General features: G+C 71.0%; 52 protein-coding genes (1 of these 52 cut by a window edge). 40 read left to right on the plus strand and 12 right to left on the minus strand.

Annotated elements, in window-relative coordinates:
- Positions 1-85: 85 nt before the first annotated feature.
- The gene (locus tag KBX08_RS17040) at positions 86-1432 is read right to left on the minus strand and encodes an aspartate aminotransferase family protein (protein ID WP_210784474.1); all 1347 of its coding nucleotides are present in this window, start codon (positions 1430-1432) and stop codon (positions 86-88) included.
- A gap of 1110 nt (positions 1433-2542) precedes the next feature.
- Here KBX08_RS17040 and KBX08_RS17045 point away from each other — a divergent pair.
- Together KBX08_RS17045 and KBX08_RS17050 are read left to right on the plus strand one after the other, a co-directional pair.
- Complete coding sequence (locus KBX08_RS17045) at positions 2543-3286, plus strand: DUF5753 domain-containing protein (RefSeq protein WP_210784531.1); 744 nt, start codon at positions 2543-2545, stop codon at positions 3284-3286.
- The gene (locus tag KBX08_RS17050) at positions 3277-3471 is read left to right on the plus strand and encodes a DUF397 domain-containing protein (protein ID WP_210784475.1); all 195 of its coding nucleotides are present in this window, start codon (positions 3277-3279) and stop codon (positions 3469-3471) included. Before KBX08_RS17045 ends, KBX08_RS17050 begins: the two co-directional genes overlap by 10 nt.
- An 82-nt stretch (positions 3472-3553) precedes the next feature.
- Here KBX08_RS17050 and KBX08_RS17055 read toward each other — a convergent pair whose 3' ends face one another.
- The gene (locus tag KBX08_RS17055; protein ID WP_091394101.1) at positions 3554-4066 is read right to left on the minus strand and encodes an Lrp/AsnC family transcriptional regulator; all 513 of its coding nucleotides are present in this window, start codon (positions 4064-4066) and stop codon (positions 3554-3556) included.
- A gap of 214 nt (positions 4067-4280) precedes the next feature.
- Here KBX08_RS17055 and KBX08_RS17060 point away from each other — a divergent pair, with 214 nt between their 5' ends.
- The 7 genes from KBX08_RS17060 (at position 4281) to KBX08_RS17090 (ending at position 12004) form a co-directional block, all read left to right on the plus strand.
- Positions 4281-5465 carry a spermidine/putrescine ABC transporter substrate-binding protein gene (locus KBX08_RS17060; RefSeq protein ID WP_210784476.1) on the plus strand — a complete coding sequence of 395 codons (1185 nt, stop codon included), beginning with the start codon at positions 4281-4283 and terminating at the stop codon, positions 5463-5465.
- Between the two features lie 5 nt (positions 5466-5470).
- Positions 5471-6622: an ABC transporter ATP-binding protein gene (locus tag KBX08_RS17065; RefSeq protein WP_210784477.1), complete on the plus strand. Its 1152-nt coding sequence runs from the start codon at positions 5471-5473 to the stop codon at positions 6620-6622.
- On the plus strand, positions 6619-7527 hold the full coding sequence (locus KBX08_RS17070; RefSeq protein WP_210784478.1) for an ABC transporter permease: 909 nt from the start codon (positions 6619-6621) through the stop codon (positions 7525-7527). The genes KBX08_RS17065 and KBX08_RS17070 overlap by 4 nt, the downstream gene beginning before the upstream one ends.
- The gene (locus KBX08_RS17075) at positions 7527-8342 is read left to right on the plus strand and encodes an ABC transporter permease (RefSeq protein ID WP_210784479.1); all 816 of its coding nucleotides are present in this window, start codon (positions 7527-7529) and stop codon (positions 8340-8342) included. The genes KBX08_RS17070 and KBX08_RS17075 overlap by 1 nt, the downstream gene beginning before the upstream one ends.
- Positions 8339-9805 (plus strand): FAD-binding oxidoreductase, encoded by a 1467-nt coding sequence (locus tag KBX08_RS17080; protein ID WP_210784480.1) that lies wholly within the window; start codon positions 8339-8341, stop codon positions 9803-9805. Before KBX08_RS17075 ends, KBX08_RS17080 begins: the two co-directional genes overlap by 4 nt.
- On the plus strand, positions 9805-10986 hold the full coding sequence (locus tag KBX08_RS17085) for a saccharopine dehydrogenase family protein (RefSeq protein ID WP_210784481.1): 1182 nt from the start codon (positions 9805-9807) through the stop codon (positions 10984-10986). The genes KBX08_RS17080 and KBX08_RS17085 overlap by 1 nt, the downstream gene beginning before the upstream one ends.
- Before the next feature lie 271 nt (positions 10987-11257).
- The gene (locus KBX08_RS17090) at positions 11258-12004 is read left to right on the plus strand and encodes a G5 domain-containing protein (RefSeq protein WP_247669550.1); all 747 of its coding nucleotides are present in this window, start codon (positions 11258-11260) and stop codon (positions 12002-12004) included.
- 394 nt (positions 12005-12398) lie between these two features.
- Here KBX08_RS17090 and KBX08_RS33870 read toward each other — a convergent pair whose 3' ends face one another.
- A complete protein-coding gene (locus tag KBX08_RS33870) occupies positions 12399-12986 on the minus strand; it encodes a hypothetical protein (protein WP_247669569.1) in 588 nt (195 codons plus the stop codon).
- Between KBX08_RS33870 and KBX08_RS33875 the strand changes: the two genes are divergently transcribed.
- The 7 genes from KBX08_RS33875 to KBX08_RS17125 all read left to right on the plus strand — a co-directional run bounded on the left by KBX08_RS33875 (position 12906) and on the right by KBX08_RS17125 (position 18825).
- A complete protein-coding gene (locus KBX08_RS33875; protein ID WP_247669551.1) occupies positions 12906-13109 on the plus strand; it encodes a DUF559 domain-containing protein in 204 nt (67 codons plus the stop codon). The two genes, KBX08_RS33870 and KBX08_RS33875, sit on opposite strands and share 81 nt — an antisense overlap.
- Before the next feature lie 371 nt (positions 13110-13480).
- Positions 13481-14146, plus strand: a complete 666-nt coding sequence (locus tag KBX08_RS17100; RefSeq protein ID WP_210784484.1) for a response regulator transcription factor — start codon at positions 13481-13483, stop codon at positions 14144-14146.
- Positions 14143-15207, plus strand: coding sequence for a HAMP domain-containing sensor histidine kinase (locus KBX08_RS17105; RefSeq protein WP_307850569.1), 1065 nt, complete (start codon positions 14143-14145; stop codon positions 15205-15207). The genes KBX08_RS17100 and KBX08_RS17105 overlap by 4 nt, the downstream gene beginning before the upstream one ends.
- A gap of 74 nt (positions 15208-15281) precedes the next feature.
- Positions 15282-16292 carry a threonine/serine dehydratase gene (locus tag KBX08_RS17110; protein ID WP_210784485.1) on the plus strand — a complete coding sequence of 337 codons (1011 nt, stop codon included), beginning with the start codon at positions 15282-15284 and terminating at the stop codon, positions 16290-16292.
- Positions 16289-17419 carry a D-alanine--D-alanine ligase family protein gene (locus KBX08_RS17115; protein WP_210784486.1) on the plus strand — a complete coding sequence of 377 codons (1131 nt, stop codon included), beginning with the start codon at positions 16289-16291 and terminating at the stop codon, positions 17417-17419. The genes KBX08_RS17110 and KBX08_RS17115 overlap by 4 nt, the downstream gene beginning before the upstream one ends.
- Positions 17416-18093, plus strand: a complete 678-nt coding sequence (locus KBX08_RS17120; RefSeq protein WP_210784487.1) for a M15 family metallopeptidase — start codon at positions 17416-17418, stop codon at positions 18091-18093. The genes KBX08_RS17115 and KBX08_RS17120 overlap by 4 nt, the downstream gene beginning before the upstream one ends.
- Before the next feature lie 57 nt (positions 18094-18150).
- A complete protein-coding gene (locus KBX08_RS17125; protein WP_210784488.1) occupies positions 18151-18825 on the plus strand; it encodes a hypothetical protein in 675 nt (224 codons plus the stop codon).
- Between the two features lie 55 nt (positions 18826-18880).
- Here the strand turns inward: KBX08_RS17125 and gabT are convergent, their stop codons facing one another.
- Positions 18881-20152, minus strand: a complete 1272-nt coding sequence (gabT, locus tag KBX08_RS17130; protein WP_210784489.1) for a 4-aminobutyrate--2-oxoglutarate transaminase — start codon at positions 20150-20152, stop codon at positions 18881-18883.
- Positions 20153-20155: 3 nt separating this feature from the next.
- Positions 20156-21592: a gamma-aminobutyraldehyde dehydrogenase gene (locus KBX08_RS17135; RefSeq protein WP_210784490.1), complete on the minus strand. Its 1437-nt coding sequence runs from the start codon at positions 21590-21592 to the stop codon at positions 20156-20158.
- Positions 21593-21734: 142 nt separating this feature from the next.
- Here KBX08_RS17135 and KBX08_RS17140 point away from each other — a divergent pair, with 142 nt between their 5' ends.
- A complete protein-coding gene (locus KBX08_RS17140; RefSeq protein ID WP_210784491.1) occupies positions 21735-23174 on the plus strand; it encodes an aldehyde dehydrogenase family protein in 1440 nt (479 codons plus the stop codon).
- On the opposite strand, the gene KBX08_RS17145 is transcribed toward KBX08_RS17140, so the two are convergent.
- The gene (locus KBX08_RS17145) at positions 23171-24433 is read right to left on the minus strand and encodes an SUKH-3 domain-containing protein (RefSeq protein ID WP_210784492.1); all 1263 of its coding nucleotides are present in this window, start codon (positions 24431-24433) and stop codon (positions 23171-23173) included. The two genes, KBX08_RS17140 and KBX08_RS17145, sit on opposite strands and share 4 nt — an antisense overlap.
- 78 nt (positions 24434-24511) lie before the next feature.
- Between KBX08_RS17145 and KBX08_RS17150 the strand changes: the two genes are divergently transcribed.
- The 13 genes from KBX08_RS17150 (at position 24512) to ahcY (ending at position 38864) form a co-directional block, all read left to right on the plus strand.
- Positions 24512-24934: a YbaB/EbfC family nucleoid-associated protein gene (locus KBX08_RS17150; RefSeq protein WP_210784493.1), complete on the plus strand. Its 423-nt coding sequence runs from the start codon at positions 24512-24514 to the stop codon at positions 24932-24934.
- Complete coding sequence (locus KBX08_RS17155) at positions 24931-25263, plus strand: hypothetical protein (RefSeq protein ID WP_210784494.1); 333 nt, start codon at positions 24931-24933, stop codon at positions 25261-25263. The genes KBX08_RS17150 and KBX08_RS17155 overlap by 4 nt, the downstream gene beginning before the upstream one ends.
- Before the next feature lie 15 nt (positions 25264-25278).
- A complete protein-coding gene (locus KBX08_RS17160) occupies positions 25279-29247 on the plus strand; it encodes a toxin glutamine deamidase domain-containing protein (RefSeq protein WP_210784495.1) in 3969 nt (1322 codons plus the stop codon).
- On the plus strand, positions 29219-29536 hold the full coding sequence (locus KBX08_RS17165) for a hypothetical protein (RefSeq protein ID WP_210784496.1): 318 nt from the start codon (positions 29219-29221) through the stop codon (positions 29534-29536). The genes KBX08_RS17160 and KBX08_RS17165 overlap by 29 nt, the downstream gene beginning before the upstream one ends.
- A gap of 186 nt (positions 29537-29722) precedes the next feature.
- Positions 29723-29956 carry a hypothetical protein gene (locus tag KBX08_RS17170; RefSeq protein WP_210784497.1) on the plus strand — a complete coding sequence of 78 codons (234 nt, stop codon included), beginning with the start codon at positions 29723-29725 and terminating at the stop codon, positions 29954-29956.
- Between the two features lie 134 nt (positions 29957-30090).
- Positions 30091-30732 carry a deoxyribonuclease V gene (gene nfi / locus KBX08_RS17175; RefSeq protein ID WP_238691332.1) on the plus strand — a complete coding sequence of 214 codons (642 nt, stop codon included), beginning with the start codon at positions 30091-30093 and terminating at the stop codon, positions 30730-30732.
- 151 nt (positions 30733-30883) lie between these two features.
- The gene (locus tag KBX08_RS17180; protein WP_210784499.1) at positions 30884-31945 is read left to right on the plus strand and encodes a hypothetical protein; all 1062 of its coding nucleotides are present in this window, start codon (positions 30884-30886) and stop codon (positions 31943-31945) included.
- A gap of 69 nt (positions 31946-32014) precedes the next feature.
- Positions 32015-33400: a phosphomannomutase/phosphoglucomutase gene (locus tag KBX08_RS17185; protein WP_210784500.1), complete on the plus strand. Its 1386-nt coding sequence runs from the start codon at positions 32015-32017 to the stop codon at positions 33398-33400.
- A 61-nt stretch (positions 33401-33461) separates the two neighbouring features.
- A complete protein-coding gene (locus tag KBX08_RS17190) occupies positions 33462-33647 on the plus strand; it encodes a Trm112 family protein (RefSeq protein WP_210784501.1) in 186 nt (61 codons plus the stop codon).
- Entirely contained in the window at positions 33644-34843 is a 1200-nt protein-coding gene (locus KBX08_RS17195) for an SIS domain-containing protein (RefSeq protein ID WP_210784502.1), read from the plus strand. The genes KBX08_RS17190 and KBX08_RS17195 overlap by 4 nt, the downstream gene beginning before the upstream one ends.
- Positions 34844-34910: 67 nt before the next feature.
- On the plus strand, positions 34911-35918 hold the full coding sequence (locus tag KBX08_RS17200; RefSeq protein WP_210784503.1) for a cation diffusion facilitator family transporter: 1008 nt from the start codon (positions 34911-34913) through the stop codon (positions 35916-35918).
- A 3-nt stretch (positions 35919-35921) separates the two neighbouring features.
- Positions 35922-37085: a mannose-6-phosphate isomerase, class I gene (gene manA, locus KBX08_RS17205; RefSeq protein WP_210784504.1), complete on the plus strand. Its 1164-nt coding sequence runs from the start codon at positions 35922-35924 to the stop codon at positions 37083-37085.
- A 279-nt stretch (positions 37086-37364) separates the two neighbouring features.
- Positions 37365-38864, plus strand: coding sequence for an adenosylhomocysteinase (ahcY, locus tag KBX08_RS17210; protein WP_091394012.1), 1500 nt, complete (start codon positions 37365-37367; stop codon positions 38862-38864).
- 94 nt (positions 38865-38958) lie between these two features.
- On the opposite strand, the gene KBX08_RS17215 is transcribed toward ahcY, so the two are convergent.
- Positions 38959-39117, minus strand: a complete 159-nt coding sequence (locus tag KBX08_RS17215) for a hypothetical protein (protein ID WP_210784505.1) — start codon at positions 39115-39117, stop codon at positions 38959-38961.
- Positions 39118-39496: 379 nt separating this feature from the next.
- Between KBX08_RS17215 and mtrA the strand changes: the two genes are divergently transcribed.
- The 5 genes from mtrA to hpf all read left to right on the plus strand — a co-directional run bounded on the left by mtrA (position 39497) and on the right by hpf (position 45360).
- Positions 39497-40186 (plus strand): MtrAB system response regulator MtrA, encoded by a 690-nt coding sequence (gene mtrA, locus KBX08_RS17220; RefSeq protein WP_030331519.1) that lies wholly within the window; start codon positions 39497-39499, stop codon positions 40184-40186.
- Between the two features lie 12 nt (positions 40187-40198).
- Positions 40199-41956, plus strand: coding sequence for an MtrAB system histidine kinase MtrB (gene mtrB / locus KBX08_RS17225; protein ID WP_210784506.1), 1758 nt, complete (start codon positions 40199-40201; stop codon positions 41954-41956).
- 32 nt (positions 41957-41988) lie between these two features.
- A complete protein-coding gene (locus KBX08_RS17230) occupies positions 41989-43767 on the plus strand; it encodes an LpqB family beta-propeller domain-containing protein (protein WP_210784533.1) in 1779 nt (592 codons plus the stop codon).
- A 4-nt stretch (positions 43768-43771) separates the two neighbouring features.
- A complete protein-coding gene (locus KBX08_RS17235; RefSeq protein WP_210784507.1) occupies positions 43772-44479 on the plus strand; it encodes a ComF family protein in 708 nt (235 codons plus the stop codon).
- A 245-nt stretch (positions 44480-44724) separates the two neighbouring features.
- Positions 44725-45360, plus strand: a complete 636-nt coding sequence (gene hpf, locus KBX08_RS17240; protein WP_210784508.1) for a ribosome hibernation-promoting factor, HPF/YfiA family — start codon at positions 44725-44727, stop codon at positions 45358-45360.
- Positions 45361-45427: 67 nt separating this feature from the next.
- Here the strand turns inward: hpf and KBX08_RS17245 are convergent, their stop codons facing one another.
- Both KBX08_RS17245 and KBX08_RS17250 read right to left on the minus strand, forming a co-directional pair.
- Positions 45428-46540, minus strand: a complete 1113-nt coding sequence (locus KBX08_RS17245) for a GNAT family N-acetyltransferase (protein ID WP_210784509.1) — start codon at positions 46538-46540, stop codon at positions 45428-45430.
- Complete coding sequence (locus tag KBX08_RS17250; protein WP_210784510.1) at positions 46537-47688, minus strand: GNAT family N-acetyltransferase; 1152 nt, start codon at positions 47686-47688, stop codon at positions 46537-46539. Before KBX08_RS17250 ends, KBX08_RS17245 begins: the two co-directional genes overlap by 4 nt.
- A gap of 168 nt (positions 47689-47856) precedes the next feature.
- Between KBX08_RS17250 and secA the strand changes: the two genes are divergently transcribed.
- Complete coding sequence (secA, locus tag KBX08_RS17255; protein ID WP_210784511.1) at positions 47857-50784, plus strand: preprotein translocase subunit SecA; 2928 nt, start codon at positions 47857-47859, stop codon at positions 50782-50784.
- 104 nt (positions 50785-50888) lie between these two features.
- Here the strand turns inward: secA and KBX08_RS17260 are convergent, their stop codons facing one another.
- Both KBX08_RS17260 and KBX08_RS17265 read right to left on the minus strand, forming a co-directional pair.
- The gene (locus tag KBX08_RS17260; RefSeq protein ID WP_210784512.1) at positions 50889-51485 is read right to left on the minus strand and encodes an Rv3235 family protein; all 597 of its coding nucleotides are present in this window, start codon (positions 51483-51485) and stop codon (positions 50889-50891) included.
- Positions 51486-51589: 104 nt separating this feature from the next.
- Positions 51590-51817, minus strand: a complete 228-nt coding sequence (locus KBX08_RS17265) for a helix-turn-helix domain-containing protein (protein WP_030490852.1) — start codon at positions 51815-51817, stop codon at positions 51590-51592.
- Positions 51818-52032: 215 nt separating this feature from the next.
- Here KBX08_RS17265 and KBX08_RS17270 point away from each other — a divergent pair, with 215 nt between their 5' ends.
- Positions 52033-52542 (plus strand): hypothetical protein, encoded by a 510-nt coding sequence (locus tag KBX08_RS17270; protein WP_210784513.1) that lies wholly within the window; start codon positions 52033-52035, stop codon positions 52540-52542.
- An 81-nt stretch (positions 52543-52623) separates the two neighbouring features.
- Here the strand turns inward: KBX08_RS17270 and KBX08_RS17275 are convergent, their stop codons facing one another.
- Complete coding sequence (locus tag KBX08_RS17275) at positions 52624-53757, minus strand: hypothetical protein (RefSeq protein WP_247669547.1); 1134 nt, start codon at positions 53755-53757, stop codon at positions 52624-52626.
- Between the two features lie 291 nt (positions 53758-54048).
- Between KBX08_RS17275 and pruA the strand changes: the two genes are divergently transcribed.
- From pruA to prfB, 3 genes are all read left to right on the plus strand, one after another.
- Positions 54049-55677, plus strand: coding sequence for an L-glutamate gamma-semialdehyde dehydrogenase (gene pruA / locus KBX08_RS17280; protein WP_210784514.1), 1629 nt, complete (start codon positions 54049-54051; stop codon positions 55675-55677).
- Positions 55678-55854: 177 nt separating this feature from the next.
- Positions 55855-56370: a PadR family transcriptional regulator gene (locus tag KBX08_RS17285; protein WP_091393967.1), complete on the plus strand. Its 516-nt coding sequence runs from the start codon at positions 55855-55857 to the stop codon at positions 56368-56370.
- 64 nt (positions 56371-56434) lie between these two features.
- Positions 56435-57241, plus strand: the 5' portion of a protein-coding gene (gene prfB, locus KBX08_RS17290; RefSeq protein WP_210784515.1) for a peptide chain release factor 2. Its footprint extends 315 nt past the window's final position; the window shows 807 of its 1122 coding nt (coding positions 1-807); the start codon lies at positions 56435-56437; its stop codon lies beyond the right edge, outside the window.

Here is a 57241-nt window from a genome sequence, read left to right on the forward strand (position 1 = left end):
TCCCTGGGTTGATCAAGAGGTTTCGGTCATCAGCCGGCTCGTCTTTGACGCAAACCTCTTGATCAACAGCGGTGGGTGGGTGGGGTTAGAGCTTGGTCCAGGCTTGGGTTAGGACTGTGCGGAGGGTTTGTTCGATCTCGTCGAAGTGCTGCTGCTCGGCGATCAGGGGTGGGGCCAGTTGGATGACCGGGTCGCCCCGGTCGTCGGCCCGGCAGTAGAGGCCCGCCTGGAACAGGGCGGTCGAGAGGAAGCCCCGCAGCAGGCGCTCCGACTCGGCCTCGTCGAAGGTCTCCCGGGTGGCCTTGTCCTTGACCAGTTCGATGCCGTAGAAGTAGCCGTCGCCGCGGACGTCGCCGACGATCGGCAGGTCGTACAGCTTCTCCAGGGTGGCCCGGAAGGCGTCCTCGTTGGCGCGTACGTGCCCGACCAGGTCCTCGCGGGCGAACACCTCCAGGTTGGCCAGGGCCACCGCGCAGGAGACGGGGTGGCCACCGAAGGTCACCCCGTGGGCGAACATGCCGGTCTCGGTGAGGAACGGTTTCATCAGCCGGTCGCTGGCGATCATCGCGCCGAGCGGGGCGTAGCCGGAGGTGATGCCCTTGGCAGTGGTGATGATGTCCGGCTGGTAGCCGTAGCGCACCGCGCCGAAGTACTCGCCCAACCGCCCCCACGAGCAGATCACCTCGTCGGAGACGAGCAGAACGTCGTACGCGTCGCAGATCTCCCGTACCCGATCGAAGTAGCCGGGCGGTGGTGGGAAGCACCCGCCGGAGTTCTGCACCGGCTCAAGGAAGACCGCGGCGACAGTGTCCGGCCCCTCCCGTTCGATGGCCCGACCGATCTCGTCGGCGGCCCAGCGGCCGAACGCCTCGGGGTCGTCGCCGTGCTCGGGCGCCCGGTAGAAGTTCGTGTTCGGCACCTTGATCGCGCCCGGTACCAGTGGCTCGAAGTCGCTCTTGATGCCGGGCAGGCCGGTGATCGACAGGGCGCCCATGGAGGTGCCGTGGTAGGCGATGTACCGGCTGATCACCTTGTACTTGTTGGGCTTCCCGGTGCGCTTGAAGTACGCGCGGGCCAGCTTCCATGCCGCCTCGACGGCCTCGGAGCCGCCGGTGGTGAAGAAGATCCGGTTGAGGTCGCCGGGGGTGAGCGCGGCGATCCTCTCGGCAAGTTCGATGGCCTTCGGGTGCGCGTACGACCAGAGCGGGAAGTAGGCCAGCTCGCCGGCCTGCTTGGCGGCGGCCTCGGCCAGTTCGGTGCGGCCGTGGCCGGCGTTGACCACGAAGAGCCCGGCGAGCCCGTCCAGGTAGCGGCGACCCTGCGCGTCCCACACGTACGCTCCCTCGCCGCGCACGATGGTCGGCACCTCACCGGCGGAGTAGCTCGCCATCCGGGTGAAGTGCATCCAGAGGTGGTCGGTGGCGTTGGCCATGTCAGCCCCATCGGTCGTCGGGCCGGTCAAAGGGGTGAGGCCGGCCGCTCTGTCAACGGTTATCGCACAGTCTCAACCTCCGAAGCAAGTGTTATCGGCGGTATCACGGTCGGTTGGCGACGGATTTAGCGCAGCGGCGTCATAGATGCAACGGAATCCGCACCGCTGTTTGCCGGCTGGTCGGCTGGCCGGCGGTCGGCCGGTCGGCGGTCGGCAGGAGGTGGAGGTGTGCTGGTGGCTGCCTTTGGAGCTGAATCGTTTGCGGCATCACGGCCGGCCTGTCGGGGCCGCGCCACGTGCCTTCCCGGATTCGGGCCTGTCGGATCGTGCCTGTCGGATCGTGCCTGTCGGATCGTGCCTATCGGATCGGGCCTATCGATCAGACAGGCCGGCTCGTCGCCGGGTTCTCCCGTCCGCGACTCGTTTGCGACATCAGCTCCAAAGGGCCCGGCGGGTGACAGCGCCTTCCTCGGCCGCCGCCTCGATCCACTCGGGTTCGCCGAGATCGCGGTGTCCGGGCGTGGTTGATACCGCGATATTCGTGAAGTCGAGTGGATCAAGCGCAAGCGCAAGCGCAAGGGCAAGCGCAAGGGCAAGCGCAAGGGCAAGCGCAAGCGCAAGGGCGGGGCCGGGGAGGCCGCAGGGCAGCGGTCGCGGATTGCGGTGACGCAGGCCGGGGTCGGTGACGCAGGCCGGGTCGGGTGCGCGGCTGGGGTCGGGTGCGCGGCTGAAGGTCGGGTGCGCGGCTGAAGGTCGGGGCGACGCGTGACGGGGGAGGCGCGGGCCGGGGTGCCGGGGAGGGCGTGCCGGGGGCCGGGAGGGCGTGCTGGGGGCCGGGGAGGGCGTGCTGGGGGCCGGGAGGCGCGGGTCTTGGGACGCTGGTGGGGCACTTCGGGGACTGTCGGGGGGCGTCCTGGCTGCGCGCCAACACGTCCCACCGCAACACGCCGGTAGGTCGCAGACACGGACACGCAGCGTGGCTATCGTCCGCCGCAACGTGCATCGAGCGGCGTCGCAGCGCGCCTGCTGGGCGAACGACCCGGGGTCGTCCGCCACGGCACGGATGAGCGGCGGGAGGGTCCGGTGGCGAACGAGGCGTTGCGGGTGGCGATGGCCGAGGCGGGGGAGACGGTCGAGTCGTTGGCCGAGAAGGTCCGCGTCGACCCGAAGACGGCGGCGCGGTGGCTCGCTTCGGGGCGCATCCCGCATCCGCGTACCCGGGTGGCGGTGGCTGAGGTCCTGCGCCGGGAGGCGGCCGACCTTTGGCCGGAGCCGTTCCGCCGCCGTGACCTGCCGTGGTTCCGGCCGTGGGCCGAGCTGGAACAGGACGCCACGTCACTCCGGTCCTACCAGCCGCTGCTCGTGCCGGGCCTGCTCCAGACCGAGGGGTACGCCCGCGCGATCCTGGGCACCGGCGGGCTGGTCGCACCGTCCGAGGTGGACCTGATCGTGGCGGGCCGCCTTGAACGGCAGGCGGTGCTGTGCCGCGATGCCCCACCGCAGCTCGTGGCGGTGATCGACGAGGTGGTGCTGCGCCGGCCGGTCGGCGACCGCGCCGTGATGGCCGGCCAGTTGGCCCACCTCGCGAGAGTGGCCGAGTGGGAGCACGTGCAGGTCCGGGTCATCCCGGCCGAGAGCCCGTGGCACACCGGGTTGGCCGGCCCTTTCGTGCTGGGCCGGCTGCCCGACGGGACCGAATTGGCGTATCTCGACAACCAGCTCCGCGGTCAGGTCGTGACCGATCCCCTCGACGTCGCTAACCTGGGACGCAGGTGGGAGAGCGTCACCGGCGAGGCGTTCCCCCAACGCCGGTCGATCGAGCTGATCAGGGAAGTGGCCACGACATGGACATGACCGACGCCCGCTGGCGCACCGCGACCCGCAGCAGCAACAACGGTGGTGACTGCGTCGAGGTGGCCGACAACCTGCCCGGCCGGGTGCTGGTGCGCGACAGCAAGGACCGCGACGGCGGCACGCTGACGTTCGCGCCGACCGCCTGGGCGTCGTTCGTGCAGGAAGTCCGCGCGACGCACCGCTGATCCACTCGGGATCACGGAAGTCGGGGCATCAGGGCGGCCCGGACACCCCGACTCCCGGAAAGCCGAGTGGATCAGGGGAAGCTCAGGCCGTACCCCAGGTGTAGGTCTGCTTGCGCAGCTTGAGATAGACGAACGCCTCGGTGGAGAGCACCCCGGGCACCGCGCGCAGTCGCTGCAGGATCTCCAGCAGGTGGTCGTCGTTGCGACAGACCACCTCGGTGAGCAGGTCGAACGACCCGGCGGTGATCACCACGTAGTCGACCTCGTCCAACTCGGCCAGCCGGTCGGCGACAGCTTCCAGGTCGCCGTCGGTACGGAGGCCGATCATCGCCTGCCGGTTGAAGCCGAGCTGGAGCGGATCGGTCACCGCCACGATCTGCATCACGCCGGAGTCGAGCAGCCGCTGCACCCGCTGCCGGACCGCCGCCTCGGACAGCCCCACCGCCTTGCCGATCGTCGCGTACGGGCGGCGACCGTCCTCCTGGAGCTGCTCGATGATCTGCTTGGCCACGTCATCCAGCAGAGCGTGATTCGCACCGTCACGGACAGCGACGCGTCGACCGCCATTGCTGTTCTCGTGCTGCCGGTTTGTCATAGCCCGCTCCCCATGTCCCGAATCGTGATGTCGCGCATGTATCCCCGCGTAGTCTGGCGTATTTCGTCGTGTATCGCTATTCCCGCAACGGAATCCCTTGTAAGGGAGGTCCTCTCATGTCAGGATCAGTCGTCCATGGCACTTGACCCTCCCGACATTCCCGCCGGCGCGCCTCCCCGTCCCGCCCGCCGACGATGACCCCCTAGGAGTCGTCATGCGTACTCCCCTCCGGCCCCTCTCCCGGCGTGGACTGCTCACCGGCACTCTCGGTTCGGCCGCCCTGCTCACCATGGGTGGCAGCGTCGCGGGCTGCGGCACCAAGGGCGCGCAGCAGACCGAAACTGGCTGCGTCAGCGAGGACCTCTCCGGCACCGAGAAGAAACTCGCCTTCGCCAACTGGCCGCAGTACATGGACGTGGACGACACTGACGAGTCCAAGCGGCCGAGCCTCGACGAGTTCATCACGAAGACCGGCATTCAGGTGACCTACACCGAGGACATCAACGACAACAACGAATTCTTCGGCAAGGTGCAGAACCAGCTCGCCGCCTGCCAGAGCACCGACCGGGACATCATCGTGCTGACCGACTGGATGGCGGCCCGGATGATCCGGCTCGGCTGGATCCAGAAGCTCGACCCGGCGAAGATCCCGAACGTGCAGACCAACCTGCTTCCGTCGCTGCTCAACCGCCCCTTCGACGCCGAGAACCGAATCTCCATTCCGTGGCAGTCCGGCCTCGCCGGCCTTGCCTACAACGGCAACGTCACGAAGGAACTGCGGACTGTCGACGAACTGCTCACCCGCCCCGACCTCAAGGGCAAGGTGACAGCGCTCAGCGAGATGCGCGACACAATGGGTCTGCTGCTCGGGTCGAACGGGCACGACCCGGCGAACTTCACCGCCGCCCAGTTCGACGACGCCCTCAACAAGCTCAAGAAGGCCGTCGACTCCGGGCAGATCCGCAGGTTCACCGGCAACGACTACGCGCCCGACCTGGCAAAGGGCGACATCGCGGCGTGCATCGGCTGGTCCGGCGACGTCATCCAACTGTCCGGTGAGGACGAGAAGGTGCGTTTCGTCGCGCCGGACTCCGGCGTGATGCTCTACAGCGACAACATGATGGTCCCCAACAAGGCCACCCACAAGGGCAACGCCGAAGCGCTGATCAACTACTACTACGAGCCGGCGGTCGCGGCGAAGCTCGCCGCCTACGTCAACTACATCTGCCCGGTCAAGGGCGCTCAGGCCGAGATGGAGAAGATCGACCCCGAGTTGGCCGCCAACCCGCTGATCTTCCCGGACGAGGCGCTGCTGTCGAAGTCCTCTGTGTTCATGGCCCTGGACGAGAAGCAGGAGAAGGAGTACGAGGGCAAGTTCCAACAGGTCATCGGGGCGTGACGAGGATGGCGCGCGAGACACCCGCCGGCGACCTGCGCCTGGCCAACCTCACCAGACGGTTCGGCGTCTTCACAGCTGTCGACGACCTGAGCCTGACCATCGAGCAGGGCTCGTTCTTCGCGCTGCTCGGCGCGTCCGGCTGCGGCAAGACCACCACGTTGCGGATGATCGGCGGGCTGGAGGAGCCGACCAGCGGCCAGGTGCTGCTCGGTGACCGGGACATCACCCGGCTGCGGCCGTACAAGCGACCGGTAAACACCGTCTTCCAGAGCTACGCGCTCTTCCCGCACCTCACCATCTTCGAGAACGTGGCCTTCGGGCTGCGCCGACGCGGCATCCGCTCGGTCGACGACGAGGTCACCCGGATGCTGTCACTGGTGCAACTCGACGGGTACGGCGACCGCCGCCCCGCCCAGCTCTCCGGCGGCCAGCAGCAGCGGGTCGCGCTGGCCCGCGCCCTGATCAACCGGCCGCAGGTGCTGTTGCTCGACGAACCGCTGGGCGCACTCGACCTCAAGCTGCGCCGACAGATGCAGATCGAGCTGAAGCGCATCCAGACCGAGGTCGGCATCACCTTCGTGCACGTCACCCACGACCAGGAGGAGGCCATGACAATGGCCGACACCGTCGCGGTGATGAACGCCGGCCGGATCGAGCAACTCGGTCCTCCCGCCGACCTCTACGAGTTTCCCGCCACCGCCTTCGTGGCGAACTTCCTCGGCCAGTCGAACCTGCTCGCCGGCGAGGCCACCGGCGCCGGTGGCGGTGACGTCGCGGTGACGGCGCACGGCACGCGCTTCTCGGTGCCCGCCGGCCGGTCGCGGGCCGACCACGGCCCGGTCCACCTGGGGGTACGCCCCGAAAAGCTGATACTGGTCGGCTCCGCCGACCAGGTGCCCGCCGGGCATCAGCACGTCACCGGAGTGGTCACCGACGCCTCCTACGTGGGAGTCAGCACCCAGTACCTGCTGCGCACCGGTTGGGGCACCGAGTTGTCGGTCTTCGCCGCCAACAGCGGGACGTCGACGCCCGTGGCGGTCGGCAGCGAGGCCGTGGCGTACTGGGATCCGCGGCACGCGTTCCTGCTGCCCCGCGACGCCGCCGACACCGACCGGACGTCGCCGGTGCTCGACGAGCCGGTGGGTGCGTCGTCGTGACCCTGCTGGCCCCCACCAGGGCGGGGCACCCGCCACCCGCGCCACCGGCAGCCCGGTCCGGGCGACGCCGGCTCCTGCCGTACCTCCTGTTGTTGCCGGGTGCGGCCTGGCTGCTCATCTTCTTCGGTGTGCCGCTGGTGCAGTTGGCGTCGGCCAGCCTGTACGACCCCAGCGGCTCGCTCTCCACCGGGTACGCGATGACCTGGGCGGTCGGCAACTACCCGGACGTGCTGCAGGCGTACTGGCCGCAGTTCCTGCGCTCGTTCGGCTACGCCGGGCTGGCCCTGGTGCTGGCGTTGCTGCTGGGCTACCCACTGGCGTACGCCATCGCGCAGAAGGCCGGCCGCTGGAAGAACCTGCTGCTGGTGTGCGTCGTCGCGCCGATGTTCACCAGCTTCCTGGTCCGCACGCTGGCCTGGAAGACGATCCTGTCGGACAACGGTGCGCTCGTCGGTCTGCTGCGCGACGTGCACCTGCTCGCCCCGGACGGTCGGCTGCTGGCCACCCCGTTCGCTGTGGTGCTCGGCCTGACGTACAACTTCCTGCCGTTTTTGGTGCTGCCGCTGTACGCGAGCCTGGAGCGGCTGGACCCCCGGTTGCTAGAGGCGGCCACCGACCTGTACGCGAGCCCGGTGCAGGCGTTCCGCCGGGTGACGCTGCCGCTGTCCATGCCCGGTCTGGTCGCCGGCACGCTGCTGTTCTTCATCCCGGCCAGCGGCGACTACATCAACGCCGAACTGCTCGGCACCCCGAACGAATACATGATCGGCAACGTCATCGACTCGGCGTTCCTGGTCCGACTGGACTACCCGCAGGGCGCCGCGCTGTCGTTCCTGCTGATGGCGGCGATCCTCGCTGTGGTCTTCGGCTACCTCCGTCGAGCCGGCACGGAGGAGGTCCTCTAATGAGACTTTCGCGCTGGTTCGCGGACCGCTGGGTGATGCTCGTGGCGTTGCTGGTGCTCGGCTACCTGGCGCTGCCGATCCTGGTGGTGGCCGCGTTGTCGTTCAACCGGCCGTCGAGCCGGCTGTCGTACGACTTCAACGAGTTCACTCTGGACAACTGGCGGCAGCCCTGCGCCACCTCGGACATGTGCGACGCGGTGGTCCGCAGCGTGCAGATCGGCTTTATCGCCACGGTGGTCGCCACAGTGCTCGGCACGCTGATGGCGTTCGCGCTGGTCCGGCACCGCTTCCGTGGCCGCTCCGGGGTCAACGTGCTGATCTTCCTGCCGATGGCCACCCCGGAGCTGGTGATGGGCACGTCGTTGCTGGCCCTGTTCGTGTCGGCGGGCGTACCGCAGGGTTTCTGGACCGTCGTGATCGCGCACGTGATGTTCTGCGTGTCGTTCGTGGTGGTAACAGTGAAGGCACGGCTCGCCGGGATGGACCGGCGGCTGGAGGAGGCCGCCATGGACCTCTACGCCAACGAGTGGCAGACCTTCCGACGGATCACCCTGCCGCTGGTGCTGCCCGGCATCGTGGCCGCCGCGTTGCTGGCCTTCTCGCTGAGCTTCGACGACTTCATCATCACGAACTTCAACGCCGGAACCACTGTCACGTTCCCGATGTACGTCTGGGGCGCTGCCCAGCGTGGCATCCCACCGCAGGTCAACGTGATCGGCACCGCGATGTTCGCGGTCGCGCTGCTGCTCGTCGGGCTCAGCTCGCTGCGCGGTCGACGGGCCCGCCGCGCCAACCTGCTGACCGGCCCGTCATGACCCTTCCGCATACCGGCCGGGCGTTGGCCGACGCGGCACCCGTGCCGTACTGGCTCGATCGCCCGGACCGCCCCGACCCGCTACCGCCAATGAGCGGTCGGCACTCCGCCGACCTGCTGGTGATCGGTGGCGGTTACAGCGGACTGTGGGCCGCGCTGTTGGCGAAGCAGGCGGACCCGGACCGGGACGTGCTGCTCGTCGACGCCGGGACCTGCGGTTGGGCCGCGTCCGGGCGCAACGGCGGGTTCTGCGCAGCCTCGCTGACCCACGGCCTCGCCAACGGCGTCGACCGGTTCCCCGACGAGGTCGGCGAGTTGGAACGCCTCGGCCGGGACAACCTGGACGCCATCGCCGCCACCGTCGCGAAGTTCGACATCGAGTGCGACTTCGAGCGCACCGGTGAGCTGGCCGTCGCCGTCGAGCCGTACCAACTCGACGGGCTGGCCGCCGACGCGGACCTGGCCCGCCGGTACGGCCACCGGGTGCGGTTGCTCGACCGCGACGAGGTGCGCGCCGAGGTGCACTCGCCGACGTACCTGGGTGGGATGTTCGACGCCGACCGGGTGGCAATGGTGGACCCGGCGAAGCTGGCCTGGGGGCTGCGCCGCGCCTGCCTCGACCTCGGCGTACGCGTGCACGAACACACCCGGGTCACCGGCCTGCGCGCCGACAACGCGGCGGTGCACGCCAGCACCCTGGGCACCGATCCCACCGCCCACCCGGCCGACCCTGGCCCGGCCGACACCCGCGCCGCAGGTCTTCCCGGCTCGATACGGGCGCGCCGGGTCGTGCTGGCCACCAACGCGTTCCCGCCGCTGCTGCGCCGGCTACGGGCGTACCTGGTGCCGGTCTACGACCACGTGCTGATGACCGAACCGCTGACCCCGGCCCAGCGCGACGCCATCGGTTGGCGCAACCGGCAGGGACTCGCCGACACCGCCAACCAGTTCCACTACTACCGGATCACCACCGACGGGCGGATCCTCTTCGGCGGCTACGACGCCGTCTACCACTACGGCAACCGCGTCGCGCCCGAGTTGGAGCAACGACCGGCCACCTTCACCACCCTTGCCCGCCACTTCTTCACCACGTTCCCGCAGCTCGCCGACGTGCGGTTCAGCCACCGCTGGGGCGGGGTCATCGACACCTGCACCCGGTTCTGCCCGTTCTTCGGCACCGCCTACGGCGGTCGGCTGGCGTACGCGGCCGGCTACACCGGCCTCGGCGTCGGGGCCACCCGCTTCGGGGCCCGGGTGCTGCTCGACCTGCTCGACGGCGGGAACACCCCGCTGACCCGGCTCGACCTGGTTCGCCGCAAGCCCCTGCCGTTCCCGCCGGAACCCGTCCGCGCGGTCGGCATCAATCTCACCCGCTGGTCACTGGCCCGCGCCGACGCGCGCGAAGGTCGGCGCGACCTCTGGCTCCGTACTCTCGATCGTTTCGGTTTGGGGTTTGATTCCTGATGCGTGTCCTCCTCGTCGGCGCCGGTGGCGTCGGCTCCGCCGCCGTAGCCATCGCCGCCCGACGGACCTTCTTCGAGACCGTTGTGGTCGCCGACCACGACCCCGTTCGGGCCCAGCGGGCGGTCGCCGGGCACGGTGACCGGTTCGTCGCCGCCCAGGTGGACGCCTCCTCATCCGACGCGGTCACCGCGCTGTGCCGGGAGCACCGGATCACGCACGTGTTGAACGCCGTCGACCCGCGGTTCGTCATGCCGATCTTCAACGGGGCGTTCGCGGCCGGCGCGGACTACCTGGACATGGCGATGTCGCTGTCGCACGTGGGGACCGGCGTGAAGCTCGGCGACGAACAGTTCGCGCTGGCCGACACCTGGTCGGCCGCCGGTCGGCTGGCGCTGTGCGGCATCGGGGTCGAACCCGGCCTCTCCGACGTGTTCGCCCGCTACGCCGCCGACGAACTGTTCAGTGAGATCGACGAGATCGGTGTCCGGGACGGGGCGAACCTCACAGTCGACGGGTACGACTTCGCGCCCTCGTTCTCCATCTGGACCACCATCGAGGAGTGCCTCAACCCGCCGGTCATCTGGGAGAGGGACCGGGGCTGGTTCACCACCGAACCGTTCTCCGAGCCGGAGGTCTTCCACTTTCCGGAGGGGATCGGGCCGGTCGAGTGCGTCAACGTCGAACACGAGGAGGTGCTGCTCATCCCGCGCTGGGTCAAGGCCCGGCGGGTCACCTTCAAGTACGGCCTCGGCGACGAGTTCATCGAGGTGCTCAAGACGCTGCACAAGCTCGGCCTGGACGCGGTCTCCCCGGTACGGGTACGCGGCGTCGACGTCTCCCCGCGCGACGTGGTGGCCGCGAGTCTGCCCGACCCGGCCACGCTCGGTGCCCGGATGCGCGGCAAGACCTGCGCCGGCACCTGGGTACGCGGCCTCGGCCCGGACGGGCAACCCCGCGAGGTCTACCTGTACCACGTGGTCGACAACGAGTGGTCGATGCGGGAGTACGGGCACCAGGCGGTGGTCTGGCAGACCGCCGTCAACCCGGTCGTCGCGTTGGAGTTGCTCGCCAGCGGCGCGTGGGCCGGTGTCGGGGTGCTCGGCCCGGAGGCGCTGCCCCCGATGCCCTTCCTCGACCTGCTGAACGGTTACGGGTCACCATGGGCGATGGAGGAGCGGTGAGCCGGCCGCGCTGACGGCATCGCGACAGTTCCGTCGTCGCCGTTGGGCCTCCGATCCCCTGTCGATGCGGTGCGTGGTGATCTGCGGCTTTTGCTGGTGCTGACACCCGCACGATCGGCCCTGCCCTGCCAACCTGGAGGGTTGCCGCGTCTGTCGACTCGTCGCCCGCGAGCGCGCCCACCGATCTTTCCCGCGAAGCGAAAGGCGCAGGTGACGAACGCGACGGGGGATATTGCAGACTGTGTTTGCGACGACACTCATCGCCGTGACGATGCAACCACCACAGAACCCGGGGCCCCCGTACCCGCCGTCGTTCGGCCAGACGCCCCGACCGAACTGGTTCCGCCGGGCCACTCCCGCCGGCCGGGTCGCCGTGATCCTCGGCTCGGTGACGCTGTCGATCCTGCTGCTCTGCTGCGCCGGCACCGCCATCGTCGGCGCGTTGACCGGCGAGCCGGAGCCGACAAAGACCGGCACCGCCGCCGAGCAGCCGCAGCAGCCGATCCTGGCCGCACCCGGCGAGCCGGCCCAGGAGGAGTCGCCGACTGCCGCGCCGCCCTCCACCGTGCCCCCGGCGGCGCCGCCCTTGTCGGCGGCAGCCGCGCCGGTGGTGCAGGTGACGACCGTGACGGAGAAGGCGACCATCCGGTACGGCGAGCGGACCGTCAAGGACTCGTCGCTGGCCGAGGGCAAGCGGGTCGTCCGGACCAAAGGCGTGAACGGCGTCCGGACCCTGACCTACGAGGTGACCACCACCGACGGCGTGCGGACGGCCAAGAAGCTGGTCACGTCCGTAGTGACGAAGCAGCCGGTGACCCAGGTCGTGGCCGTCGGCACCAAGAAGCCGCAGTCGTCGAAGTGCGACCCGAACTACAGCGGCTGCGTCCCGATCGCCAGCGATGTCGACTGCGCGGGTGGCAGTGGCAACGGCCCCGCCTACGTCAGCGGGCCGATCAGGGTGATCGGCAACGACATCTACGACCTGGACCGAGACGGCGACGGCACAGCCTGCGACTAACCCCCCGGCCCCCGGCCCCCGCCCTCGCCCCCGCCCCGCTGAACCGTGTCGATCATGGAGTTGTGGTGGGCGGAAGGCGCTGTATCAAGGCATTTGTCCGCCACCACAACTCCATGATCGACTCAGGTGGCGGACTCGGTGCTATAGCACGGTTGGAAAGGGCTGCGGGGGTTGTGCACAGGGTCGGCGGTTATCCACAGGGCGCGTTCTTGGGGTCGAGCGTTGGTGAAGTGGTGCTGCAGATTCCTCCGGCATGGCAGAGCCTCTGTATCCATACTCGGAGTTACTCGCAGCCGGCCTCAGCCGGGAACAAGTGCGCAGATTGACCGAGCAGTCCCATCTGCACCGGCTGTCGCGGAGCATCTACGGGCCATCGGCCGACCAGGCTGGACGTCTACCGGCAATCTTCCGGCGGCTGCCTCCCGGAGCCGTCGTCGGCTTTCACACCGGGGCGCAGCTGCATGGCTTCGGCGACGCGCGAAGCTCCGACGTGCACGTGATCGTGCCAGCGGGGGAGAAGGTCCCGCGCATCCGAGGCGTCGTTACACACGAGGCAGTGTTGCCGGTGCGTGACCCGGTGCTGCTCGGCGGAGTGCCGTGCGCGCCCGCCGTCAGGTGCGCGGTGGACCTGGCCCGGTCGTTGCGCCGAATGGAAGCGATGCCGCTGCTGGACCTTTGCCTTCGCGTAGGCGCCTGTCGGCCCGAGGAACTCCGGGTAGAGGTAGCTCGGCACGATCGTCTGCGGGGAGTCTCTCAGGCGCGCGATCTCGTGCCACGCGCCGATCCTCGGGCAGAATGTCGGCAGGAGAGCCAGCTGCGCTTGGTGCTGATAGATGGCGGCTTGCCACCGCCGGAGCCGCAGATCTGGGTCCCGGACAACTATGGGATACCGCTCTACCGCCTGGATCTTGGGTATCGGCGACACCGCGTCGGCGTCGAGTACGACGGATCGTCCCATCTGGACCGTGCTCGACTCCAGCATGATCGCTCTCGTACGAACTGGCTCGCCGCCAACGGCTGGCAAATGCGGCACTTCACGGACCGGGACCTCTACCGTCGCCCCACCCACATCCTCCGAACCTTGATACCCCTCCTGTACCCCTAGCTCTCCAGTCATTCGCCTTCACCTGACCTCGCGCCGATCATGAAGTTGTGGTGCCTCACGGAAGGCGTGAAACGGATCTAACTCCCACCACAACTCCATGATCGACGGGAGGGGTCGGGGTCGGCGGCCGGGGCTTGGACGGGGCGAGCGCTTGTCGTGACGCAGCTCACTCCCGCACGCCAAGCGCCGTGGCCTTCGGGGACGCACGACGCAGATGACGTGACACGGGCACGAAGTCGACCGGGACTGGCTTGCGGTGGTTTGCCCGCTGGACACCCGCGTGGAGGATGGCTGCGACGGGTGCTTACAGAACCCTTAACCCGGGCCTGCGACGGTATGCCGGGCAGGCCGAACTGGGGGAGCGGAAAAACGTGCGGGTGCTGGTGGCGGACGACGAGCGGTTGTTGGCGGACACGGTGGCCGAAGGGCTGCGCCGCCTCTCGATGGCCGTCGACGTCTGCTACGACGGTGACGGTGCGCTGGAGCGGGTCGGGGTGAACCGGTACGACGTCGCGGTGCTGGACCGGGACATGCCCGGACACACCGGTGACGAGGTGTGCCGCAGCATCGCCGACTCACAGGTCGGCACCCGGGTGCTGCTGCTCACCGCTGCGGCGGGCATCCGGGACCGGGTCGAGGGCCTCGGCCTCGGCGCGGACGACTACCTGACCAAGCCGTTCGCGTTCGCCGAGCTGGTGGCCCGGGTGCAGGCCCTCGGGCGACGGTCCACCCCGGCGCTGCCACCGGTGCTCGCCCAGGACGGCCTCGCCTTGGACGTGGGCCGGCACCTGGCCACCCGGGACGGCCGGTCCCTCGCGTTGAGCCCAAAGGAGTTCGCGGTGCTGCACGTGCTGCTGCGCGCGGACGGCCAGGTGGTCAGCGCCGAGGAGTTGCTGGAGCAGGCCTGGGACGAGTTCGCCGACCCGTTCACCAACGCCGTACGGGTCACCGTGATGACCCTGCGCAAGAAGCTCGGCGATCCCGCGATCATCCACACCGTTCCGAAGGCCGGCTACCGCATCGGCGGCACGGCGTGAGCTGGACGCCACGACGTCGGGTGCTGCTGGTGGGGCTGCTGGCGCTGCTGGCCGGCCCGATACTGCCGGCGATGGGCAAGTGGCTGTCGGAGATGACCTGGGCCTGGGGGCAGCAGTTCTGTGACGTGCCCGTGCCCGGGTTGTCGACGGTGTGCGGCAACGTACGGCCGGGGGCGTTCATGCTGCCCCTGGTGGCCGTCCTGCTCGTGACAGTGGCTGTCCTGGTGGCGCTCTGGTTCGCAGCAGTGTGGTGCCTGCGTCCGGTCGCTGACCTGGCCGGGCCGATCGGGCACCTCGGCCCGCAGAACCTCGGTCACCGGATCCGGCCGCGGGGCAGCGACGAGTTGGCCCGGCTGTCCCGGGCGATCGACGAGATGATGGAACGCGTCTCCGCCGGGTACGAGGGGCAGCGGCGGTTCGCCGCGAACGCCTCGCACGAGCTGCGGACGCCCCTCGCCGTGCAGCGGACGCTCATCGAGGTCGGCATGGCCAGGGCGCTCACCGGTGAGCAGTTGGAGCTGCTGACCAGTCAGCTGCTGGAGACCAACGAGCGCAACGAACGACTGATCGAGGGCCTGCTCGCGCTCAGCGAGAGCGACCAGGGCCTCCGTTCGCGGATACCGCAGCGGTTGGACACGATCGTCGAGGCGGTGCTGGCCGGGTACCTGGACCGGGCCGGGGAGGCCGGGGTCACAGTGGAGACCCATCTCGCACCCCGCATCGTCGTCGGCGAGCGGGTGCTGCTGGAACGCCTGGTCACCAACCTGGTGGAGAACGGGATCAAGTACAACCGGCCGGGCGGCTCACTGACCGTCGTGGTGAGCGGCGTGCCCGCGCTGTCCGTTGTCAACACCGGCCAGCCCGTGCCGGCCGAGGCGGTGGCCGGTCTGTTCGAGCCGTTCCGCCGACTCGCCCGGGACCGGACCTCGCAGGGCGGCGGGGCCGGCCTGGGCCTGGCCATCGCCCGCTCGATCACCCAGGCCCATGACGGCATCATCGCGGCCCGGCCCGCCGAGCACGGCGGCCTGCGGGTCGACGTCCGGCTACCCACATTGAACTGACACTTCCACCCGCCTTCACCGGGGTCCACGTGCCGCTGGACCCCTCCTGTGGTGTGCCCGAAAGAGGAGAGACGATGACACGCACCGTTGGCCAGGTCCGGGCCGATGTCGAGGAGGCCAGCCGTTGGCTTGCCGGCCGCGTGGTCCGTACCCCCGTGCTGCGCTCCCCGGTGATCGACGAGCGTGCCGGGGCGCGGGTCCTGCTCAAGGCGGAGAACCTCCAGAACGGCGGCTCGTACAAGATGCGGGGCGCGCTGCGCGCGGTCGGCCGCCTCGCGGTGGCCGGCCACACCGGGGTTGTCGCGCAGAGCACCGGCAACCACGCGGTGGCGGTGGCGTTGGCGGCCCGGCAGCACGGGCTCGCGGCGACAGTGGTGCTGCCTGTCGACGCGGCATCGACGAAGGTCGGCCGGGCGCGCGCGGCGGGAGCGCGGGTGGTGTTCGCCGGCACCAGCGTCGAGGAGCGGGTGGCGGTGGCCACCGGGCTCAGCGACGAGAGCGGTCACCCCGTCGTCGACGCGTACGACCACCCGGATGTCATCGCCGGGCAGGGCACCGCGAGCCTGGAGCTGATCGAGGACGCCGAGCGCGCGGGGACGCCGTTGGACGCGTTGGTCGTACCGGTGGGTGGTGGTGGCGGGGTGGCCGGCGCGTGCCTGGCCGCCGCCGGCTCCGGCATCGAGGTGTACGGCGTGGAGCCGGTGGGCTGCGACTCGCTCGCCCGCAGCCTGGCGGCAGGTGTACGCGTGCCGGTCGCGCCGGCGCCCACCATCGCGGACGGGCTGCGGCCGTCCTGCGTGGGGGAGCTGCCGTTCGCCATCGTGCGGGACACGCTGCGCGGGGTCGTCCGGGTCGACGACGACGAGATCGCTGCGGCGTTCCGGCTGATCCTCACGGAGCTGAAGGTGCTCGCCGAGCCGTCCGGGGCGGCGGGCCTGGCCGGCGCTCTCCGGCTTCCGCCGGACCGGGACCGGCAGCGGACGGTCGGCGTGGTGCTTACCGGCGGGAACGTGGAGGAGGCGTTGGTGGCCCGGTTGATGGCCCCGCGATCCGCCGACCTGGCTGAGGAAGGGGCGGCGGCGTGAGCGCGCCAGTTCGGATCGGAATTCTGTTCGGTGGACCGTCGGCGGAGCACGAGGTCTCCGGTGCCTCCGCGCTCGGGGTGGCTCGGGCGCTCGCCGGTGGCGGCTACCGCACTGTCGCCATCGGCGTGACCCGCAGCGGCGGGTTTCGGCTGATGCCCGACGCGCTGCTGGCCGAGTTGCGTGACCGGCCGGCCGGCGAGCGGGCCATCGACGACCAGTTGGTGGTGACCGGGCCGGCCGTCGAGTTGCGGGCCGGTCCGCGTCCGGGTGTCGTGCAGGTGTCCGCCGGTAACGCCCCTGGCGCGGTCCACGCCGAGCTGGACGTGGTCTTCCCGGTGCTGCACGGCCCGTACGGCGAGGACGGTGTGGTGCAGGGGCTGCTGGAGTCACTGAACGTGCCGTACGTCGGGTGCGGCATCCTCGCCTCGGCGGTCGGCATGAACAAGGTGGCGATGAAGCGGGCGCTGCGCGCCGAGGGCATCCCCGTCACCCCGTACGTGTCGTTCGACGCGCACACCTACCGGGCGGTCGACGACCCGGAGAAGTTGGTGACCGGGCTGAGCCGCCCACTGTTCGTCAAGCCGGCCAGCATGGGTTCGTCGATCGGCATCTCCCGCGTCGGCGAGGATGACGACCTGGCCGCCGCCGTGGAGGAGGCGCTTCGCCACGACCAACTCGTCATTGTCGAGCAGGGGGTCGTCGGCCGTGAGTTGGAGTGCGCGGTGCTCGGCGGCTGGCGTCCCGAGGCGTCAGCGGTGGGCGAGGTGCAGGTCAGCGGCGGCTGGTTCGACTACCAGCAGAAGTACTTCGGCGACGCCGACCCGATGATCGTCCCCGCCGTGCTGCCGGACGAGGTGACCGCGCGGGTCCGCGAGCTGTCGCTGCGCGCGTTCGCCGCGATCGGCGGCTGGGGTCTGGCCCGGGTCGACTTCTTCTACGACGAGACGACCGGTGAGCTGTACGTCAACGAGCTGAACACGATGCCCGGCTTCACCGCGCACTCGATGTACCCGAAGGTGTGGGCCGCCGTCGGGGCCAGTTACCGGGAGGTGGTGGACCGGCTCGTCGAGTTGGCCCGGCTCCGGCACGCGGAACGGCCCGCGAGCACGGCGGGGAGCATCAGATGATCCTGCTCTCCGACCCCCGGGTGGCGGCGGTGCCCAGCGCCGACGACGGCGAGGAGTTCGTGGACCTGCGTGAGCTGCCGGAGTTGCGGCTCGACAGCCGGGCGGCCGACCCGGCCGGGGCGTACGCCCGGTTGCGCGCCGGTGTCGTGGACCGCCTGCTGGCCGCGCAGCGTGCCCTGCCCGACGGGCTGCGGCTGCTGGTGGTCGAGGGCTACCGGCCGTACCAGGCGCAACTGGCCATCTTCACCGGCTACCGCGACGAGCTGCGCCGACGGCACCCGGACTGGTCGCCACAGCGGCTGCACCGGGAGACCACGAAGTTCGTCTCACCGGTCGAGGTGGCCCCGCACAGCACCGGCGGCGCTGTGGACCTGACGCTCTGCACCGACGACGGTGTGGAGCTGGACCTGGGCACGGCCATCGACGCCACCCCGGAGGACAGCGCCGACGCCTGCTTCACCGACGCGCCGACGATCGGCGGCACCGCCCGTCGGCACCGGCAGATCATGGTGGACGCCCTCGGTAGCGCGGGGATGGTCAACTACCCGACCGAGTGGTGGCACTGGTCGTACGGCGACCGTTACTGGGCGCTGATCACCGGGGCCCCGCGCACCCGGTACGGGCCGGTGGACCTGGCCGCCGCACGATCGATACCCGTGCCGGCTGAACGGTAGGACGCTCCGGTCCGTACCGGTGAGTGAAGGACACCACCGAGGACGGGAGTGACGGCGATGAGGGTGCAGCGCAGGCACGTGCTGGCAGCGAGCGTGGCGGTGCTCGCCGCGGTGGGCGTGTCGGTGGGGACCAGCTTCGGGTTCGCCGACACGGCCCCGGCACGGTCGTCGGTCTGCTCCGGCTCGGTCACCTTCTCCGCGGAGGGCGGGGCGCCGGCGGCGACCAGCGACCGCTTCCCGGTGGGGACCCGGCTGCGGGTGACCAACCTGGACAACAACCGGGCGGCCACTGTGACGGTGACCGGCCCGTCGGGCAGTTGTGTGCTGCTCAACGCGGCGGCCATGGAGCTGGTCCGCGAGCCGGGGAAGAACGTGATCCGCCGCAACGTGGTGGAACGTGTCGACGGCGCGGCCCCGCCCGCCGGCGCTCCGGCCCCCGGCACCGTGCGCCCCGGCGCCGCGTCGCCCGGCGCGTCCGGCCCGGCGCCCCAGTCGGCGTGCTCCGGGGCGATCACCTTCTTCGAGGAGGCGGCCGGACCGGCGGCGACCAGCGGGCAGTTCCCGGTGGGCACCCGGCTGCGGGTGACCAACCTGGACAACAACCGGGCGACCACTGTGACGGTGACCGGCCCGTCGGGAAGCTGCGTGCTGCTCAACTCCGCCGCCATGGAGCAGATCCGCGAACCGGGCAAGAACCTGGTGCGCCGCAACACTGTCGAGGTGCTTCGCTGACCTCGGCGGAGGGGCCCGTGCACCGGGCCCCTCCGCCGCTCAGCCTGCTCAGCGCTCAGCCGAAGGCGGCGTCGAGGAGGTCGGCACCCCGACCGAGGTGCCCGTCGGAGATCACCAGCGGGGGCAGGAAGCGCAGCACGTTGCCGTACGTGCCGCAGGTCAGGGTGAGCAGGCCCGCGGCGTGACAGGCCGCCGAGATCGCCGCGGTGGCGACCGGGTCGGGGGTGAGGGTGCCCGGCAGCACCAGCTCCACGGCGAGCATCGCGCCCCGGCCGCGTACCTCGGCGACCCGGGGATCCCGCTCGGCGATGGCCCGTAGCCGGGGGACCAGCACCGACTCGATCCGTCGGGCCGCACCGGCCAGGTCCAACTCGTGCATGGTCTCGATGGTGCCCAGCGCGGCGGCGCAGGCGATCGGGTTGCCGCCATACGTGCCGCCGAGCCCACCGACGTGCACCGCGTCCATCAGCTCGGCCCGGCCGGTCACGGCGGCCAGCGGCAGACCACCGGCGATGCCCTTGGCGAGCGTCACCAGGTCGGGTTCGACGCCCTCGTGCTGACAGGCGAACCAGTCACCGGTACGGCAGAAACCGGTCTGGATCTCGTCGGCGACGAAGACCACCCCGGCCGCCGTCGCCCAGGCCCGCAGCGCCGGCAGGAAACCCGGCGCGGGTACGACGAAGCCACCCTCGCCCTGGATCGGCTCGATGAGCAGCGCGGCGACGTTCTCCGCGCCGACCTGCTTCTCGATCGTCTCGATCGCCCGGGCCGCCGCCTCCGCGCCGGTGAGCCCACCATCGCGCAGCGGGTACGACATCGGCACCCGGTAGATCTCCCCGGCGAACGGCCCGAACCGGTGCTTGTACGGCATGTTCTTAGCGGTCAACGCCATGGTCAGGTTGGTCCGGCCGTGGTACGCGTGGTCGAACACCACGACCGCCGGCCGCCCGGTGGCGTGTCGGGCGACCTTGACGGCGTTCTCCACCGCCTCCGCGCCCGAGTTGAACAACGCCGAGCGTTTCGCGAACCCGCCGGGCGTCAACGCGTTGAGCTGCTCGCACACCGCCACGTACGACTCGTACGGCGCGACCATGAAGCAGGTGTGGGTGAACCGCTCCACCTGCGCCCGGACCGCGTCGACCACCCTCGGTGCGGAGTTGCCCACGCTGGTCACGGCGATGCCGGCGGCGAAGTCGATCCACTCCCGGCCGTCCACGTCGGTGATCGTCCCGCCGGACGCCCGGTCCACGTAGGACGGAATCACACTGCCGACACCCCGGGCCACCGCACCGCCGCGCCGCTTGTGCAGCTCCTCGCTCGACGGCATGGCTCAGCTCCCCAGGTTGTGCATGACGTGCTTGATCCGGGTGTAGTCCTCCAGGCTGTAGACCGAGAGGTCCTTGCCGTGCCCGGAGTGCTTGAAGCCACCGTGCGGCATCTCGGAGACGAACGGGATGTGCGTGTTGACCCAGACGCAGCCGAAGTCCAGTCGACGGGTCATCCGCATGGCCCGGCCGTGGTCGCGCGTCCAGACCGACGCGGACAGGCCGTAGTCGACACCGTTGGCCCAGCGCACCGCCTCGTCCTCGTCGGAGAAGCGTTGCACGGTGATGACCGGCCCGAACACCTCGTCCTGGATGATCTCGTCGGCCTGACGCAGCCCGGAGACCACTGTCGGCGCGTAGAAGTAGCCGCGTTCGCCCTGCCGGGACCCGCCGGTCTGGATCGCCGCGTGGTCCGGCAGACGGTCCACGAAACCGCTGACCCGGGTGAGCTGGTTGGCGTTGTTCAGCGGACCGTAGAGCACGTCGGCGTCGTCCGGGGCACCGGTCCTCGTGTTGCGGGCCTGCTCGGCGAGCGCCGCCACGAAGTCGTCGTGGACGCCGGGGCCGGCCAGCACCCGGGTGGCCGCCGTGCAGTCCTGCCCGGCGTTGAAGTAGCCGCCCAGCGCGATGGCCTCGGCGGCCGCCGCCACGTCCGCGTCGTCGAAGATCACCACCGGGGCCTTGCCGCCCAACTCCAGGTGGGTGCGCTTCAGGTCGGGGGCCGCCGCGGCGGCGACCTCCATGCCCGCGCGGGTCGATCCGGTGATCGACACCAGCTGCGGCGTCGGGTGCGACACGAGGGTACGACCGGTGTCCCGGTCGCCGCAGACCACGTTGAACACTCCCGGTGGGAAGAACTCGGCGGCGATCTCGGCGAGCAGCAGCGTCGACACCGGTGTGGTGTCCGACGGCTTGAGCACCACAGTGTTGCCGGCGGCGAGCGCGGGCGCGATCTTCCAGACCGCCATCATCAGCGGGTAGTTCCAGGGGGTGACCTGCGCGCAGACGCCGATCGGCTCCCGCCGCACGTAGGAGGTGTGCCCGGCCAGGTACTCCCCGGCGGACCGCCCCTCCAACATCCGGGCGGCGCCGGCGAAGAACCGGAACTGGTCCACCGCCGGGGGAAGCTCCTCCTCGGCGGTGAGCTGGCGGGGCTTGCCGGTGTTGCGGACCTCGGCGTCGACCAGCTCGGCGGCGCGCGCCTCCACGGCGTCGGCGAGCTTGAGCAGCGCCCGCTGCCGCTCGGCCGGGGTGACCTCCCGCCAGCTCTCGAACGCGATGGCGGCGGCGTTCATCGCCGCGTCCACGTCGGCGGCGCCGGAGACCGGGGCCTGGGCGAACACCTCACCCGTGCAGGGGTCGACCAGGTCGGCGTAACCGCCATCGGACGGGTCGACGTAGGAGCCGTTGACGAAGTTGCGCAGCTGCTGCTGGTCACTCATGAGGGATCACTCCGAGGGGGCCGGGGGCGCGGTTCTGCGGCGGTTATCGCAATCTCTCTGCCATCTTCGCTACTGAATTCGCGGCAGACAAGGGTTATCGCGACTGTTTCCGTCGGCTGGCCGCTCGGCTACTCTGCTCGGCGTGGAGCCCGCAGCCTTCTTCGTCGCCTCCCGCCCCGCCACCGGCGAGGGTGAGTTGACAGTCCACCACCCGTACGACGGCCGCCCGGTGGGGCGTACCACATTCGCCACGCCCGACCAGGTCGACGCCGCCGTCGCCGCGGCGGCCGGGGTGGCCGCGCAGGCCGCGACCCTGCCCGCGCACGCCCGCGCGGCGGCCCTCGACCACGTTTCCCGGCGGATCGCCGAGCGCGCGGGCGAGATCGCCGCCCTGATCACCGCGGAGAACGGCAAGCCGCTCAAGTGGGCCCGCGCCGAGGTCGGGCGTGCCGTGTCGACGTTCCGCTGGGCCGCCGAGGAGGCCCGCCGCTTCTCCGGCGAGTTGCAACGACTCGACACCGACCCGGCCGCCGGCGGGCGGATCGCCCTGGTCCGCAGGGTGCCGCGCGGGCCGGTGCTGGGCATCACGCCGTTCAACTTCCCGCTCAACCTCGTCGCCCACAAGGTGGCGCCGGCCATCGCCGTCGGCGCGCCGATCATCGTCAAGCCCGCGCCCGCGACGCCCCTGACCGCGCTGCTGCTCGGCGAGTTGCTGGCCGAGACCGACCTCCCGGCCGGGATGTTCTCGGTGCTGCCGTTGCCCAACGACCGCGCCGCCGAACTGGTCACCGAACCCCGGCTACCGGTGGTGTCGTTCACCGGCTCCGGGCCGGTCGGCGCCGCCATCCGCCGCGCCGCGCCGGAGAAGCACGTGACGCTGGAGTTGGGCGGCAACGCCGCCGCGGTGCTCTGTGCGGACTGGACCGCCGACGAGGACCTGGACTTCGCCGCGCAGCGCATCGCGACGTTCGCCAACTACCAGGCCGGCCAGTCGTGCATCGCCGTCCAACGGGTGTACGTGCACCACGCCCGGCACGCCGACTTCCTGCCCCGGCTGGTGGCGGCGGTGCGAGGGCTGCGGACCGGAGACCCCGCGTCCGAGCTGACCGACGTCGGGCCGATGGTGTCCGAGGACGCGGCCCGCCGGGTCGAGACGTGGGTGGCCGAGGCCGTCGCCGCCGGCGGCACCGTCGAGGTGGGCGGCCTCCGCGACGGTGCTACCTACCCCCCGACCGTGCTCACCGGCGTACCGGCGAACGCCAAGGTGGTGGCCGAGGAGGTGTTCGGGCCGGTGCTGGTGGTCACCCCGGTCGCCGACGACCAGGCCGCGTTCACAGCGGTGAACGACTCGGCGTACGGCTTGCAGGCCGGCGTCTTCACGCGACGCCTGGACGTGGCCTTCGCCGCCGCCCGCGCGCTGGAGGTGGGCGGGGTGATCGTCGGCGACGTGCCGTCGTACCGCGCCGACCAGATGCCCTACGGCGGCGTGAAGGGCAGCGGCGTCGGCCGGGAAGGGCCGCGCAGCGCGATGGACGACTACACCGAGCCCCGGGTCATGGTGCTGACCGGCCTCACGCTCTAGCCGGCAACGCCGCCGGGCTGGTCGGCCCGCCAGGTGCCGTCGTCGCGGACCCGGGCGGGGGCGCGGCCGAGCAGCAGAGTGGTCAGCGCGGCGTCGATGGTGTCGCCGAGGAACCACTCGCCGGCCTGGTCGAGCGCGAAGACCCGGCCGCGCTCGTCCACCGCCAGGATGCTGTCCTGCTGCTCGGTGCCGATCGGAAAGAGGCGTACGCCGAGCACCGCGCCGAAGTCCGCGAGGGTGTCGGCGGTGTGCGCGATGGTGTGCGGGCGGATGTCGAAACGGGAGATCCACACCTGCTCGCCCCTGCCGCGCCGCGCACCCACCAGGCTGGGGAACGCGGTGAGCGCCTCCACGGCGGCGGGAAAGACCTCGTGCCGATGGTTGCGCCCCGGCACCGACGTGACGTCCCGTACGGCGGCGGCGGCCATGATCTGGTCCCCGATGTGTGGCCGCCACCCGGCCGCGACCAGCGCGTTCGCGACCTCCGCCGGGAACCGCCCAGGATCGGGGTCGGCTGCCTCCGGCGCGTTCCAGGTCTCGGTGTAGGCGCGAGCCGACTCCGGCAGGACGTTCGCCCGCACCAGGAAGGCGATGCACGAGTCGCAGGGCCGCTCGGCGGGCCCACCAGCGGGATCGCCCGGCTCACGGACCCGGAAGATCTCGAAGCGGGCGCCCTCCAGCAGCGCCGCTGCCTCGGCCCGCCCCATCGGCGCGATGCCCTCGGCGGCGCGGCGGTGGTCGTACTCGTGCAGGACGTCCGAGACCACGATCAGCTCCGCGTGCGCCTCCCCGCCGCGAACCAACTCGCCGGGGGGCAGTTGGTCGAGGTAGTCGCGGACCAGCGGGTGATGGTGAAGTGGCACGTCGGCCTTCGTGCCCTGGGCCGTCCAGATCCGTCCGTCGATGGTCAGGTGCGCGGCGGTGTTCGGGGTGGCGCCCCGATGGATCTCCCGGAGCAGCAGGCTCGACGGATCGAGAGTGCGGGGAGCTGTCGGCCCGACGGGCTGGCTACGCCGGTACAGCTCCGCCACCACAGTGCTCGGCACCCGGGGCCAGGTGGTGACCGTGCCGGTCTGCTTGTCGATGACTGTCGTCGGCAGGTCACCCGGCACCGTGCGCACCTCGGTGGGCACGACGGACGTGATGACCCACCCCAGGTCGAACTCGTCGACCATCGCGGTGCACTCGTGGCCGAGACGCTGCGAGTCACGGCGGGCCCAGGTGGCCGCGAGCTGCTCGGCCTGTTGACGGTCGATCACGCATTGAAACTACCGGACTACACGGATCGATGGCGGCCGGTATTGTTTCGCTCTACCGACGGTGACGGGAGGGCGGCGATGGACGAACAGGCGGACCGGGGCGTCAATCGCGAGCTACGGGCCCGATTCGACGACGTTTATGGGCAATACCAGCAGCTCAGATCCGGTTTGGACACCCTCCAGACGCGACTCGCCGCGCTGCGGGTGACCCGCCGGTCGGCCGACGGGCAGGTGACGGCGACAGTGGGCGCGCAGGGCCAGTTGATCGAGGTCAAGCTGACGCCGGCCATCTACCGGGACCGCGACGCTGACGCGCTCGGCCGAAAGGTCACCGAAACGATCCGGGCCGCCGCGACCGCCGCCGCAGAGGTCACCCGCGACCTCGTCGCCGAGAGCATGCCGGCCGGCTCCGGGGCGACGGACTTCCTCAAGACCGGCGATTACGCCACGCTGCTCGGCCGGGCCGACGCCGTACTCGGCAAAAATGAGGCGAAGCCATGACCGACGGGCAGCTCTGGCTTGATCCGTCCCGGGCCCGCCGAGGTGGCGCCGACCTGGCGCTCGCCGGCGAGGCGGTGACGGCCCGTCGTGCGGCGGAGGGGGGCGCGATCGAGGCCACCAGCGGTGCTCGGCCGTGGGGTCGCGACGACATCGGTGCCGCCTTCGAGCGCAACTATCGCGGGTTCGAGCAGACAGTGCTGCGGGCCTGGGCCGGCGTCGGGCACCGGCTCACCGAGCTGGGCAGCGACGTGGTCGAGGCGGTCGACGCGAGCGTGCAGACCGACGGGGCCGGCGCCGCCCGGGTCGGTCGGGCCGCCGACCGGCGCTGACGGCCGACGATCCCGATGAGCGTGCTGCCGAGCCCCATCCCGCACCCCCTGGACTACGCGCCGTGGGACGTGCCCGGCTGGATCTACGAGGCCCTCGACTGGGTGGTCGGCGTGCAGTGGCCGGAGGGCAACGAGCGGGCCGTCTGGGACGTCGCCGACCAGTGGTACGCGGTCGCCTCCGTGCTCGCCGGGCCGCACGCCGACGCCGCCGCGGCCGCCGTCGAGGTGCACAACGGGTACGGCGGCGTCGGAGCTGTCGACGCGGCGTTCGAGGCGGCCTGGCGGGGGATCGCCGAGGGTGCCGACGCCCCGCTGCCCGTGCTGCTCGCGGTCACGGCCGACCTGGGCCGACTGGTCGAGGAGTGCGGCTGCGACATCGAGGGCGCCAAGCTGGAAGTCTGGATCGAGCTGGGCATCCTGGTCATCGAGCTGCTCACAGTGGCGGTGGCGGCGGTGCTGACCGCCGGTGCGGCAACCCCGGCCGCCGGCGCGGCGATCACCGCGACACGACTGCTGGTTCAACAGATCTTCAAGCGGCTGATGGGCCAACTGGCCAGCAAGTCCCTCAAGCACGGGCTCAAGGAGGCCGGCGAGCGGGCCGCCAAGGATGTCGCCCGAGGTGGCGCACGCGGGCTCGCCAAGCGGGCCGCCCGTGGCGGGCTGGAGGAGGCCACCGAGGAAGCCGGGGTCACCCTGGCCACCCAGGCGTACCAGAACTCCACCGGGCGGGCACACGGCCTGGACCTGACCGATCTCGGCGCCTCGGCGGTGGGCGGGCTGGCCGGCGGGGCGGTGGCACCGCTGGCCGGCCTGGGCCGGCACGCGACCGGGCGAGCGGCGAAAGTCGGGGAGCACCTGGGGCGGGAGATGACCGGCGAGGTGCTCGCCGACAGCGCGGCGAGCCTGGCCACCGGTCAGGGCCTGACCTCGATGGAGGACGTGGCGCGCGCCGCCGCGTCCGGGGCCACCGGTTCGGCGACCGGGCAGACCGACCACGCGCTACGCGCACGGCTCGACGCGCAGGCCAACGCCCTCGCCGGAGCATCGTTCACGGGCCCCTCCCTCCCGACTGTGCTGCCTGTCGCTGGGGAGGTGGCCTCGGCGGGAGCGTCTCCCTCTTCGGCGGCGGCGTCGGCGGCGGTCTCGCCTGCGGTGGGGGCTGCGTCTGCGGGGGCTGCCGGTGGTGTGGCTTCGGGTGCTCTGGTTACGGCTGCGGGCGTTCCTGCGGAGGCCGTCGTGGCGTCGTCGCCGAATCAACTGGCTGCGCCGACGTCCCCGGTTGTCGAGCAGTCACGGGGAGCCGGGCCGGCGTCTCCGGTCGCGGCCGACCCCGTGCTCTCGGCGGCGACCACCGACCCGACCACGTCGGCGGTGGGTGCCGGTCCGGTCGCGTCGGCTTCTACTGCCGATCCGGCCACCTCGGCGGTGGCTGATCCGAGTCGGCCTGTGGTGGGTGCTGATCCGAGGCTTTCGTCGGCGTCCGCACCCGTGGTCGGTCCCCTCGAATCGAGCAGCGGGCCGGCTGCCACCGGTGTGCCGCCGGTCCAGCCCGGCAGTTCCCCGCACCCCGCCACCTCCGGACCGACCGCCTGGTCTCCGGCGGCCGGCCCCTCCGCACCGACGATCACCCCCGGCCCGGCGGCACCGACCACCTTCGGCGCCCCGACCACCACCAACGGGCCGCCGCCGGTCGCCTCCACCCCGCCGGCGGTGGGTCGGTTCGCCGTGCCGTCGCGTGTCCCGTCCCGGGAGGCACCTGCACCGGTGCGAGCGCCCGACCATCCCGCCCGGGGAAGGGCGTCGATCCCCGTCGACGTGGCCGCGTTCGGTGCCCCGTCGGTGCGCGAGCCCGAGACCAATGACTCGTACGCGGCGCAGTGGGCCGCAGCGGCGGAAGCCGCCGAGCGACGGCGCTACCAGGACCACTACGAGTCACTGCGGATCGGGTTCGAGAACAACCGCCGGCAGGCCGAGGCCGCCCGACTGCGCACCCGTGCCGTGGAGCACGATCGCCGAGCCGTCGAGTACGCCACCTACGCCCGACAACTGCACCAGGCCGGCAACCGGCAGTGGGCCGACGGCTGGCAGCGCGCCGCGAACGAGGAAGCTCGCGCGTACGCCGAATGGCGTGACCTGGCAGACGCGGTGCTGGCCGGCACCACGGCCCCGCCGGTCGTGGACATCAGCGCGACCTTCGAGCACGCCAACCGGGACGTGGGCGCCCTCGCGCTCGGCGCGGTGGAGACTGCCGGCCCGTCAATGCTCACCGGCGACGACGATCCGCCGCCGATCGACGACTCCCGGCCGTACGGGCAGCCCGGGGGACTCCGGCCACCGCTCGCGCTGCACCAGGTCGACGTCGAACGACAGATGCCCCGCGATCGAGACGGCACCGTCACCCGCACCGCCGACCCCCGACAGGGCGGCTGGTTCCGGCTGCTCAACGACGGCGGTCCCGCTGCCGACGCCACCCGTGGCATCAACTGCCTGGACTGCACACTGTCGCTGTTCGAGACGTGGGTGCACGGGCGACCCCGCGTGTCGGCGCCACGAACCTTCGACGGCTACCTCGACGGTGACATCCGGCGCCCCATCCGTGGCGAGGCAGGCGGCCCGGGTCGGGTGGAGGACGCGACCGGCGGGCGCTTCCAACAACTCCTCGCCCCGGCGTCCGGTCACCGTACCGACGCCACGCAGGCGCGGCAGGCCGCCGACCGGGGCTACCGCAACCTGCACGACCAACTGCTGCTGGGCGGCCACGGCAGCTACTCGTTCCTGGTCACCGAGTGGGCGCACGGCGGTTCGCACGCCTGGGTGGCGCTCAACCAGAACGGCACCGTGCTCTACGTGGACCCGCAGAACGGCGTGGTCCGGGACCGGCCGCTCTACCCTGACGTGGTCGGCATCGACGCGCTGGTGCTGAGCGGAGACGGCCGACCGATGCCGCTCGGCGGACTGCCCCGGGGCCGGTTCAGCGAACGGCCCGACCTGCCGGATCACCCGCCGACGCACGACGACGGCGGCCACGGCGACCCGTACATCAACCGGATGTACCTGCTCCTCGACGGCCCGGGCTCGGCACAGCAGCCGGACGGGCTGGGTGGTGATCCGACCGCAATGAATGAGCTGGGTGATCCAGCCGTTGAGTTGGCGCGACTTTCCGCGGGCGAGTTGGCGGCCCTGACGGAGCTTCGACATCGCGCACTTGCGGTCGCCGATCGAGTCGAAGAGACTCTGACTCAGGTCGGACGCAATGTGACGGAAGCTCTGGGCCTTGAAGAGCTGGTGCAGTTGCGCGACCGCGACTATCGCGTCAAGGGACTGGGCTCGCTGGCACGAAAGTTCGTCGATGAGGCGCGGGGTCTAAACATTGGGGTAGAGGAATTTTCGCAGACGGTGAATGACGTCCTCCGGTTCTTGTTCGAGATGCCGCCGGGGGAGGACTATCGGCGGGGCGTTCAATTGGTGCTCGCGGGCCTCACGGAAGCCGGGTTCTCCGTTCCGCAGTCGGATCTCAAGAATTTTTGGCGGGCAGGCAACAGGTTCTACGGATTCAATTGCACCCTACGAGCTCCCGACGGGTTCCTAGTCGAACTACAGCTGCACACGCGTGACTCACGGGAAGCGTGGATGCAGACTCACGGCGACTACGAGATCCTGCGCCGGGCCTCTAGTCGGCCGGAGGAGCATGTGCACGCGTTCCTCCGGATGCTTGCCACGAACCGTGAGCGCCGGATGTCGGAGTCCGTCCCGCCCGGCTTGGAGGATTATTTCCCGACCAAGGACGCAAGCTTTGTCAAGTGGTTGAGCAAGAACGGAGACGCCTGGCAGAAGTATCGGTCGTGGCTCGACCGTCAAGGGATTAGCTTCTCGCAAGTGTTGCAGGACTTGGGGTTAGATTCTTCTGATTTCCCAATAGCTGCGGACGTCGCCATCAAGTTGGAGAAAGAGATTGTTGACGTACTACGTGATCTACCGGAATGACGAGAGGGTCGGAGGCCCAGCCGGACTCTTCGTGATGGACGTGGGCGCAGGTAATGCCATCCTATGGGATCACCGCAATGGGCAGTGGGCCTTCGATCCAGCTCTGGTCGTGCGCTTCGTCAACGACTATCGGAACGTCGACCGCTTCGAAACCGTTGATCGGGCGACGGCCGAGCGAGTGGCTGAGACCGTCAGCGGAGGTACCGCACTGCCTGGCGAGGAGGGCATCCGAGCCATGTTCACGCCTGGTGCCAGCGCCAGTGGCCCCCAGCCATCCGGTCAACAGTGATTGGGCGTGCTGCGGGCAGGCGCTCATTCGTGGGATTCGGCAGCGGACGTTCGTCATGTTCGAGGAGCAGCTTTGCGCGGCCGGTGATCCTGGCGCGGATCCCGACATAGCAAGAGTGCAGTAGGCATGCTTCGCGGATGGACAGACGGAGGGTGGAGCCGTGGCGGGGCCGAATAAGATCGACGCATGGCGAAATCCGGTACGGAGAGCGTCAGGTCCACCGTCTGGGCCTGGCCGGTCGGCATCCTGATCGGTCTGGCGATCGGCATTCCCGTGTTCGGTGCGAAGGGTGGCGTCGCCTTCGGCGTCGCCCTCGGCATTGCCTTCGCGCTCGGCCTGGGTGCGATCCGGGGCCGGGTCGACGGTGGCCCCGACGGGATGGCCGCCGGGGATGGCGCCGACGCCTCAGGCCGAGGGTGATCGACTCCGGTTCCTTGAAGTCGGGGCATCCAAGGCCGTGGGATAGCGCGACTTCCGTGAAGCCGAGTGGATCATGGCGCACGCCGGGCACGCCGGGCACGGGGGCGACAGGGCCGGGCAGTGTTGCCGAGGCGGTGGCCGTACAGGAGGAGTTGCGGCCGCTGGTGGACCTGGTCGGGCCGGGGCCGAGCGCGCCCGCGACGGTGGCCGGGCTGGACGTCGCGTACGCCGAGGGTGGTGACCTGCTGGCGGCGGCTGTGACGGTCCTGGACGCCCGGACCCTGGCGGTGGTGGATTCCGCTGTCGGTGTGGGGCGACCCGCGTTCGGCTATGTGCCGGGGTTGTTCGCCTTCCGTGAGTTGCCCGCGTTGCTCGCTGCGCTCGACCGGCTGACCACCGTCCCGGACCTGTTGGTCTGCGACGGGCACGGGCTGGCCCATCCGCGCCGGTTCGGGCTCGCGTGCCATCTGGGGGTGGTCACGGGGTTGCCCGCGATCGGGGTGGCGAAGACGCCACTGGTCGGGGTGTGGGATCCGCCGGCCGCCGGGCGGGGTTCCTGGTCGTCGTTGCGCGACGGTGGTGAGGTCGTCGGTCGGGTGCTGCGGACCCGCGACGGGGTGAAGCCGGTCTTCGTCAGCGTCGGCCATCGGATGAGCCTGGAGAACGCGACAGCGCAGGTGCTCGCGTTGACTCCGCGCTACCGGCTGCCGGAGACCACCCGCACCGCCGACCGGCTGTGCCGTGACGCCCTCGCCGAGGCGGAGCCGGCCCGCTGATTGGCTGGTCAGTCCGGTTGCCAGGAGGTCGGCGAAAGGTGCCGTAAACCGTAACGCCGCACACATGCGGGGCGCTCTATGACCGGTGGGACAGGGGGGCCGGTAGTAGCCTGACCCGCGGACCCCTCTCGGGGAGAACGGCGAGGTGATCATGACAGTGCGTCGACGCGTGGCACGGCTCGCGGCGGTCTGCGGTCTTGCGGGCGGCCTGGTGATGCTCGGCGCGTCACCGGCGCTGGCCGATCAGGACTCGGTCCGGGTGGGCGCGGCCAGTAGCTTCGCCGCCGGTGGTTCCGCGCAGGGGGTGAACGTCGCGGTGCGCAAGCGCACCGACGGGTGCGTCCTGCTGCGTACCGCGCTGGGCTTCAGCCTGCAGGGTCTCCAACCGAACCAGGTGACGGTCGAGGTCAACGCGGGTGGGCGTTGGTTCCCGGTGGCCGTCACCGGCGGCGCCGGCACCGTGTCGACCGCGCAGACGTCACCCTCGAAGCCGACGCTGTGCAAGGGCAAGGGCATCACGGTCCGCTACCGGGTGGCGTTCGCGGCGGGTTCGCCGGGCGGCCGTCTCGTGGTCAGGGGCGCGGGCATCAGCGCCGCCGGCCAGACGCTGGGTCATGCCACCGACGCGGCGCGGCTGACCGGAGGGCGGGTCACTCCGTCGCCGACTCCGTCGCGGTCGAAGACGCCGACGCCGACTCCGACGCCGACCGAGGTCGCGACCGTCGACGAGGCGGTGAACCCGGCGGCACAGGGTGGCGTCTCCTCGGCGCCGAACACCACGGCGACCGCCGCCGAATCGTCCGGAGGAGGTTCACCGGTGATGTACTTCGGCATCGTGTTGGTGGCGGTCGGACTGCTGCTCATCGTGCTGCTGTTCCGTCGTTCGCGGCAGGACCGCAAGCCGTCCGACGACGCGCCCGGCACCCTGCCGGGCAACCCCGGTGGCACCACCTACCGCGCCGGGGGTGGGTTGCCGGCCGCGCCCGGTCGCCCCGGTCAGGTGTACGGCCAACAGCCGCCGGCCGCCGCCTGGGGTGGTGCGGTGCCGTCACCGCGTCCGGCCACCGGGGGGGTTTACGGTGCCCGGCCGGACACCCCCGCCCCGGAGGCCACCCAGCCGATGCCGGGTCGGCCCGACGGTCGCCCGAAGCCCGGTGACCCGCCCACCGACGGTGACGGCCACACCGCGTTCATTCCCCGCCTCCCCGGCTGAGCGGAGTACGGCCCGGCCCTCCGTTAGGCTCAGGATCGGTGTCTAACCTGCGGCCAAGGAGTGGAACACGTGTCTGATCTGTCCCAGATTGTGAAGGCGTACGACGTCCGCGGGACGGTGCCGGACCAGTGGGACGAACGGGCCGCCGAGGCACTGGGCGCTGCCTTCACCCAACTGCTCAACTCCACCGACGAGCCGGGCGACGCCGTCGTCGTCGGGTACGACATGCGGGCCACCTCGCCCGGCCTGGCCGCCGCGTTCGCCGCCGGCGTACGCGCCGAGGGCCGGTCGGTGATCGAGATCGGTCTCGCCTCCACTGACCTGCTCTACTACGCGTCCGGCTCGCTCGACCTGCCCGGCGCGATGTTCACCGCCAGCCACAACCCCGCGCAGTACAACGGCATCAAGATGTGCCGCTCCGGCGCGCGCCCGATCGGCCAGGAGAGCGGCTTGGCCGAGATCCGGGAGCGGGCCCAGGCCCTGCTGGACTCGGGCGATGCTCGTCCCGCCGGTGCGCCGACCCGGCCCGCCGAGCGGCGCGACCTGCTTCCCGACTACGCCGGCTACCTGCGCAAGCTGGTCGACCTCTCGGGCATCCGGCCGTTGAAGGTGGTCGTCGACGCCGGCAACGGCATGGGTGGCTTCACCGTTCCGACAGTGCTGGGCGACGCAGCCCTGTCGCCGCTGCCGCTGGAGATCGTGCCGCTCTACTTCGAGTTGGACGGCAACTTCCCCAACCACGAGGCCAACCCACTCGACCCGGCGAACCTGGTCGACCTCCAGCGCGCTGTGGTCGAGCACGGGGCCGACATCGGGTTGGCCTTCGACGGAGACGCCGACCGGTGCTTCGTGGTGGACGAGCGCGGCGAGCCGGTCTCACCGTCGGCGATCACCGCACTCGTGGCCGCCCGTGAGTTGGCCAAGCACCCGGGTTCCACGGTGATCCACGGCCTGATCACCTCCAGCGCGGTCGCGGAGATCATCCGGGAGCACGGTGGGCAGCCGGTCGTCGCCCGGGTCGGGCACTCCTTCATCAAGGCGGAGATGGCCCGCACCAACGCCGTCTTCGGCGGCGAGCACTCCGCGCACTACTACTTCCGGGACTTCTGGTTCGCCGACACCGGGATGCTCGCGGCGATGCACACCTTGGCCGCGCTGGGCGAGCAGTCGCTGCCGCTGTCCGTGTTGGCAGGTGAGTACGAGCGCTACATCGCCTCCGGCGAGATCAACTCGACGGTGGCCGACCAGGCGGCGGCGGTGGCCGAGGTGCGCGCCGCGTACCCCGACGCGGTGGCCGACGAGATGGACGGGCTCACCCTGCGTTTCCCCGACGGCGCCTGGTTCAACCTGCGCGCCTCAAACACCGAGCCGCTGTTGCGACTCAACGTCGAGGCGCCCACCCGGGATCGGATGGTCTCGCTCCGGGACGACGTGCTCGACCGCGTTCGCCGATAAGATCGCCTGCGCCGGTCGGCACCGCCGTCGGTCAAGCCGTACACGTGGAAGGAGCCGCGCCATGGCCCTGGATCCGCAGTTGCTCGAGATCCTTGCCTGTCCGGACACGCACCACGCCCCGCTCACCTATGACGCCGAGGCGCAGACGTTGACCTGTACGGAGTGCGGCCGGATCTTCGAGGTCCGCGACGACGTGCCGGTGCTGCTGCTCGACGAGGCGCGCGGCGGCCCCGGGCAGACCTCATGATCGACGGTACGGCCGGGGTCAGCGGGCGCCGTGACGCCGACGAGGCCCTGCTCGACAACCCGCAGGCGTTGGCCGAGGCCGACCCGGGCGGCATGCTCCGGCACACGGCGTCGGCCGGTGCGCAGGTCCGCGAGAGCGCCGCGCTGGCAGCCGAGGCGAACCTCGCGGTGCTCGCCGATGACGGGCGGCCCCGAGCCGTCGTCATCGCCGGCATCGGCACCGCCGGGCGTACCGGGGACGTGCTGGCCACCGTCGCCGGACCACGCTGCCCGGTCCCGATCATCGGGCACCGCTCCGCCGGCGTACCCGGTTGGGTGGGCGCGGCCGACGTGGTGATCGCGGTGAGCGCGTCCGGACGTAGCCCGGAGGCGCTCGGCGCCGCCGAGGCGGCCCACCGCCGTGGGGCCCGACTCGTCGCCGTGGGTGCCCCGGACTCGCAGCTGCAGTCGATCGCCGAGCAGGCCCGGGCGCCGTTCATCCCGGTGCCCCGGCGTGCCCCGGCTCGGGCCAGCCTCTGGGCGCTCACCGTGCCGGTCCTGCTCGCCGCCCGTTCCCTCGGGCTCGTGAAGGTCAACGAGGCGGACCTGGCCGAGACCGCGGCCCGGCTCGACGCGGACGCCGACCGCTGCCGGTCGGCCGCCGAGTCCTTCGTCAACCCGGCGAAGTCACTGGCGCTGGGCCTGGCCGGCTCGATCCCGATCGTCTGGGGTTCGTCCCCGCTGGCCACTGTGGCGGCCCGCCGGTTCGGCGACACCCTGTCGGCGAACGCCCGCTACCCGGTGGTCACCGGAGCGCTGGGTGAGGCCGGGCGGGGTCGGGTCGGGCTGCTCGACGGCGTCTTCGGCGGCCTGGCCGAGGGGGAGCGGGACATCTTCGCCGACCCGGCCGACGACGACGACGGCGAGGGCACCCGGCTGCGGCTGGTGCTGCTGCGCGACGGCGGGCTCAACGCCGAGGACGACACCGACGAGCCGCTCGCCGTCGAGGAGCGCCGTGCGGACGCGGTGCAGACCCTCGCGGAGCGCCGTGGCGTGCGGTGCGACGTGGTGACCGCCGAGGGCGGCTCCGCCCTGGAGCGGCTGGCGTCGCTGATCGCCGTTCCGGATTTCGCCTCGATCTACCTTGCTCTGGCGCACGGGCTGGACCCGATGGCCGTACCGGCCATCACCGAGATGAAGGAGCTGTCGAACCAGTGAACGAACGTAGGGGGCGGCGCGTCATGCGCGGACCGGGCGGCTTCGTGCGGCGAAGCGGAGCGGTGGCATGAGCGCCAACGGTGGGACGAAGGCGATTGTCGCCGCCCTGCTGGCCAACATTGGCATCGCCGTCACCAAGTTCATCGCGTTCCTGCTCTCCGGGTCGTCGTCGATGCTGGCCGAGGCGGTCCACTCGGTCGCCGACTCCGGCAACCAGGGCCTCCTGCTGCTCGGTGGCAAGCGGGCGAAGCGCGCGGCCACCCCGGAACACCCGTTCGGGTACGGCCGGGAGCGCTACATCTACGCGTTCATCGTGTCCATCGTGCTGTTCAGCATCGGTGGCCTGTTCGCGCTCTACGAGGCGTACCACAAGTGGCATCACAAGGGTGGCATCGAGTCCTGGCACTGGCTGCCGGTGGTCGTGCTGGTGTCGGCGATCATCATGGAGTCGTTCTCCTTCCGGACCGCCATCAAGGAGTCCAACCACGTCCGGGGCAACCAGTCCTGGGTGCATTTCATCCGGCGGGCCAAGGCACCGGAGCTGCCGGTGGTGCTCCTGGAGGACCTCGGCGCGCTGGTCGGTCTGGTGTTCGCGCTGTTCGGTGTCACCATGACGCTGATCACCGGCAACGGCGAGTGGGACGCCGCCGGCACCGCGATGATCGGCATCCTGCTGGTCGTCATCGCCGTGGTGCTGGCCATCGAGACGAAGAGCCTGCTGCTCGGTGAGGGCGCCGAGGCGTCCGACGTGGCCGCCATCGAGCGTGCCGTCACCGATGGCCCCGAGGTGGAGCGGATCATCCACATGAAGACGCTCTACCTGGGCCCGGAAGAGCTGATGGTGGCCGCGAAGATCGCCGTTCCGGAGTGGGAGAGCGCCCGCGACCTGGCGCGCGGCATCAACGCCGTCGAGGCGCGGATCCGCGCCGCGGTACCGATCGCCCGGGTGATCTATCTGGAGCCGGACGTGTACAGCGCGGCTGCCGCCGAGGCCGGCACCGGTGCCGCGGCCGACACCGCAGTGCCGCAGCCGCAGGACACGTCGGGCGAGGCGGCCGGGCGGCCCGGGGGCTGACGCGTGGAGCCACTGTACGGGCCGATCCGGGACTACGCCTGGGGCTCGCGCTCGGCAATCGCCCTCCTTCAGGGGCGATCGGTGCCGAGCGCGGGTCCGGAGGCGGAGCTGTGGTTGGGGGCCCACCCGGGCGCTCCGGCCCACGTGGATCGCGCCGGCCTGCGGGTGAGCCTTTGTGACCTGGTGCGGGACGAACCAGGGCAGTGGCTCGGCCAGCGGGTGTCCGAACGGTTCGGCAGCCGGCTGCCGTTCCTGCTCAAGGTGCTCGCGGCCGACGCTCCGCTGAGCCTGCAGGCCCACCCGGACGCCGAGCAGGCGCAGGCCGGCTACGCGGCGGAGGCGGGGCGCTCCGAGGGGCAGCGCAACTACTCCGACCCGCACCACAAGCCGGAGTTGCTTGTCGCGCTCACCCCGTTCGAGGCGCTGTGCGGTTTCCGGGATCCGGTGGAGTCGGCCGAGGCGCTCGCCGCGTTCGGCGTACCGGCGTTGGCGCCGGTGGTCGCGGCGTTGCGGGCCGGCCCGGCGGGGTTGCGGACGGCGGTGCGGACACTGCTCGCCTGGCCGGTCGCCAGGCGTCACGACCTGCTGGCAGCGGTGGTGGCAGCGCCGACCGACGGCCCGGACGCGGAGCTGACCCGCCGGTTGGCCGAGGCGTACCCGGGGGATCCGGGTGCGCTGGTCGCGCTGCTGTTGCACCACCTGCGGCTGGAGGCGGGGGAGGCGATCTGGATGCCCGCCGGCAACCTGCACGCCTACCTGAGTGGCTGCGGCGTGGAGATCATGGCGGCCAGCGACAACGTGCTACGCGGCGGCCTGACCCCGAAGCGGGTGGACGTCGACGAGTTGTTGCGGGTGCTGCGCTTCGAGGTGCTCGACGATCCGGTGCGGGCCGCGCAGCCGGTCGGCCCGGGCGTGGACTGGTGGCCTGTGCCGGTGGACGATTTCGCGCTGCACCGGGTGCGGGTCGACGCGGCGGTGCCCTCGGTGACGCTGGCGTTGCCCGGCCCCCGGGTGGTGCTCTGCGCCGGCGGTTCGATCACCGTGGACGACGGTGCCGGCGCGTTGACGCTGGTCTCGGGCGAGGCGGCGATCGGTACCGCGTTGGAAGCGCCGCTGCGGATCGACGGCGCCGGTGTGGCGTATGTGGCGACGTCCGGGCTGCGCTGACCTCGGCTCGGGCTAAAGACACAAGTCCGACTTTCCCGGAATAGCTTGACGTTGCCCTGCCTGAGTGTGACTCTATGAGTACGCAGCGTTATCGCGACGACGGTCCGAGAACGTGCGGGGGAACCAAACCGGGGGGATGCACGGGGCGGGCGGGACGTGGGCGGGAAGGTCCGTCCATCACCGACCGCCCCGTGCGCTGTCCGCGGACCGTGCCTGATGCCCGTCGGCGACGCGCGTAAGGTGGAGGGTCGGCGCAGACATCGTTCGACAGGAGCTTTCATGACCAGCACCCTCCCGGCGTCCGCCAGCGGCACGCCGTCCGAGGCCCGGCCGAGCACGCTCGCCGACGGCGACTTCAAGGTGGCGGATCTGTCGCTCGCCGAGTTCGGGCGTAAGGAGATCCAGCTCGCCGAGCACGAGATGCCCGGCCTGATGGCGATCCGTCGCGAGTTCGCCGAGGCGCAGCCGCTCGCCGGCGCGCGGATCACCGGCTCCCTGCACATGACCATCCAGACCGCCGTCCTGATCGAGACGTTGGTCGCGCTCGGCGCGCAGGTGCGCTGGGCGTCCTGCAACATCTTCTCCACCCAGGACCACGCCGCCGCGGCGATCGTCGTCGGCCCGGACGGCACCCCCGAGGCTCCGGCCGGGGTTCCGGTGTACGCCTGGAAGGGCGAGACCCTGCCGGAGTACTGGTGGTGCACCGAGCAGGTGCTCGCCTGGCCGGACGGGCAGGGCCCCAACATGATCCTCGACGACGGCGGCGACGCCACGCTGCTCGTGCACAAGGGCGCCGAGTTCGAGCGGGCCGGGGCGGTCCCGCCGGTCGAGTCCGCCGACTCCGAGGAGTACGCGGTCATCCTCGAGCTGCTGCACCGCTCGCTCGGCGAGGACGGCCAGCGCTGGACCCGGATCTCCGCCGGCATCAAGGGCGTGACCGAGGAGACCACCACCGGCGTGCACCGGCTCTACGAGATGCACCGGGCTGGCACCCTGCTCTTCCCGGCCATCAACGTCAACGACTCGGTGACCAAGAGCAAGTTCGACAACAAGTACGGCTGCCGGCACTCGCTCATCGACGGCATCAACCGCGCCACCGACGTGCTGATCGGCGGCAAGATGGCGGTCGTCATGGGCTACGGCGACGTGGGCAAGGGCTGCGCCGAGTCGCTGCGCGGCCAGGGCGCCCGGGTCGTGGTGACCGAGGTGGACCCGATCTGCGCGTTGCAGGCCGCGATGGACGGCTACCAGGTCGCCACCCTGGACGACGTTGTCGAGCAGGCCGACATCTTCATCACCGCCACCGGCTGCTTCGACGTCATCACCAACGAGCACATGGCCCGGATGAAGCACCAGGCCATCGTCGGCAACATCGGCCACTTCGACAACGAGATCGACATGGCCGGGCTGGCCAAGCGGTCCGACGTCGAGCGGATCAACATCAAGCCGCAGGTCGACCTGTGGCGCTTCGCCGACGGGCACGCCATCATCGTGCTCTCCGAGGGCCGCCTGCTGAACCTGGGCAACGCGACCGGGCACCCGAGCTTCGTCATGTCGAACTCGTTCGCCAACCAGACGATCGCCCAGATCGAGCTCTTCACCAAGACCGAGGAGTACCCGATCGGCGTCTACGTGCTGCCCAAGCACCTGGACGAGAAGGTGGCCCGGCTGCACCTCGGCGCGCTCGGCGCCAAGCTGAGCACGCTGACCAAGGAGCAGGCCGCCTACCTCGGCGTCTCCACGGAGGGTCCGTTCAAGCCGGATCACTACCGCTACTGATCGACATCTCCGGACCGGGTCGGCTGTTCGCAGCCGGCCCGGTTCGTCGTCTGCGCCGCCGGCTCGGCGGGCTCAGCGTCTGTCCGCCGCCGGGTCAGCCCGAACGGGGGCCGCGCCGGGTGGGCCGGAACCACGTCCAGACGCACCAGACCAACCAGCCGACCGACACCACGGTGGCCAGCGCCCGCAGGCGTAGTGCGCTGAGCAGCAGCACCACGGCCAGCACCGTCAGCCACGGCAGGAATCCCCTCACGGCGGGGATCCTGCCACAGCCGGCTGGCTGCCGGGGCGGTCGTCGGTCCTCGGCAGTGGCTCAGGAGGCTTGTCGTGAACCTCCCCGGTGGGGTGTTCGCCTGCCCGCCCGGGGTAGAAGACGGCGGGGCCACTGAGGGCTCGGCTGTTCGGCTGACCGTCGTCCGGATAGCGACAGCCGGATCGGCCCAGCCTGTGGTGGCGCCCGGCGGCGTCGAAGGGGGATCATGGTGGCAGCCTGGCGACGGCCCGTTCGCGCGCCAGGCACCGCAGCCGTGGCGCCGCCGCCGCGGACCGCGATCACCGGTTTGACGGCGGCGCGAAGCGTTACCGGCGGACGCCGGTCCCACCGAACTGAATGAGGATGCAATATTAATCCCATGAGAGCCCGCGTACTGGTGGTCGACGATGACCCCGCGCTCGCCGAGATGCTCGGCATCGTGCTGCGCAGTGAGGGTTTCCTGCCCTCGTTTGTGGCGGACGGCGAGCGGGCGTTGGCCGCCTTTCGCGACAGCCGTCCCGATATCGTGCTGCTTGACCTGATGCTTCCCGGTATGAGTGGTATCGACGTGGCCCGGTCGATCCGGGCGGAGTCCGGCGTGCCCATCGTCATGCTGACCGCGAAGAGCGACACCGTGGACGTCGTGCTCGGCCTGGAGTCCGGCGCCGACGACTACGTGGTCAAGCCGTTCAAGCCCAAGGAACTGGTGGCCCGGATGCGGGCCCGACTGCGCCGAGGCGAGGACGTGGCCCCGGAGATGCTCACCATCGGGCCGCCGGACAACCAGATCACCATCGACGTGCCCGCGCACACGGTGAGCCGCAACGACGAGGAGGTGAAGCTGACGCCGCTGGAGTTCGACCTGCTGGTCGCGCTCGCCCGCAAGCCACGTCAGGTCTTCACCCGCGAGGTGCTGCTCGAACAGGTCTGGGGCTACCGGCACGCGGCCGACACCCGTCTGGTCAACGTGCACGTCCAGCGGTTGCGGGCCAAGATCGAGCCGGACCCGGAGCGACCGGAAATCATCCTCACCGTGCGGGGCGTGGGCTACAAGGCAGGGACCGGATAGCCTGGTCGCACTGTGTCGACCTCGCCGCCCCCACCCTCCCCGAGTACGGCTGCCCGCCGGCCCAGCGCCGGCGGGGAGCTCTGGCGTGCGGTGAGCGGTCGGGTCGCTCGTGCGGTTGGTCGGGCACACCAGACCTGGCGCCGGTCGCTCCAGGTCCGGGTCGTGACCATCACGCTGGTCGCGTCCAGCCTGCTGGTCGGCGGGTTCGCGTTCCTGATCGCTGACAAGATCACCACCATCCTGCTCGACAGCGCTCGCAGCGACGTCCGGCAGCGGGTGACCAGCGGCGCCAGCTACGCGGCCAAGCAGGTCTCCTTCTACGGGCAGCCGCAGGAAGCGCAGCTCCAGGAGACCATCGACGGCACTGTCAACTACCTGGCCGGCGGCGACCCTCAGCAGACCAGCGGGGTGGTGGTGGCGATCACCGCCGACGACTATCCCAACGACATCCAGACGCGCACCTCCCCGTCGGCGAACGTGCAGTCGCTGATCAGCCCCGAGCTGCGGGCCGCGATCGCCGACGGCAAGGTGGCCAGTCAGATCCGCACCGGGCGACTCACCGGCGAGACCACCAAATACCTGGTCTACGGCTCGCCGGTGCCCACCCGCTTCGGCCAGATCGAGCTCTACTATCTGGTCCCGTTGGGCCGGCAGGACGTCACCGCCGCCGACGCCCGCGCGACAGTGGTGGCCACCGGCGTCGCCCTGGTGATCCTGCTCGGGTTGCTCGCGGCGCTGGTCACCCGGCTGGTGGTAAACCCGGTCCGGGTCGCCGCACGAACCGCCCAGCGGCTCTCCGCGGGCCTGCTCGACCAGCGGATGGTGGTCAACGGCGAGGACGACCTGGCCCTGCTCGCCGCGTCGTTCAACCAGATGGCCACCAACCTGCAACGGCAGATCCTGCGCCTGGAGGAGATGTCCCGGTTGCAGCGCCGCTTCACCTCGGACGTCTCCCACGAGCTGCGTACCCCGCTGACCACTGTCCGGATGGCCGCCGACCTGATCTTCGCCGAGCGCGACGAGTTCGACCCGGCGGTCGCCCGCAGCGCCGAGCTGCTCCAGGCCGAGTTGGACCGATTCGAGGAACTGCTCACCGACCTGCTGGAGATCAGTCGGTTCGACGCGGGCTTCGCCATGCTGGATTCCGAGCCGACCGACCTGGTGCCGGTGGTGCACCGGGTGGTCGACCGGCTGGCTGGCCTGGCCGAGCGGGTGGGCGTACCGATCGAACTCGACCTGCCGGGCACGCCGGTCATCGCCGAGGTCGACCCGCGCCGGGTCGAGCGGGTGTTGCGCAACCTGGTCGGCAACGCCGTCGAGCACGGTGAGGCCCGCCCGGTGCTGATCACCCTCGGCATCGACGAGACCGCCGTGGCGATCACCGTCCGCGACCACGGTGTGGGGCTGAAGGTGGGCGAGGAGAAGCTGGTGTTCAACCGGTTCTGGCGGGCGGACCCGTCCCGGGCCCGGCAGACCGGGGGCACCGGGCTGGGCCTGTCGATCAGCCTGGAGGACGCACGGCTGCACGGCGGCTGGCTGGAAGCGTGGGGTGCTCCCGGGCAGGGCGCGCAGTTCCGGCTCACCCTGCCGGCCCGTGCGGGCGATCGGCTGACCACCTCACCGCTGCGGCTGGTGCCGGCCGACGCCGCCCTGCCGTTCGGCGGCCCCCGCGACGGTGGACCACTGGCCATCGGCCCCGGCACCGGCGGGGCACTGGCGATCGGCCCGGCTCCGGCCGGAGACGGGCAGCGGACGGAGGTGCGCTCGTGAGACGGCCGACTCTGCTCGGGACCCTCGGCGTGATGGTGCTGCTGGGCGCCGGCTGTGGCATCCCGGCGGCATCCGACGTGCGGGTGGACGGCAAGGGCGGCGCCGCGACCGAGGCCGGTGTGATCAGTCGGGGCAGCGAGCCACCGACGCGGACGGCCAGCGGCAGCGTCAACGAGACGTTCGTCCGCAACTTCCTGTCCGCCGCCGCCGGCGAGCCGGATCGGGCGTACGAGCGGGTCAAGGCGTTCATCGCCCCGGAGGACAAGACCCGTCTACAGGACAAGAAGGGCAGCGAGGTCGCGCTGAACGTGGTCCGGCTGCGCGAGGCGGTCTACACCCTCAACAGCGACTCGACCACGACCGTGAAGATCGCCGTGCAGCAGATCGGGGTGCTGCGGACCGACGGCACCCTGGCTCCACCCGTGGCGACCGAGACGGAGTACGAGTTCGGCCTGCGTAGCGCGTCCTTCAACGGCGGCGTCAACGATGACCGGGCCGGCCTCTACATCATCAACCCGCCCAACGTGCTGCTGCTCAGCGACACCGCCCTTCGGGAGTTTTACCAGGACGAGACGATCTACTTCTGGAGTTCGGACCGCAGCCGCCTGGTGCCCGACCAGCGCTACCGGCCGCAGGCGGTGCCGGTCGAGCGGCAGGTCAACGAGGTGGTGAAGTGGCTGGTCGGCGGCCCCTCCGACTGGTTGCGGCCGGGAGTCGTCGGGCTGCCGGACCGCACCGAGCTGATCAACAACGCCACCGGCGGCAACGGTCGGTGGGAGGTCAACCTGGACATGTCCGGTGACGACCAGAGCGGGATCGATCAGTTGATCACGCAGATCGCCTGGTCGTTGGGCGACCTCACCGGTCAGCTGGAGCTGAAGATCCGCAACAACGCGCAGCCCGTGGTGGACCTGGGCGAGCGCCGAGACTCCCAGGTGCTGTATCCGTACGCCGCCAGCCCGCAGCGGTTCGGCGTGTACGACGGCGCGATCCACCCACTCGACTTCGAAGGCGAGCCCAGCGGCACGGTGCCGTTGACACCCGAGGCCAACCGTAACGTCGTTTCCGCCAGCCTCGGGCTGGCCAAGGACCGCCGGATCCTCGCCGCCATGATGGTCACCGGCAGCAGCAAGAACCGGTACCGACTCGCCGTGGGCACGGGCGCCGACCCGGTCTCCGTGATCAGCCGCAGCGACACCGAATACTCCTCGATCGGCCGACCGGTCTGGCTGCGTACTGTCGACAACCGCCCCAGCCGCGGCCTGGTGGTGGCCGACGGGCAGCTCTACCGGTTCGACGAGGCGGCCCGGATGTATCCGGTGCCGCTCAACCTGCCCTCCGCCGCGGTCACCGCGGTGGCCGCCGCGCTGGACGGCCAGCGGGTGGCGCTGATCGCCGGCGGCCGTCTCTACGTCGCCGCGGTCAACCTCGACGGCGGTGGGGCCTCCATCGGCCCGCCCCGAGAGCTGGTCACCTCGCTGACCAACCCGACGGCTGTCGACTGGGGCAGGGAGGACCAGCTGGTGGTGGCGGGGTCGGTCGGCCAGCCGGCGATCTACGAGATCAGTGTCGACGGCGCCCTGGAGACGCCGCTGCGGACCGACCTCGGCGCCAAGGTCACCCACCTGACCGCGTACCCGACCAACCGCGGTGTGCGGGCGCCCAGCGGGGCGTACATGTACGAGGCGAACGGGGTGGCCTACCGCAGCAGCCCGTTCGAACGGATCGAGCCCGGCCGGGTACGCGACATCGCCCCGGTGCCGACCGGTGTCCGGCCGAGCAACCCGTCGGCGCCGTTCTTCCTCTACTGACACGGTGAGCGGGCTCTGGGCGGACCTCGCCGACCTGGTGCTGCCCGCCGACTGCGCCGGTTGTCGGGAGCGCCGACCCGGCCTGCGGCACGGGGTCTGCCCCGCCTGCGTCGTGGCGCTGGGTGCACTACGGCCACTGGCGGTCCGCCCCACCCCCGCCCCGCCGGGCCTGCCGTCCTGCGTCGCCCTCGGCCCGTACGCAGGTCCGCTGCGCGAGGCCCTGCTGGCGTACAAGGAACACGGCCGGCACGGGCTTGCTCGCCCGCTCGGCGCGCTGCTCGCCGAGGTCGTCGCGGCGGCCGTCGGTGGGGCCCGTCCGCTGGCGTTGGTTCCGGTCCCGGACACCGCGGCGGCGGCCCGGTCCCGCTACGGCGACCACCTCGACCGGCTGGCCCGGCACTGCGCGGCCCGGCTCAACCGGAGCGGCTGGGTGGTGCGGGTGCACCGTCCGTTGCGGGCGTCGCCCCGGCCCGACTCGGTCACCCTGGACAGCGCCGAGCGTGCGGCGGCGGCCGAGGCGGCATTCCAGCCCCGCTCGACCGGGCCGGTCCGGGGGCGTGCCGGGGGCGCGGCGCCGGTCGTGGTGCTGCTCGACGACATCGTCACCACCGGCGTGACCCTGGCCGCCGCGAGCCGGGTGCTGACCGCGACAGGATGGGCACCGAGTGTCGCGGTGGTGCTCGCGGCGACCGAGAAAAGACACCAGTCGTAACCGACAGTGTTTCCGTTTCACCCGTTGGTGTATGAGCTGCGAAAAATCCTGGGCCGTCTCGGCAACATGGGGTGACTGCCGGGCAAACAGGAGTTAGCGTTTCGCTGTCGGGGGTAGGAGGTCGTTCCCACCACCCTCGGCGGTGAGAGGAGGCGTAGCCGTACCAACCGGTCGACGCCAGCGGGTCTCCCCACGGCGCGCGGCCGGGCAACCGGATCGAAGACCGTCCGAACAAGGGAGGTCACGTGGACATCGTGGTCAAGGGCCGAAACGTCGAAGTGCCGGACCATTACCGGGTACACGTAGCCGAGAAACTCGCGAAGATCGAACGCTACGACCACAAACTCATTCGCGTTGATGTCGAGCTGTTTCACGAGCGCAATCCGCGCCAGGCCGACCACTGCCAGCGGGTGGAGATCACCTGCGTTTCCCGGGGCCCGGTGATTCGGGCCGAAGCCTGCACGAACGACTTCTACAGCGCGCTCGACGCGGCCATCGCGAAGCTCGACACCCGGCTGCGCCGCGCGGCCGACCGCCGCCGCGTACACCGGGGCCGGCACGCGCCGATCTCCGTCGCCGAGGCCACAGCGGGCCTGCCGGTTGCGGACCTGGTGCCCAGCGCGCTGAGCGCGCCGAGCGATGGCGCCCGCGCCGGCACCGCGGTCGCGGAGCGGGTCGAAGAGGAGCAGGACGACCAGCCGTGGCACATCGCCCGGGAGAAGGTGCACCCGGCCGAGCCGATGACCATCGACGACGCGTTGTTCGAGATGGAGCTGGTCGGCCACGACTTCTACCTGTTCCAGGACAAGGAGTCCGGCCGCCCCAGCGTCGTCTACCGGCGCCACGCGTACGACTACGGCATCATTTCCCTCGCCACCTGACCGGTAGCCGATCCGCGTCGACCACGGAGTTGTGGTGGGGAAACGCCCACCACAACTCCATGGTCCGTCAGCGGACGTCGGCGGGGAGCAGCGCGAAGGTCAGGTCGTCCAGGCGGGTGCCGGCCAGCCCGGGCAGCCGGCCGCGCTGAAGGGCCTCGCGCCGAAAACCGACCCGCTCCAGCACCCGGTGCGAGGCGGTGTTGTCCGGCACCGTGCCGGCCGACAGCCGGGCGACACCGGCCGAGCCGAACGCCCAGCCCGCGAGCAACCGGACCGCTCGCGTCGCGTACCCCCGGCCGCGCCACTCCGGCAGCAACGCGTAGCCCACCGACGCCTCGCCGGCGGCCACGTCGGTGTACGACAAGCCGCAACTGCCCACGGGTTGGCCGCTGGCCACGTCCGTGATCAGCAACCTGGCGATCTCGCCGGTCAGCCAGCCGCTCTGCGCTTGACGACAACGCCGCTCCATCGCCTCGCGGGTCGGCGGCACCGGCGGCGCCTGGTTCGCCACCACCTCGGGTCGGCTGTGCAGCCGGTACATCAGCGCCGCGTCGTCCGGACCGAGTGGGCGCAGCGCCACCACCTCGTCGGTGAGCACCCCGCCGGGCAGGTCGGGCAGCAGCCGGGCGGCAGGGCCGGGCGGATCACCGGCGACGCGTACCCAGGCCAGCAGGTCGTGCCGGCCCGCGTCCCGGGACGCACCGGCCGACCGGCGCAGACCCTCGTAGCGGAAGCCGGCGGCCAGCGCGACCCGCTGGCTCGGACCGTTCTCCGGTTCGGTGAGCAGCTCCAGGCGGGCCGCCCCGGCGGCGAACGCGTGCTCGCTCAGTGCGCGGGTCGCCGCGGTGGCCAGCCCGCGACCGCGCGCCGCCGGTCGCATCCAGTAACCGATCTCCAGCTGACCCCGAGCGGGCACCGGGTTGTTCAGCCCCACCGCGCCGAGCAGCCGATCGGTCGCGGGGTCCGCGACGGCGTACGCCGTGCCGCCGCCGGTCCAGGCCGCCGGGGCGCCGACGTCGATCCACCAGCGGGCGTCGGTCTCGGTGTACGGCGTCGGCAGGTTCGACACGAAGCGTTGAGTCAGCGGGTCCGCGCAGCCGTCCACCACGTCGGCGCTGTCCTCCGCGCGAAACGGGCGCAGCCGCACCCCGTGCGCCTCGACGACCGGCCGCGGATTCATCCCAGATCCTTCGCGAGAAGCGCCCCGACCCACACGTCCACCCGCTCGCCCCGGTGCTGCACGCCACCCCGGGCGATTCCCTCGATCAGGAAGCCCGCCTTCTCCGCCGCCCGGCGGGAGGCGGTGTTGCCCACATTCGCCTTCCACTCGATCCGCGCCAGGCCCAACGTGCTGAAGCCCCAGGCGCTGACCGCTACCAGCGCGGCGGGCAGGTAGCCCCGGCCCCGGGCCGCCGGCGCGGTCATGAAGCCGGCGTCGGCCACCAGCGGGTCGGCGGGGGAGAGCCGCAGGTCGAGCGTGCCCGCGTACCTGTCGTCGGAGTCGGCGATCACGAAGCAGGCGGCGTCCCCCCGAGCCCAGGCGTCCCGGCCGTAAGCCTGGTAGCCCTGCGCGTCGGCGCGCTCGTACGGGTCCGGCACTGTCGTCCAGCGGATGCTCTCCGGGTCCCGACAGGTCTGCACCACGGCGTCCAGGTCCTTCTCCTCCATGGGCCGCAGCCGCAGCTCGCCGGCCCCGGTCTCGGCGAACAGAACGGGCTGCGGGCGGCCGAAGACGGCGGCCCGCAGGGCGGCGAGGGTGCCCGGTCCGGCCGGACCGGTCGACCCGGCGGCAGGCACCTCGCCGGGCAGCAGCGAGCCGATCCAGCCGTCCGCGCTGCCGGGCAGCGCCGGGTTGGCCAGCCGCAACCTGCCGTCGATCCGGAAACCGGCCCGGAGGGCCACCAGCCGGGAGGCGTGGTTGCCCACCTCGGCCTGCCAGACGAGCCGGCGAAGCCCGAGGCTGTCGAACGACCAGCGGGCCACCGCCCGGGTGGCCCGGACCGTCACGCCCCGACCACGCGCCCAGGGCGCCGTCCAGTAGCCGATCTCACCGGTGCCGTCCTTGTCGATCGAGATCAGCCCGCTGGAACCCAGCAGCTCCCCGGTGTCCGGGTCGCAGACCGCGAACGGTGCCCCGGTGCCCTCGGCCCAGGCCTTCCGGCTCATCTCGGTGACAAATCCGCTGGCGTGTTCCGGCCGGTACGGGCGCGGTACGTTGGTCCAACGCTGGATGTCCGGGTCCTGGCAGGCTCGGTGCACGGCCTCGGCGTCCGTCTCCCGCCAGGGCCGCAGCAGCAGGCCGTCCTCGATGATCTCCACGGGCTCCACTCGTGCATCCTGCCGTAGCGTTCGCCGACGGCGTAACCGGATAACGTTTGGAGCGTGCGCAGGACGCGAGTTATGTCGGGTTCGGCGGGGTCGAGCACCGCCACCAGTGACCATCGGGCCGATGGAGCGCCTACGATGGTTCGAGACTGTCTAGGGGAGCGTTGATCCGTGTCGATTCTGGAAAAGGTCCTTAACGCGGGCGAGGGCCGCATGGTGCGACGGCTCAAGGCCATCGCCGCCGCCGTCAGCTCGATCGAGGACGACTACGTCAACCTCACCGACGAGGAACTGGCCGGCATGACCGAACAGTTCCGGGAGCGGCTCGACGAGGGTGAGACCCTCGACGACCTGCTGCCGGAGGCGTTCGCGGTGGCCCGCGAGGCGGCCGCCAGGGTGCTCGGCCAGCGCCCGTACGACGTCCAGGTGATGGGTGGCGCGGCGCTGCACTTCGGCAACATCGCCGAGATGAAGACCGGTGAGGGCAAGACGCTGACCTCGGTCATGGCCGTCTACCTCAACGCGCTCTCCGGCAAGGGCGTCCACGTGATCACGGTCAACGACTACCTCGCCCAGCGTGACGCGGCGTGGATGGGCCGGGTGCACGAGTTCCTCGGGCTGACCGTCGGCGTGGTGCTGCCCAACCGGCCGGCCAGTGAGCACAAGGCCGCCTACGAGTGCGACATCACCTACGGCACCAACAACGAGTTCGGCTTCGACTACCTGCGCGACAACATGGCCTGGTCGAAGGAAGAGTTGGTGCAGCGCGGGCACAACTTCGCGGTGGTCGACGAGGTCGACTCCATCCTGATCGACGAGGCCCGCACCCCGCTGATCATCTCCGGCCCGGCCGAGCACTCCGCCCGCTGGTACGGCGAGTTCGCCGGCGTGGTGGCCCGGCTCCAGCCCGGCACCGACGGCGAGGGCGACTACGAGGTCGACCACTCCAAGCGCACCATCGCGGTGACCGAGCGGGGTGTCGCCAAGGTCGAGGACCGGCTCGGCATCGACAACCTGTACGAGTCGGTGAACACCCCGCTGGTCGGCTACCTCAACAACGCCATCAAGGCCAAGGAGCTCTACAAGCGCGACAAGGACTACATCGTCAGCGACGGTGAGGTCCTGATCGTCGACGAGTTCACCGGTCGCATCCTGCACGGCCGTCGCTACAACGAGGGCATGCACCAGGCGATCGAGGCCAAGGAGGGGGTGGAGATCAAGCAGGAGAACCAGACCCTGGCCACCATCACCCTCCAGAACTACTTCCGCCTCTACGAGAAGCTGTCCGGGATGACCGGTACGGCGCAGACCGAGGCGAGCGAGTTCAACAAGGTCTACAAGGTCGGCGTCGTGACCATCCCGACCCACCGCCCGATGGTTCGCGAGGACCGGCCGGACGTCATCTACAAGACGGAGAAGGCCAAGTTCAACGCCGTCATCGAGGACATCGCCGAGCGGCACCAGATGGGTCAGCCGGTGCTGGTGGGCACCGTCTCGGTGGAAAACTCCGAGATCCTCTCCCAATTGCTGCGCCGCCGCGGCATCCCGCACAACGTGTTGAACGCCAAGTTCCACGCCCGGGAGGCCGAGATCGTCGCCCAGGCCGGGCGTAAGGGCGCGGTCACCGTGGCGACCAACATGGCCGGCCGCGGCACCGACATCCTGCTCGGCGGCAACCCCGAGTTCCTCGCCGCGAACGAGCTGCGCCAGCGCGGCCTCGACCCGCTGGAGAACGAGGAAGAGTACGCCAAGGCGATGGAGGAGGTCCTTCCCACCTGGAAGCAGGCCTGCGACGCCGAGGCGGAAGAGGTCTCGGCGGCCGGCGGCCTCTACGTGCTCGGCACCGAGCGACACGAGTCCCGGCGGATCGACAACCAGCTGCGTGGTCGCGCCGGCCGGCAGGGCGACCCGGGCGAGTCCCGTTTCTACCTGTCCCTTCAGGACGAGCTGATGCGGCGCTTCCGGGCCGGAGCGGTCGAGGCGGTGATGGAGCGCTTCAACATCCCGGAGGACGTGCCCATCGAGTCGAAGATGGTCACCCGGCAGATCAAGAGCGCCCAGGCCCAGATCGAGGGCCAGAACGCCGAGATCCGCAAGAACGTGCTCAAGTACGACGAGGTGCTCAACAAGCAGCGCCAGGTCGTCTACGCCGAGCGGCTCCGGGTGCTCAACGGTGAAGACCTCTCCGACCAGGTCCGCAACATGATCGACGACACCGTCGAGGCGTACGTGCGGGGCGCCACCTCCGACGGCTACGGCGAAGACTGGGACCTTGAGCAGCTCTGGTCCAGCCTCAAGCAGCTCTACCCGGTCGGCGTGACGATCGAGGAGTTGGAAGAGGAGGCCGGTGGCTCCCGGGCCGGCATGGACGCCGACTTCCTGGTCGCCCGCCTCAAGGAGGACGCCAACGCCGCGTACGACAGGCGTGAGGAGCAGCTCGGCACCGAGGGGGTGCGCCAGCTCGAGCGGATGGTGCTGCTCCAGGTCATCGACCGTAAGTGGCGCGAGCACCTCTACGAGATGGACTACCTCCAGGAGGGCATCAACCTGCGGGCGTACGCCCAGCGTGACCCGGTGGTGGAATACCAGCGCGAGGGCTTCGACATGTTCGCCACCATGATGGACGGCATCAAGGAGGAGACCGTCGGTTTCCTCTACAACGTCGACGTCCAGGTGACCGAACCGGAGCCGGCGGAGGGGGCCGACGAGGTCACCCTGCTCGACAAGCCGGTGGAGATCCGGGCCAAGGGCCTCAACCAGGCGCCGCGGCGGCAGGGCCTGCAATACTCCGCCCCCACCATCGACGGTGAGGCCAGCCCGGGTGCGGTCGCCGTGGAGCAGGCCGAGCAGCAGGCTCCGGCGCTCGGTGTGGGCCGACCGGCTCCGGGTGCTCCGGCGGCACCGGGGCGGAGCGCGCCGTCCGCGCCGCAGCGGCCGGCATCCGGGCTGCGTGGCCCGGCAGTTCCGTCGGCCGCCGCCCGTCGGCCGGCACCGAACCAGGCGGAGGCGAGCAACGGTCCGTCCCGCAACGCGCCGTGCCCGTGTGGCTCGGGCCGCAAGTACAAGCGCTGCCACGGCGCCCCCAACGGCGGCAACTGACAAACAGCAGCTGCACCGACAGCGTCTGACCGACGGGTCCCGGCCGACCAGGCCGGGGCCCGTCGTTGTCGTGTGAGCCTCGCCGGCGACCGGGGCAGGTGGGGTCAGAGCACGTGCAGGGCAACGCAGAGCCAGCGGCCCCGGCGATGTTCGAGGCGCAAAGCCATCGCCCAGCTTCGGCCGCCCGCGCCGGTGAGGACGGCTGCCGCCTCCACCGCGGCGCCGCGGGGCTCACAGACCCGCAGGCGTAGCAGCCGGACCAGTGGTCGGCCGCTACGGCGGCGGGACGTCCCGGCCCGGCCGGACGCGCGGGCGAGTTCGGTCAGCAGGTCGCCCGCGCGGGCCGGGTCGAGCAGCGCCCGCACCTGGGCCGGCGAGCGGTAGCCGTTGACCACCTCCAGGCAGGTGCCGACGAAGCGGTGCGCGGCTCGGGTGGTTTCCGGTGCGGTCGACGGCGGCAACGACGCAACCGGGTGGGTGGCGGCGGACCTGCTGGGCACCGGGCGCAGAGCTGCTCGCCGCTCCGGCGGCCGGACCGGGCTGGGACGGGTGGAGGCGAACAGGTCGAGGGCGAGTTGGCCGTCGGTCGGCGCCGGCCAGTACGACCCGTCGGTCTCGTCGGCGTACGGCGGGTCGAAGGGCGGGACGGGGCGCAGCCGAACGGGTGGTCGAGAGGGACCGGGTCGCGCTCCGCTCATCATGGCCCCCTTGATCTTGCGTTTGCCTTCGTTTGCCTCCGACAGTCTCGATTCTGGGCGACAGAACAGTCTCGGTCAATGGCTTCGTGGCGGCTTCCGCCCGTCTGCTACTCGGGATCGCGGTCGACCAGCGGGTTGCTCTGCACCCAGTCTGCCGTTTCGTCATATTTGCGCGCTATGTACTCCTCCAGTCGAGCGCGCTCGACGCGCCACTGGCCGCGCCCGCCGATCTTGATCGCCGGCAGTTCGCCGCTGCGCACCATGTGGTAGACCTGCGAGTCCGACACGTTGAGTTCGGCGGCCACGTCGGAGAGCAGCAGGAACCTCGGCTCCACAGAAACTCCCGGGGTTGATGTCGTTTGGCTCAGTTTGCCACCGACAGCCCTCGCCGCCCAGCACCGCACGTGGTTGGTGGCGGACCGACCACGCGGGACACACCGGCCGGGAACTTCCTCCGGCCGGAGGCGGGGTGTATGACGGTCACGGCGTGCGGCATGATCTGCGCCCGTGCCGGCGGCCGCCGGTGGAGGACGACGCGGGGAGACGACCGGTGACCGACGAGCTTGTCCGGGTGTACGTGCCGGCGACCGTACCGATGCTGGCCCGGCTGCGTGCGGAGGGGCTGGCCGCCGATGAGGCGCACGCCGTGACTCCGGCGCTGCGCGAGTGGTACGCCGAGGGTGACGAGGAGGAGTTGGAGTACGTCGCCTTCACCCGGGCTGCCCAGGACGCCCTGCACCTGCTCCGGGCCGACCCGACCGCTCCCCGCCGCCGCGTCGTCATCTCGGTCGACCTGCCGTCGGCAGCGATCGGGCGTGGCGACGGTGAGTTGGGCTCCAGCACTGTGACGTTGACCGACGCCGTGCCGGTGGGCGCCGTCGCGGCCATCCACGTGGACGGCACGGACGCGGCCGAGCAGGTCGGCGCGGCGGCCGACGTGGTGGCCGAGGCGGCGGCTGGTGACCCGGACGCCCAGTTCACTGTCGACGGCGCCGAGGACCACGAGCTGGAGTGGTACGACGTGACGGAGCTGGACCAGCTGCTAGGCGCGACCGACTGAGCCGGGACGCCGCCCCAGCAGCAGCCGGACACCGGACGCCGGGCACGCCCACCTGGGCCGCACGCCGGCCTCGGTCAGGCGTCAGCGAGCCGGGTCGGCCTTCGCCGGGTCCGCGTCGGTCGTCTCGGCTGTGTCGTCGTCGAACGTCTCGGCCGGGTCCGCGTCGAACGCCTTGGCGTAGCCCGGCTTGTCGTCCGCCGGGTCGACCTGGTCCGCGACGGGGTTCGGGACGTGGGCCGGTTCGTCGTCGTCGCTGTGGGCCGGGCTGAGCGTGCGGCCGAACGCGATGAGCGCGGTCAGCGCCCCCACGAAGAGCACCCAGATGCCGTTGTCCACCCGCGAGGTGCCCAGCGAGGTCTGCGCCACCGCGTCCGCCTCACTGAGCGCGCTGGCAAGGTCGAGCAGCGACCGCCCGCCAACCCTGATGATCACTTCGGCGAGCAGCAGGAGGAGCCCCGGCCCGGCGCCGGCGAGCAGGTACGCCGGCCAGCGCAGCGCCGGGGCGTCGGGATCGCGGCGGACGGCTCGACGCCGTGCCCAGGTCAGGTAGCCGAAGGCCAGTAGCCCGGCGAGCAGCCCGGCGACGAGCGATTCGGTACGGGACACCCACTTGGCCGCGTTGATCAACGATTCCTGGCTGTCGCCGGAGCCGAAGAGGTCGAACAGTGGGTCCCGGGCGCGGCTGAACGCGACCACGAAGATCAGTGTGCCCAGCGCGGCGGTGACCACGGCACCGATCGCCGGGGCGGTCCGCGCGCCGGCCAGCGCGCCTCCGATGATCGCCGCGGCCGCCGTGGTGCCGGCGATCACGTTGGTGGTGGACGTGTCGAAGTAGGTGAGGTTGATGGCCACCGCGGCAGCGAGCCCGACCAGCATTCCGCCGCCGATCGCCCCGGCGAAACGCAGGGTGGCCCAGTCGCCGTACCGGCGGGCCAGCAGGTTGCCACCGGCCAGCGCGACGGCAGCGCCGGCCACCAGCGCGGCCGAGATCACGCCGGGCAGGGCGAACGCGGAGAGGCTGATCGCGGTGACCCCGGCCGCCGCCGAGGTGATGGCCTCCCGGGTGGACCAGAGCATGGCGGCCAGCCAGCCGAGCGCCAGCAGCGCGAGCACTGCGGCGCCGGGGGCGGGCAGCGGCCGACCGCCGGCGCTGGCCGCGTCGACTGCCGGCTCGTCCGACTCAGCGGCCGGGACGCGGCCGGGCTGCTTGGTCATCGTCTCCCCTTCGAGGCGGCAGGTCACCGACCATTCAGGGTACGCGGGCCCGCTGGGCTGCCTGCCGCCCCGGGACAGCGGGACGGATCGAGACCGGTCGGTAAGGGGAGGAGGGGTGGGGCGGTCCTTGGCACAGGGCGGTGGCGGAGGTGGGTCGCGCGGCCCGTCATGGGAGAATCAGGGGAGGTCCCGCCGCTGCTCGGCCTCCCGTGCGGCGTCCGGTGTCCGACCATCCGGTCGGTGCCCGCGGGTCCGGTTTCGCCACTGCTGTCGAGATCGCCAGGAGCCTTGATGGATGCCGTGTTCTCCGTTCCCGAGCCGCGCAACGAGCCGGTTCGCAACTACGAGCCGGGCAGCCCCGACCGGGACCGGCTCCAGCGGCGGCTGACCGAGCTCGCCGCCGAGCGCATCGACCTGCCGATGACCATCGGCGGTGAGCAGCGGATGGCCGGCGGTGACCCGATCAACGTGGTGCAGCCGCACAAGCACGCCCACGTGCTGGGGGTGACCGCGCACGCCACCCACGACGACGCGCGGGCCGCGACCAAGGCGGCCAAGGACGCCGCGCCGATGTGGCGGGCGCTGCCCTTCGAGGAGCGCGCCGCGATCTTCCTGCGCGCCGCCGAGCTGCTCGCCGGTCCCTGGCGGGACACGCTCAACGCCGCCACCATGCTCGGTCAGTCGAAGACCGCGATCCAGGCGGAGATCGACGCGGCGTGCGAGTTCATCGACTTCCTGCGGTTCAACGTGCACTTCGCACGTCGCCTGCTCGAGGAGCAGCCGGCGTCCTCGCCCGGCGTCTGGAACCGCTTCGACCACCGCCCGCTGGAGGGCTTCGTCTACGCGGTCACCCCGTTCAACTTCACCGCCATCGCCGGCAACCTGCCGTCGGCGCCGGCCCTGCTGGGCAACACTGTGGTCTGGAAGCCGGGCCCGACCCAGCAGTTCGCCGCGCACTTCACCATGCGGCTGTTCGAGGCCGCCGGCCTGCCGCCCGGCGTGATCAACATGGTCACCGGCCGGGGCGAGGAGGTCTCGGACGTCGTGCTCGCCGACCCGGATCTGGCCGGCATCCACTTCACCGGTTCGACGAAGGTCTTCCAGCAGTTGTGGCGGACCGTTGGCGACAACATCTCCCGTTACCGGGGCTACCCTCGCCTGGTCGGCGAGACCGGCGGCAAGGACTTCGTCGTCGCGCACACCAGCGCCGACGTGGACGCTCTGCACACCGCGCTGATCCGTGGCGCGTACGAGTACCAGGGCCAGAAGTGCTCGGCGGCGTCGCGGGCGTACGTGCCGCGCTCGATCTGGGAGGGTGGGCTGCGGGACCGGCTGGCCGCCACCGCCGACTCGCTGACCTACGGTGACGTGTCCGACTTCGGCAACTTCGGCGGTGCGGTGATCGACGACAAGGCGTTCGCCCGGCACACCGCCGCGCTCGAGTTGATCGCCAGTGACGACAGCTGCCGGGTGCTGGCCGGTGGCACCGCCGACGACTCGGTCGGCTACTTCGTGCGACCGACGCTCTTCGAGTGCGGCGACGCCGCCCACGAGACCTTCACCACCGAGTACTTCGGGCCGATCCTGGGCGTGCACGTGTTCGACGACGCCCGTTTCGACGAGGTCGTCGCGCAGGCGGAGTCGATCGCCCCGTACGCGCTGACCGGCTCGGTGTTCGCCACCGACCGCCGGGTCGTCGAGTCGGTCGGCGAGCGCATGCGGTACGCCGCCGGCAACTTCTACATCAACGACAAGCCGACCGGCGCTGTGGTCGGGCAGCAGCCCTTCGGTGGCGCCCGCGCCAGCGGCACCAACGACAAGGCCGGCTCCTGGCTGAACCTGGTCCGCTGGATCTCCCCGCGGACGATCAAGGAGACCTTCGTGCCGCCGACCGACCACACGTACCCGCACATGGGCTGACCGGCGACGACCCGCCGGCGGCGCGCGTGGGCACCGCCGGCGGGCGCCCGGAATGTGGCGATCCATCGATAGTCCTCAACGGACAGTCTGCCGCCGACAGTGCACTTAGGAAGTCCTGTCGGGTGGCAAACCGGCAAATCCTGGACGCCGGGTGCGCAAAGTGGCAGCGTAGTGGGCATGGCGGATTCCGGAGTCAACCCTACGGCGGCGGCCCTGCTCGGCCTCCTCCACGAGGGCCCGATGACAGGCGGTCAGTTGATGGCCGCCGCTGAGCGCCGTCTGGCGCCGTACTGGTCGATGACCCGCAGTCAGGTGTACCGCGAGTTGCCGGTGCTGGCTGAGCGGGGTTTCGTGCGGCTCGGCAAGCCGGGCCCGCGGATGAGCCAGCCCTACGCGCTCACCGCCAGCGGAAAACGAACGTTTTCCCGCTGGCTCGCGGAGAACCCGGGGCGGGACACCATCCGCAACCCGATAGCGCTCCGGATGGCTTTCGGCAACCTGCACTCCGCCAGCCAGCTGAAGGGCCTGTACGCCTCGGCCAACGAATACCACACCGAGGCCCTCGCCCAGGTCCGGGAGCAGGTGAAGAACGCCAAACGGGACGGCGAGACGTACGACGCCAGCGCGCTGGAGTTCGCCGTCGCCTACCACCGGGCGGCCCTGTCGTGGTTGAAGTCCGCCCCCGTCGGGTGACGGTCAGCGGGTTCGCGCATAGGGAACGAGCTGCTCCGCTCCCGGCACAGTACGCTTGTCTGTCGTGACCGCTGCCGATTACGCCGAACAGCTCAAGGAACTCGACGCGACCCTGCGAAACATCGAGGCCGTCCTCAACCTCGACCGGCTCCACGAGGACAAGGCCCGCCTGGAGCAGGAGGCCTCCGCTCCCGACCTGTGGGACGACCAGGCCAAGGCCCAGCAGGTGACCTCGCAGCTGTCGTACGTCAACGGCGAGATCAGCAAGCTGGGCAGCCTGCGTTCCGGCCTCGACGACGCCCAGGTTCTGCTGGAGCTGGCCGAGGCCGAGGCCGACCCGGGTGTGCTGACCGAGGTCGAGTCGGAGATCACCGGGCTGACCAAGGCCATCCAGGAGATGGAGGTCCGCACCCTGCTCTCCGGCGAGTACGACTCGCGGGAGGCGCTGGTCGCCATCCGGGCCGGCGCGGGTGGCGTGGACGCCGCGGACTTCGCCGAGATGCTGCTGCGGATGTACCTGCGCTGGGCGGAGCGGCACGGCTACCCGACCGAGGTCTACGAGACCTCGTACGCCGAGGAGGCGGGCCTGAAGTCGGCCACCTTCGCGGTCAAGGTGCCCTACGCGTACGGCACGCTGAGCGTCGAGTCGGGCACGCACCGGCTGGTCCGGATCAGCCCGTTCGACAACCAGGGTCGTCGGCAGACAAGCTTCGCGGGCGTCGAGGTTCTGCCGGTCACCGAGCAGACCGACCACATCGACATCCCGGAGAACGAGGTTCGGGTGGACGTCTACCGCTCCTCCGGGCCGGGTGGGCAGAGCGTCAACACCACCGACTCGGCGGTGCGCCTGACGCACATCCCGACCGGCATC

The organism is Micromonospora sp. H61, from assembly GCF_018070325.1.
GTDB lineage: Bacteria > Actinomycetota > Actinomycetes > Mycobacteriales > Micromonosporaceae > Micromonospora > Micromonospora salmantinae.

Excerpts from the sequence above, each read along its gene's own strand:
- KBX08_RS17040 (WP_210784474.1), bottom strand. The coding sequence starts at position 1,432 with ATGGCCAACGCCACCGACCACCTCTGGATGCACTTCACCCGGATGGCG.
- KBX08_RS17045 (WP_210784531.1), top strand. The coding sequence starts at position 2,543 with ATGGCCGAGGCGGGGGAGACGGTCGAGTCGTTGGCCGAGAAGGTCCGC.
- KBX08_RS17050 (WP_210784475.1), top strand. The coding sequence starts at position 3,277 with ATGGACATGACCGACGCCCGCTGGCGCACCGCGACCCGCAGCAGCAAC.
- KBX08_RS17055 (WP_091394101.1), bottom strand. The coding sequence starts at position 4,066 with ATGACAAACCGGCAGCACGAGAACAGCAATGGCGGTCGACGCGTCGCT.
- KBX08_RS17060 (WP_210784476.1), top strand. The coding sequence starts at position 4,281 with ATGCGTACTCCCCTCCGGCCCCTCTCCCGGCGTGGACTGCTCACCGGC.
- KBX08_RS17065 (WP_210784477.1), top strand. The coding sequence starts at position 5,471 with ATGGCGCGCGAGACACCCGCCGGCGACCTGCGCCTGGCCAACCTCACC.
- KBX08_RS17075 (WP_210784479.1), top strand. The coding sequence starts at position 7,527 with ATGAGACTTTCGCGCTGGTTCGCGGACCGCTGGGTGATGCTCGTGGCG.
- KBX08_RS17080 (WP_210784480.1), top strand. The coding sequence starts at position 8,339 with ATGACCCTTCCGCATACCGGCCGGGCGTTGGCCGACGCGGCACCCGTG.
- KBX08_RS17085 (WP_210784481.1), top strand. The coding sequence starts at position 9,805 with ATGCGTGTCCTCCTCGTCGGCGCCGGTGGCGTCGGCTCCGCCGCCGTA.
- KBX08_RS17090 (WP_247669550.1), top strand. The coding sequence starts at position 11,258 with ATGCAACCACCACAGAACCCGGGGCCCCCGTACCCGCCGTCGTTCGGC.
- KBX08_RS33870 (WP_247669569.1), bottom strand. The coding sequence starts at position 12,986 with ATGCTGGAGTCGAGCACGGTCCAGATGGGACGATCCGTCGTACTCGAC.
- KBX08_RS17110 (WP_210784485.1), top strand. The coding sequence starts at position 15,282 with ATGACACGCACCGTTGGCCAGGTCCGGGCCGATGTCGAGGAGGCCAGC.
- KBX08_RS17120 (WP_210784487.1), top strand. The coding sequence starts at position 17,416 with ATGATCCTGCTCTCCGACCCCCGGGTGGCGGCGGTGCCCAGCGCCGAC.
- KBX08_RS17125 (WP_210784488.1), top strand. The coding sequence starts at position 18,151 with ATGAGGGTGCAGCGCAGGCACGTGCTGGCAGCGAGCGTGGCGGTGCTC.
- gabT (WP_210784489.1), bottom strand. The coding sequence starts at position 20,152 with ATGCCGTCGAGCGAGGAGCTGCACAAGCGGCGCGGCGGTGCGGTGGCC.
- KBX08_RS17135 (WP_210784490.1), bottom strand. The coding sequence starts at position 21,592 with ATGAGTGACCAGCAGCAGCTGCGCAACTTCGTCAACGGCTCCTACGTC.
- KBX08_RS17150 (WP_210784493.1), top strand. The coding sequence starts at position 24,512 with ATGGACGAACAGGCGGACCGGGGCGTCAATCGCGAGCTACGGGCCCGA.
- KBX08_RS17155 (WP_210784494.1), top strand. The coding sequence starts at position 24,931 with ATGACCGACGGGCAGCTCTGGCTTGATCCGTCCCGGGCCCGCCGAGGT.
- KBX08_RS17160 (WP_210784495.1), top strand. The coding sequence starts at position 25,279 with ATGAGCGTGCTGCCGAGCCCCATCCCGCACCCCCTGGACTACGCGCCG.
- KBX08_RS17170 (WP_210784497.1), top strand. The coding sequence starts at position 29,723 with ATGGCGAAATCCGGTACGGAGAGCGTCAGGTCCACCGTCTGGGCCTGG.
- KBX08_RS17180 (WP_210784499.1), top strand. The coding sequence starts at position 30,884 with ATGACAGTGCGTCGACGCGTGGCACGGCTCGCGGCGGTCTGCGGTCTT.
- KBX08_RS17190 (WP_210784501.1), top strand. The coding sequence starts at position 33,462 with ATGGCCCTGGATCCGCAGTTGCTCGAGATCCTTGCCTGTCCGGACACG.
- KBX08_RS17195 (WP_210784502.1), top strand. The coding sequence starts at position 33,644 with ATGATCGACGGTACGGCCGGGGTCAGCGGGCGCCGTGACGCCGACGAG.
- KBX08_RS17200 (WP_210784503.1), top strand. The coding sequence starts at position 34,911 with ATGAGCGCCAACGGTGGGACGAAGGCGATTGTCGCCGCCCTGCTGGCC.
- ahcY (WP_091394012.1), top strand. The coding sequence starts at position 37,365 with ATGACCAGCACCCTCCCGGCGTCCGCCAGCGGCACGCCGTCCGAGGCC.
- mtrA (WP_030331519.1), top strand. The coding sequence starts at position 39,497 with ATGAGAGCCCGCGTACTGGTGGTCGACGATGACCCCGCGCTCGCCGAG.
- KBX08_RS17230 (WP_210784533.1), top strand. The coding sequence starts at position 41,989 with ATGGTGCTGCTGGGCGCCGGCTGTGGCATCCCGGCGGCATCCGACGTG.
- KBX08_RS17245 (WP_210784509.1), bottom strand. The coding sequence starts at position 46,540 with ATGAATCCGCGGCCGGTCGTCGAGGCGCACGGGGTGCGGCTGCGCCCG.
- KBX08_RS17260 (WP_210784512.1), bottom strand. The coding sequence starts at position 51,485 with ATGATGAGCGGAGCGCGACCCGGTCCCTCTCGACCACCCGTTCGGCTG.
- KBX08_RS17275 (WP_247669547.1), bottom strand. The coding sequence starts at position 53,757 with ATGACCAAGCAGCCCGGCCGCGTCCCGGCCGCTGAGTCGGACGAGCCG.
- pruA (WP_210784514.1), top strand. The coding sequence starts at position 54,049 with ATGGATGCCGTGTTCTCCGTTCCCGAGCCGCGCAACGAGCCGGTTCGC.
- KBX08_RS17285 (WP_091393967.1), top strand. The coding sequence starts at position 55,855 with ATGGCGGATTCCGGAGTCAACCCTACGGCGGCGGCCCTGCTCGGCCTC.